Raw genomic sequence first — 57,671 nt, forward strand, 5'->3', positions numbered from 1 at the left:
GGACCCGGCCAGGACGTTGGGGCTGGGCGAGACGGTCCCCCGCTACGTCTGGGGCACCTTGTGCGGCCGGGGGCGGCGCGGGGCGGGGCGCCCCGCGCGCGCCCCCCGGCCCCGGTCTCACGGCTCCCCGTCCGGTGGCGCCCGTTCCACGGTGTCCCGTCCCGGGACGCCCGTCCCCTCGTGCCCGGCGGGGCGGCACCCGCCCCGCGCACCCTGGCGCTACAGCGCCTCGGCGAAGGTGACCGTCCGCTCCGTCAGCAGCGGCCACACGGTCGCCACGATCAGCTTCTCGAAGTGCTCGGCCGCCTTGTGCGCCTCGAACCCGGCCCGGTCGGCGTACCGCTCGTAGAGCAGGAAGCCGCCGGGCTGCCCCTCGACCGCGTGCACCTCGTACCCCTCGTTCGCCGGCTCGGCGCGGGTGTGCCCGCGCACCTGGAGCAGCGCGGCGCGGACGGTGCTCTCGTCGGCGGGGGCGCAGCGGTAGTGGGCGACGACGGCGTAGGACATGTCCGGTTCTCCTCGGCAAGTCGGCAAAGGCCGCTGTCAGGCCTGCGGCCCGCCGATTCCAGCATGGATCAGGCCCGCGCCCACCCGCGCGCGGCGCAACCAATGCCTGCTGCCGCGGAGCTGGTGGCACCGCCCTGACGTGGTGTGTTGTCACAGTCCGCACCCTGGCCGACAAAGGAAGTGACCCGACATGCGTACCCTGGAGACCCTCGTGGGCGGGGAGTGGGTGGCGAGCGGCGACTGGATCGACGTCCTCGACCCCGCCGACGTCCGTACCCCCGTCGCCCGTGTCCCGGCCCTCACGGCCAAGGACGTGACCGGTGCCTACGACCACGCCGAGCGCGGGTTCGCGCTCTGGAAGCGCACCAGCCCCTTCGAGCGGGCCCGGATCTTCACCGACGCGGCCCGGCTGATCCGCGAACGGGTCGAGGAGATCGCCGCCGACGTGACGGCGGAGAACGGCAAGACCCTGACGGAGGCGACCGGCGAGACCCTCAAGGCCGCCGACTTCCTGGACTACTACGCGGGTCTGGCCCGCCAGGGCTACGGCACCCTCCTGCACGACGTACGGCCCCGGCACCGCACCCACACCCAGCGTGAGCCGATCGGCGTGATCCTGGTGATCAGCCCGTGGAACGACCCGCTGATCACGCCCGCCCGCAAGCTCGCCCCGCTGCTCGCCACCGGCAACGCGGCCGTGTTCAAGCCCGCCACCGACACCCCGCTCTCCGGCCTGCACCTCGCCCGCGCCCTGCACGACGCCGGACTGCCCGCGGGCGTGCTGAACGTGGTGACCGGCCGGACGGCCGAGATCGAGGAGGCGCTCCTCGACGACCCGCGGATCGTCGGCATCACCTTCACCGGCTCCAACGCCGTCGGCAACCGCATCCGACGCCGTCTCGCCGACCGCAACGTGCGCTTCCAGGGCGAGTTGGGCGGCAAGAACGCCTCGGTGGTGCTCGCGGACGCCGATCTCCCGGCCGCCGCGAAGGCCGTCGTCGCGGCCTCGTTCGGACAGGCCGGCCAGCGCTGCACGGCCACCAGCCGGGTGATCGTCGAGCGGGCGGTCCACGAGGAGTTCACCCGGCTGCTGACCGCCGAGGTCGAGCGGCTGACGGTCGGCCCGGGCAGCGACCCGGCGACCACGCTGTGCCCGCTGGCCGGCGTCAAGCAGCGCGACGGCGTCCTCGCCGACCTGGCCCGGGCGGTCGAGCAGGGCGCCACGGTCCTCACCGGAGGCGGGGCCGACACCGAGGGCGAGCACGTCTTCGGCTGCTATGTGCGGCCGACCGTGCTCGGGGACGTCACCCCCGAGATGGCGATCTGGCGCGAGGAGGTCTTCGGGCCGGTCCTCGTCCTGCGCGCGGTCGACGGCTTCGACGCGGCCGTCGAGGCGGTCAACGACTCCGGCTTCGGTCTCGCCGCCGCCGTCTTCACCCGTGACCTGGCCCATGCCCTGCGCTTCGCCGACGAGGCCGAGTGCGGACAGGTCGCGGTCAACTCCACCACCACGGGCTGGGACGTCCATCTGCCCTTCGGCGGATTCCACGACTCCGGTACCGCCTACAAGGAGCAGGGCGAGGAAGTCCTGCGTTTCTCGACGCGCGTCAAGACTGTCGCTGTGCACTTCGGCGGCTGACGATCGGGAGCACTGACAACGAGAGAGAGGAGGTGTGCGATGGCTGACGAGACGATCGGCGTCGTCGGCGCCGGCATCGTGGGTCTGGCCACGGCCCGCGAGATCGCCCTGAGCCGGCCCGGCACCCGGGTGGTGGTCCTCGAGAAGGAGCGGGAGGTCTCGCTCCACCAGACCGGCCACAACTCGGGCGTCGTGCACGCCGGTATCTACTACGCGCCCGGCAGCCTCAAGGCCGAGCTGACGGTACGGGGTGTGGACCTGCTGCGCGCCTACTGCCAGGACCGCGGGCTGCCGTACCGCGAGATCGGCAAACTCGTCGTGGCGGTCCGCGAGGACGAGCTCGGCCGGATGAACGCCCTCTACGACCGGGCCAGGAACAACCATGTGCCCGACCTGCGGAAGGTCTCCCGCGAGGAGATCCGGGAGATCGAGCCGAACGCCGGCGGGGTCGCCGCCCTGTACTCCCCGCGCACCGCGATCACCGACTACCCGGCGATCGCCCGTGCCTTCGCCGACGACGTGATCGGCTCCGGGGGAGAGGTGCGCACGGGCTTCCCCGTCACCGGCATCACGCAGGTGCCCGGCGGCATCGAGGTGGCGTCCGGAGCGGAGCGCGTGCGGGTGGACCGGCTGATTCTGTGCGCGGGACTGCACTCCGACGCCGTGGCGGGTCTCGCGCAGGACCGGCGCGAACCGCGGATCGTGCCGTTCCGCGGCGAGTACATGCTGCTCAGGCCGGAGAAGAGCGACCTGGTGCGGGGCCTGATCTACCCGGTGCCCGACCCCCGCTACCCGTTCCTGGGCGTCCACTTCACGCCCCGCGTCGACGGTTCGGTGGAGGTCGGACCCAACGCGGTCCTGGCCCTGGCCAGAGAGGGGTACACCCGCACCCGGATCTCCCCGAGGGACCTGTTCGGGCTCGCCGCCTACCCCGGCGTCTGGAAGATGGCGGCCCAGCACTGGCGCACGGGCGTCAAGGAGTACCGCGGGTCGTTCTCGGCGAAGGCGTTCATGAAGGACGCCGCGCTGTACGTCCCGGGGGTCGGGGTCCAGGACGTCGTGCGCGGCGGGGCGGGCGTGCGGGCCCAGGCCCTGGACCGGGACGGCACCCTGGTGGACGACTTCCGCATCCACCGGGTGGGCCGGGTCACCGCCGTCCGCAACGCGCCCTCGCCGGCCGCCACGGCCTCCATGGCGATCGCCGAGCACATCGTCGAAGCCGTTTTCGACGGCGCTTCCGGCGCCGGCTGAGAAACCCGGCGGGAAACGGGCCGCCGAAGCGGGCTGCCCTGACCGGTCGCCGGAACGGGTTCCCGGAGCAGGTGGGGAAACCGTTCTCGGCGACCGCTCGCGCAACCTGAAAGTGCCCTGCGAACAGGGCGCTTTCCCGCAACAACAGCTTGCGCTCCCAGGGGCTCCGCAAGGCCTTTCCGGCCCCCTAGCGTTCCCTCCGCAACGCCTCACCACGTGCCCCACCGAGAGAAAGAAGTACGGGACATGTTCGTCGTCGACACGCAGATCCACATCTGGCTGGAAGAGACCCCGGACCGCCCCTGGGTCCCCGGCGCCCGGGAGCGGATCCGCCTCAACGGCCACCGTGAGGACCCCTTCTCGTACGAGGAGGCCCTCGAGCTGATGGACGAGGCCGGCGTGAACCGGGCGCTGATCCTGCCGCCGTCCTGGGAGGGCGACCGCATCGACTACGCCCTGGAGGCCTGTGAGGCGCACCCGGACCGCTTCGGCATCATGGCCCGCATCCCGCAGAACAAGCCCGAAGAGGGCAAGGCCCTGCTGAAGGACTTCGCGCAGAACCCGTACATCAAGGGCACGCGACTGACCTTCCACCGGCCGCAGGACCGCAACTGGATGATCGACGGCACCAACGACTGGTACTGGCCGGTCGCCGCCGAGCTCGGCATCCCCACCATGGTGCACGCCCCGATCTGGAAGCGTGAGCTGGGCGAGATCGCCGCCAAGCACCCCGAGCTGAAGATCATCATCGACCACATGGGCATCATGGCCCGCTGTGTCGACGACGCGATCGGCTACTGGGTCGCGGAGACCGCGGACCTCGCCGCCCACCCGAACATCTACGTCAAGGTGTCCGCGCTGCCCGGCTACTCGACGCAGCCGTTCCCGAACAACAACATCCAGAAGTACGTGCGCGAGATGGTCGACAGGATGGGCCCGCAGCGCTGCTTCTACGGCACCGACATCACCCGGCTGCTGGGCCACGGCATCACCTACACCGACACCATCGAACAGTTCACCAAGCACTGGGACTTCACGCCCGAGGAGCTGGAGTGGATCATGGGCCGCGGTATCTCCGAGGTCCTGAACTGGCCGATCGAGGGCTGAGGGACCACGAGAGATGACCGACCCCACCACCGCACCGGGCGCCGACGGCGGAGACGCTCTCGTCACCGCGTTCAACGCCGTCGGCGCCGACTACCTGTTCTGCTCCTCCGGGTCCGAGTGGGCCCCGGTATGGGAGTCCCTCGCCCGGCGCCACCGCGACGGACTGCCCTGCCCGCGGTATCTGGACCTGACCCACGAGACCGTCGCCGTGGGCATGGCCACCGGCTACGGTCTGGTCAGCCGACGGCCGCAGGGTGTGCTGCTGCACGCCGCCCCGGGCCTGCTCCAGGGCTCGATGGCCGTCCACGGGGCGCTGCTCGCCGGCGTGCCGATGGTGGTCGGCTCCTCGGAGTCGACGACCTACGGCGACGGCCCCGGACAGGATCCGGGCGGCCAGTGGTACCGGAACCTGTCCATCGTGGGCGGCCCGCACGGCGTCGCGACGCCGTTCACCAAGTGGTCCACCGAGGCCGCCAGCGTCCACACCCTGCCCACCATGGTCACCCGGGCCGCCGAACTGGCCTGGCGGGCCCCGGCGGGCCCGGCCTACCTCAACGTCCCGCTGGAGATCCTGCTGGAGGACTGGGACGGCCGCGAGGCCAAGCCCGTCGTGCCGCCGGGCTCCACGCACAGCTCGCCCGACGAGGTCGACCGGGTCGCGCGGCTGATCCGCGAGGCGAGGAACCCGGTCGTCGTCACCGAGACGGCCGGCCGTGAGGCGGGCGGCTTCGAGGCCCTCGTCGCCTTCGCCGAGGCCTGGAACATCCCGGTCGTCGAGCCGGACTCGGCGGTGTGCGGCAACTTCCCGCGCACCCACCCGCTGCACGCGGGCAGCGACATCGGCCCGTGGATGGACGAGGCCGACCTCATCCTCCTCGTCAACTGCCGTGCCCCGTTCTACCCGCCGTCGCGCCGCCCCTCGACGGCACGGATCGTCGTCATCGACGAGGTGCCGCAGCGCCCGCACGTCGTCTACCAGGTGCTCTTCGCGGACCAGTACCTGGAGGGCAACGTCGCCCACACCCTGCGCCAGCTCGCCAAGCGGGCGAAGGACCTCGACGAGGCCGCCGTCGCCGTACGGCGCACCGCGCAGGACGAGCGGTACGCCGCCGAGCGGGCCGCCGCCGACGACGCCGAGACCAGGGCCGAGGCGCGGCAGCAGCGGGAGGGGGTCGACCCGGTGCTGGTCGCCGCCACGCTGCGCGAGCTGCTGGACGGTACGGAAGCGATCGTCGTCGACGAGACCATCACCCACAGCCGCGTCGTCAAGCGGCATCTGCGCACGGCAGGTCCCGACTCGTACTTCTACGTGCAGGGCGGCCTCGGGCAGGGCATCGCGGTCGCGCTCGGCGTGAAACTCGCCGCGCGGGAACGGCCGGTGGTCCTCACCATCGGTGACGGCGCGTTCACCTACAACCCGGTCGTCCCGTCGTACGACGCCAGCAGGGCCTACGAACTCCCGCTGCTCATCGTGGTGTTCAACAACCGTGTCTACAAGTCGATGAACCTCAACCACCGCAGGTTCTATCCCGACGGCGCGGCCGCCGAGACCGGCGAATGGCTCGGCACCGACCTGCACCGGCTGCCCCGACTGGCCGCCTTCGCCGAGCCGTTCGGCATGCACACCGAGACCGTCGACACCGCCCAGGCGCTCGGGCCCGCGCTCGAACGCGCCCTCAAGGCCGTGGAAGAGGGCACCACCGCCGTCGTCGACGTCCTCGTCACCCGCTGAACCAGGAGGCACCACCACCATGTCCACCCCACCCACGAAGATCCTGGTGCCCGCGGACGACCTGCGCGCCTTCTCCGCCGCCCTGCTGGAGAAGGGCGGCCTGAGCGCCGAACACGCCCGCACCACCGCCGACGTGTTCGTCTGGGCCGCGCTGCGCGGCGTCGACTCGCACGGCATCGCCCGCGTCCCCGCCTACCTGGATCTGCTGGAGAAGGGCGTCGCCAACGCCGACGCGCGGATCACGCTCGAGTCCGGCACGCCGGCCGCGGCGGTCCTGGACGCCGACCGGGCACCCGGCCCCGTGGCCCTCAGCGCGGCGGCCGACGAGGCAGTGACCAGGGCCAGGACGACCGGCATCGCCGCGGTGGGCGTCCGCCGCACGGTGCACACCGGCGCGATCGGCTACTACGTGTCGAGGATCGCCGAACAGGGCCTGGTCGGCATCGGCTTCGTCGCCGGGATGCCGAACATGGGCTACACCGGCGTCAGGGGAGCGGCGGTCGCCACCAGCCCGCTCGCCATCGCCGTCCCGACCGACCCCTCGTCGGCGCACGCGCCGCTGCTCCTGGACATGGCCACGGCGACCATCGCCCTCGGCCGGATCCGGCAGGCGAAGGCCGCCGGCACCCCGCTGCCCGAGGGCGCGGCCGCCACCGAGGACGGCACCCCCACCACCGATCCGGAGCGGGCGGTCATGCCGCTGCCGCTCGGCGGGGCGAAGGGCTCCGGCATGTCCCTCGCCTTCGAGCTGCTGACCAGCGTGCTGGTGGGGGCGCCGATCTTCGCGGAGTTCCACTCGGACGGCCCGGCCGGCCGCAAGCACCGTCAGAACGCCCTGCTCATCGCCGTCGACCCGGCCGCGTTCGGGGGCACGGACGCGTTCACAGCGTCCGTGGACGCCACGCTGGACACGCTCAAGGGCCTGCCGGCCGCGGACGGCGCACCAGGCGTGTTCTACCCCGGCGAGCGCAGTGCGGCCGTGGCCGCCGACCGCGTGGAGAAGGGCGTTCCGGTGGCGCCCCAGGTGTGGCGCGACCTGACGGAACGCGCCGGGAAGCTGGGCGTCGCCCTGCCGGAAGCCGCCGGATAGGGACCGGCGGCCGCCCCGGGTGACGCCCGGGCAGGGGCGGGTGGCCGGGTCGCGCCGGTGCGGCGGCAGACCCCTTCGGCCACCCGCGCGGCGTCCGATGCGGCGGACGCCACCCTCCCGCCCCGGCCCTTGCCCCGACACGAGCGGCAGTCACGGACCCACGGCCCCCTGCCCCGCACACCGGCTCGCGCACACTGCCCCGCGCACGCACCGGACCGCACGCACCGACGTGCCCACCGGGCAGCGCACGGCCTGCGTTCACGGGCCCCGCGCACCGGCCCGGGCGTAGCGCCCCGCGCCTGCCGGCCCACGCCCATCGGCCATCGCCCACCGGCCCGCGTCCCGCGGGCCGTTACTCGCGGCGGGCCACGACGCGGTAGGCGTTGGACACCCCGAGCCGATGCGAGAGCGGACGCACCGCGAACCGGTCGAGCAGGGTGCCCACGATCAGCGCCGGGATCCCGGCGACCAGCAGCGCCCCGCGCAGCGTGCGGCGCAACGCGCCCGGCGGCCCGGGCAGCCACGGCGCGTCGTCGCGCGGCGCCGCGTGGTCCAGCGCCAGCCACACGGCGGCCAGCAGGTCGACCGGGTCGTGCGGCTCGGCGTGCTGCTCCGCCACCACCGTGAAGCCCAGCCGGGTGAGCCGTTCCCGCAGATTGGCCACCGGCACGAAGTGCAGGTGCTGCGGCTGGAGCCACGGCAGCCACCAGCGGCCGAGCAGCCGCGCGTAGCGGCTCTCGGGGTCCGGCACCTCGATCAGCAGATGCCCGCCGGGGCGTACCGTCTCGTGCGCGGCGCGCAGTTCGCGGTCCGGGTCGGTGCTGTGCTCCAGGTAGTGGAACATGCTCACCACGTCGTAACGGGCGGCGAGTTCGGGCGCCAGCTCGGGGAACGCGCCCCGGTAGCCGTGCTCCACCCGGCCCTCCCGTGCGGCGAGTTCGACGCCGTCGGTGAAGTCCAGCCCGTCGAAGACCGTCCCGGGCAGCACCTCCCGGGCGGCCGCGCAGAAGTGACCGTGCCCGGTGCCGACGTCCAGCCAGGTCTTCGGCGCGGGGTCGTGCGGGAGCATCGACCCGGCCCGCCCCCGGTACATCTTCGTGCGCCCCCCGAAGGTGTCGCCGAGCTTCTTCTCGCCCAGCCCGTCGTAGAAGTCCCGGTAGTAGAACTCCAGGCCCTCGGCGCTCAGCCGCGGGTTCTGGAAGGTGTGCCCGCAGCCCCCGCAGCGGTCCAGGACGAACCGGCCGGGCTTGTGCTGGAGCAGGTCGGTGGTGCGCAGCCGGGTGGTCAGCGCCGCCGAGCCGCACCACGGGCAGGTGGTGCGGCGGGGCTCGAAGAAGCGGTCCAGGCCGGCGGCGATGTCCGCGCGGTAGGCGGGACGCGCCCCGGCGATCCGCTCGGCGGGTGTGCTCTGTTCGCTCATCCGGACTCCTTGGCGAGGTCTTCCAGAGGGGACGCGGCGGCGGACGGCCCGCCGGCGGCGCGGAACGCCGTGCGGATCCGGTGGGCGGCGGCGCGGTGTCCGGGGCCGTCCAGGACGGAGTCGACCGCGGCGCCGAGCTGCCGTGCGGTGACCCGGCCGAACCGCACCCGCACGCCGGCCCCCACGCCGGTGACCTGCCCGGCCACGACCGGCTGGTCGTCGCGGATCGGGGCGACGACGAGGGGGATCCCGTGCCACAGGGCCTCGCACACGGTGTTGTGCCCGGCATGGCAGACCACAGCGCCCGCACCCCCCTCCATCCTTTCCAGCAGGGCGACCTGCGGCACCGACGGCAGGACCAGCACGTTCTTGTCGTCGCCCCGCGGCGTCAGCGTGCCGCCCGGGTCGACGATCACGCCCTGCACCCGGTCGGCCCGCTCCCGCAGCACGTCCCGGCAGATCCCGAGGAACCGTCCTCCGACGTCGGTGTTCGCGGTGCCGAGCGTGACCAGCACGGTGGCGCGGCCGCCGTCGAGCCACTCCCAGGGGAACCCGGCGGCGGACGGCCGGGCCGTGACCGACGGGCCCACCCAGCGCACGCCCTCGCGGCCCCGGCCCGCCAGCTCCGGCGTGCTGAAGGCCAGCACCAGGTGCGGCGAGAAGCGGGGATCGGCGTCGCCCGCCGGATCGCCGATCGCGGACCGCAGTCCGGCGAGGCGCAGGTCGAGCCACTCCCTGACCTTGGGCAGCCCGGCGAGGGGGTCCGTGAACTCGGCCGAGGTGGTCGCCGAGGTCGCCCACGGCAGGCCCAGCCGCTCCGCGACCAGCGCGCCGGCGAAGGCCTGCTGGTCGGCGACGACGACGTCCGGCCGGAACGCCTCGACGGCCCGCCGCACCCCCGGCGCCATCGCCTCGGCGAGCGGCAGCAGGTACCACTCCCACAGGAACTTCAGCGCCTCCGGACCGCGCAGGTCGGCGGGCCGCTCACCGGGCGGCCCCCCGTCGCAGGCGAACACCTCCCCGGCCCCGGGGCCCGCCAGCCGGCCGACCAGCCGCGGATCGGCGCAGGCCCACGCCACCCGGTGGCCGCGCGCCGTGAGTTCGGCGGCGACGCCGACGGCCGGGTTGACATGCCCCACCAGCGGGGGCACGACGAACAGGAACCGGCTCACCCCGCCGCCTCCGCCGCCACCCGCCCGGCCCCGTCGACGAGGGACAGGATGTGGCCGCCGACCGTCCCCGAGGCCTCCACGAGGACGGAGTGCTCATGCCCCGGGATCACCACGGTCCGGCAGTCGGGCAGCAACGACCGCAGCCAGGGGGCCAGTTCGGCCAGATCGGAGTCGGCGCCGTACAGGCCGAGCACCGGACAGCGCACCGCGGCCACCTGGTCCTCCGTCAGCACCCGGCTGGCCGGGATGTCCCGTCCGAGCGAGGTCTCCCGCGCGAGCCGGGCCGCCCCCCTGGCCAGCCGTGCGGTGTTGTGACCGCGGTGGGCGGTGATCCAGGCGATCGCGTCGGGCTCGTTGTGCGCGAGCTGGGTCACGACCCGGTCCAGGATCCCGCCGAGCTTCACCGCCCAGGCCGCGGTGGCCGGTTCGGACTCGACGAGGCTGACACTGGCCGCCCGCTCGGGGTGCCGGGCCGCGTAGCCGAACGCGACCGTGCCGCCGTAGGAATTGCCGACCAGGTGCACCGGGCCGGTCACCGCGAGCCGGTCGAGCAGCGCCTCCAGATCGTCGATGTTGTCGTCCAGCGTGTAGCCCCGGGCGGGACGCCCGCTGCGGCCGTGGCCCCGCAGGTCGTACATGACGACGTCGAGGCCCGCGGCCGCGAACGCCGGGGCGACCGTGAAGTAGTAGCTGGCCAGGCTGTCGGTGAGCAGACCGTGCACCAGCACCACGGTGGCGGTGGCCGGGCGGCCCTGGCGGGGGCCGATCCGCTGTACGTGCAGCCGGACGGAGCCGGTGTCGACCATCGCCATGGCTCAGCTCGCCTCCGCGGCCCTCAGGCTCGTCACGACGTACTCGACGAGCCGTCCGACGGTCAGTTCGATGATCTCGTCGAACTCCATGCCGGCCAGGAACTCGGCGAAGTTGACCCGGTCGCCGTACCGCTCCTGCAGCAGACCTGCGAGGGTGACCAGGTCGATGCTCTCCAGCTCCAGATCGCGGTTGAAGGTGGTCTGCAGGTCGATCTCGATGCCGTCGAGGCCGTACTCGTCCTGCAGCAGCCGCGAGAGCATGCCGGTGAGATCGGCCAGGACGGACCTCTCGTCGGCGGTGACGGGGGTGCGGGGGGTGGGGGGTGTCATCGGGCGTCGTACTCCTCTGCGGTCGGGTGTCCCGTCGTCCAGGCCACCACGTACGAACGGTCGGGCAGCCGGGGCGGGTTGGCGGCCGGTGCGCAGTGCACGGTGTAGGCGCGTTCCAGGCGGCCGGCGACGCTCAGCCGGTCGCCGTCCGGTGTCGCGTCGAACACCGTGAAGTCCCGCGGCCTGCCGTCGAATCCGGTGCCCTCCGCCTTGGCCACCGCCTCCTTCGCCGCCCAGAAACGGGTGAACCACAGGGCCTCGGAGTCGCCGGAGGCGGCCGACAGAGCGCGCAGCAGCCGGAGTTCGGGCTCGCCGAGGGCGGCGGCGAGGGTCTCCGGGGTACGGTCGGCGACCTCCTCGATGTCGATGCCGGGGCCGGGGCCCGGCGTGTGCGGCCGGACGATCGCGACGCCCGCCTCGGCGCAGTGGGCCAGCGAGACGTCCAGCGCGGGCAGGACACGCCCGTGCGCGCCGGTGACGTACGGCCGGCCGGCCCCGTCGTTGCGCACCCGCAGCTCGGCCGGGAAGACGGGGCCCTCGCCCTGGTCCCACAGCCACCGCCGCACCGCGTCCTTCACCGCGATGCGGCCCAGCAGCCACTGCCGGCGCCCGCGCGGCGGATGCTCCGCGTACTGCGAACGCTCCGGTCCGCCCAGGGAGTTGCGCATGATCAGTTCACGGGACGCCAGATCAGGCCACCGCTCGTGCAGCAGCTGCCAGCCACCCGGGCGGGTCTCGGACAGCGTGTGGCGCTCGGGAAAGCGCTCGACGGGCCGGGTCTTCGGGTCGTTGTCGAACCGGCGGTCCTGCCAGCCGTACAGCTCGGCCCACACCGTGCCGCCGGTGGTCAGCTGCACGTCCGCCTCCAGGAAGGCGTCGGTGAGCGAGGTGACGCGCACCAGGCACCCCACCTCGGTCCCCGGCGCCGGATGCGGTCCGTGGAAGCGCATCTCCCGCATCCCGACCGGGAACACGACGGTCCGCTCGCTATGGGTCGCCATGATCCAGTAGCCGAGGATCTGGCCGACGTTGTCCAGCAGCGCGCCGGGTGCGGGCGGGGTGGTGATCACCCCGCGGACGTGGCGGTCGCCGAGCGCGGTGAGCTCGGTGACGCCCTGGAAGGCCGGGCCGTGGAACATCCAGCGTTCGGCGTAGAGCCGGTCGGCGGTGTGCTCCGGGGCGCGCTCGGCGCCGGGGTCGACGGGCCACGGGTCGGGGGGCGGTGGATGGGCGGCGGCCAGTTCGACGCCGGCCCGGGCCCGCGGGCCGAAGGAGACGGCCAGCCGGTCGGGCCCCTCGGGCGTCACGGTGACCGGCACGTCGACGGCGGGGGTGGCGGTGAGCCACTCCTCGAACCGCGCGCCGTGCACGGCGACCGGCACCTTGCCGGGAGCCCACTCCCGCGCCGCCGCCACCGCCGCGTCGACGATGTGCTGCACGATCGTCGTCGCCGGGACGACCGGCCACCGGTCGGCGACCTCCGGCCAGCCCGGCCGCTGCGGGAAGAAGCAGTGGTCCAGCAGGTAGGGCATGGCGTCGGGGGAGACGTGGACGCTGCTGTGCCACGGGCCGGCCGGCCGGGCGGCCGCCGGGACGGCGGCCCGCGCGGTCATGAGGGCGGCGGCCGTGTCCGCCGTCTCGCGCAGCAGGGCGGACAGTTCGGCGGCCATGGGCGAATCCCCGGCCACGGCGTCCAGCGGCGACGGACCGCCGGAGGCCGCCGCCCGGACCGGGGCGCGCAGCTCGGCCCGCAGGGCGGTGAGCCGCTGCGGCGCGAGGGACACCAGGGCGCCGCCCAGGTCCAGCCGCACCGGCGGCCGAGCCGCCCGCGCGGCCGCCGCGGACCGCGGGGAGGACCCGGGCAAGGACGCCTCGGAGGTTTCCGGGCCGGGCGGCCCGGAGGGTTCCAGCGAGGGCGCCGCGGAGGGTTCCAGGGAGGGCGCCGCGGAGGGTTCCAGGGACGGCGCCACCGCCGCACCCGCCGTCCACAGCGCGGTGGCCACCCGGCGGAGCTGGGCGAGACCCGTGCGGTGGGGCGAGTTGGCGGCCACGACCAGGTGGTCCCGGTCGCCCAGGGTGTCCCCGACGAGGGAACCGAGCCGACCCGGGCCGACCTGGACGTACACCCGGTGTCCGGCCGCGTACAGCGCCTCGGTCAGCTGCCGGAAGCGGACGGGCTCCAGCAGATGGCGGACGAACAGGGACCGTACCCCCGCCTCGTCCGCGGGGAAGGGCGCGGCGGTCGTCCCCGACCAGAGGGGGGTGTGCGGCGGACACAGCCGGAACCGGTCGGCGGCCTCCTTGATCGGGCCGAGGTGCGGCTCCAGCATCGGCGTGTGGAAACCCGACCGGAACGGCAGCACCTGGCTGAGGACCCCCTGGGCGCGGAAGGCCCGGACGAACTCCTCCACCGCCGCCTGCGGTCCGCACACCATCGACTGGCCGGGCGCGTTGTCGTGGGAGAGCACCAGGCCCGCGGTGGCCGGGCCCCCGTCCCGCAGGGCCGCCAGGACCCGCTCGGCGGACGCGCCGACCGCCCCGAAGGCCAGCCCCGCGACCGTCACCGAGTCGGGGTCGAAGGCCGCCATGAACGCGTCGACCTCGTCCCCGGCGTACAGCCCGGCCGCCGCCATCGCCGTCCACTCGCCCACGCTGTGCCCGGCGACCGCGTCCGGCACGATCCCGCAGCGGCGCAGCGCGGCGTCGAGCAGCCGCCCGACGGCGACCACCCCGAAACCGTGGCGTCCCACGTCTGCGGCCCCGTCCCCGCCGACGGAGGGGGCGGGCAGGCCGAAGCGGGCGGCCACGTCGTCGACCCGCGGAGCGAAGTCGCCCTCCAGCCCCGGGAACAGGAACACGGTGCCGCCGCGGCCGCTGCCCACCAGGGGACCCGGCCGGAACCAGACGTCGCCGCGACCGTGCCAGGCACGCCCCTTGCCGACCGTGCGGCGGGCCAGGGCGAGCCGCTTGGCGGTCGGCCCGACGATGCCGAGCCGGGCCGGTCCCGCGTCCGGGTGGGCCTGCGAGGGGGCGAGCCCGGCGGCCCGCACGGTGTCGTCGCCGGCGTCCAGAAGGGCGGCGAGACGCTCGGGGGAGCCGGCGGCGAGCAGCAGGATGTGCTCGGGTTCGGCGACCGCCAGGACCGCGCGGGGCGCGACGCCGGCGCGCGGTCCGCGGGCCCCCGGCGCCTCCTCCAGCACCACGTGCGCGTTGATCCCGCCGAACCCGAACGCGTTGACGGCGGCCCGGCGCACGGGCTGCCGCTCGGTCCGCTCCCAGTCGGCGGCCTTCTCCAGGGTGCGGAACCGGGTGCGGGCCAGGGCGGGGTGCGGGTCGTCGCAGTGCAGCGTCGGGAGCAGCGTGCCGTGGTGGACGGCGAGCGCGGCCTTGACGAGTCCGGCCACCCCGGCGGCGGGCATGGTGTGCCCGATCATCGACTTGACCGACCCCAGCACCGCCTCGCCGTCGCCGGGGCCGAACACCTCGGCGAGAGTGGTCAGTTCGGCCGTGTCACCGGCCGGGGTCGCGGTGCCGTGCGCTTCCAGCAGCCCGATCGAGCCGGGCTCGGCCGGGTCGAGTCCGGCGGCCCGCCACGCCTGCCGGACGGCCAGCGCCTGACCGCCCGGATCGGGGTTCACGAGCCCCGCGGCCCGGCCGTCGCTGGCCACCCCGGTGCCCCGGATCACCGCGTAGATCCGGTCGTCGTCGCGCTCGGCGTCGGCCAGCCGCTTGAGGACGACGACGCCCGTCCCCTCGCCGATCAGGATGCCGTCGGCGTCGCGGTGGAAGGGGCGGCTGCGCTGACTGGGGGAGAGGGCGCGGAGCTGGGAGAACACGCTCCACAGCGTGATGTCGTGGCAGTGGTGGACGCCCCCGGCGAGCATCAGGTCGCAGCGCCCGGAGCCGAGTTCGCGCACCGCCTGGTCCACAGCGACCAGCGAGGACGCGCAGGCCGCGTCCACGGTGTACGCCGGACCGCGCAGGTCCAGCCGGTTGGCGATGCGGGAGGCGGCCAGATTGGGCACCAGGCCGATCGCCGACTCGGGACGGTCCGGACCGAGCCGCTCGGTGAACGCCGCGCGGACGCGACCGAGTTGGTCGGGTGTCAGGTCGGGCAGCAACTCGCCGAGGGTGCGCACGAGTTGGCCGGCCGTACGGACCCGCTGGTCGAGCCGGACCAGCCCGGGGGTGAGATAGCCGCCCCGGCCGAGGACGACGCCGACGCGCCCTCGGTCGGGGAGCCGGTCCGGGCCGCCCGCGTCGTCGAGGGCGGCCGAGGCCACCTGCAGGGCGATCAGCTGGTCCGGCTCGGTCCCGGCCACCGAGTGGGGCATGATCCCGAACCGGGTGACCTCCACCTCCGCCAGCCCGTCCACGAACCCGCCCCGCCGCGCGTACACCCGGTCGGCGGCGGCCGGTCCGGACGCGGTGCCGGGGTGGTAGAACTCGGCGTCCCAGCGCCCCTCGGGCACCTCGCCGATCGCGTCCACGCCGTCCCGCAGATTCCGCCAGTACGCGTCCAGGTCGGCGGCGCCCGGCAGCAGGACCGCCATGCCCACGACGGCGACGAGCGGCTGACGACCCGTCACGGCCGCCGTCACCAGCCCGAGGCGGTGTGGACGACGGCGGTGGCGGACTGCTCGCCCCAGGCCAGCTCCCGCAGCAGCGCCGCGGTCCCCTCCTCGGGATCGATCAGCCGGATGCCGCGCCGGGCGTACTCCCGGGCCAGCTCCGCCCCCACCATGCCGGCGTGCCCGGCCGCGGGCGCCCAGGGTCCCCAGTGCACGGTCAGCGCCCGGCGCCCGGTACGGGCGGCGAAGGCCGCGCCGAGCGTCTCCAGCGCGTCGTTGGCGGCGGCGTAGTCCACCTGTCCCCGGTTGCCCAGGACGGCCGAGATCGAGCCGAACAGCACGGTGAACGCGGGTCCGGCGGGCAGGTCCTCCAGCGCGGCGAGCAGGGCGTCCGCGCCGGTCGCCTTGGTGCCGTAGACGCGCTGGAACGACTCGGCGCTCTTCTGCGCGACGAGCCGGTCCTCGATCACCCCGGCCGCGTGCACCACGCCGTCCAGCCGGCCGTGCTCGGCGTGGATCTCCTTCACCGCCTGGAGCACCGCCCCGGGCTCCCGGAAGTCGACGCAGCGGTAGCGGGGCGTGCCGCCGAGCGCCGTGAGTTCGGCCAGGGTGGCGGTGATCTCCCGCTGAGCCAGCAGGAGTTCGGCGGCCCGGTTGATCTCCGACGGCTTCCCGCCGCCCCGCGCCGCGAGCACGGCGCGCAGTTCGGCCGGGGTGCGGGCGGCCGCGGTGTCCGCGGCCTCGGGGCCGTCCGGCGCGGGGGTCCGGCCGAGCAGCTCCAGACGGCAGCGGGCGGCCCGGGCGAGCGCGGCGGCGAACTGCGCGGTGATGCCCCGCGCCCCGCCCGCGAGCAGGATCACCGAGTCCCGGTCCAGTCCCAGCGCCGCCGCCTCGGCGGCCCCGTCCCCGGCCGGTCCGGCACCCGTGCTGCCGAGCGCGCCGAGCGGCGCCTCCACCAGGTCGAACCCGTGCCGGCCGGCCGCCGTCCGCCACACGACCGGGGCGCGGTCCGGCGCGACGGCCTCGGCGATCACGGCGTCCGCGACGGCGGACGGCGAGGCGTCGGAGAGGTCGACGAGCCGGGCGACCAGCTCCGGAAACTCGCGCGCCACCGTCCGGAACAGGCCGCGCAGCCCGGCGGTCCGGGGGTCGGGCGTCGCTCCGTCCACGGTCCGCACGGCCAGCAGCCAGCGCGGGCCGCGGGCCAGGGCGGCCTTCAGGACGGGGAAGGCGTCCGGCAGGACCGGGCCGTCACCGGCGCCGTCGAGGGCGCCGAGGTACAGCACGCCGTCCACCGGACCGTCGGCCTCGGTCAGGACGTGGTCCCGGGCCCGTACGCGGACGTCGGCTCCGTGGGACGCCAGCCGGGCCGCCGCCTCGGGGGCGTCCCCGAGCAGGGTCCAGCGGGTGCCGGACAGCAGGGCGGAGGGGACGGCGGAGGCGTCGGTGTCGGAGGAGTCGGTGTCGGTGTCGGGGTCGAGCAGGACCGGGCGCAGCACATGCCTCCTGGGCGGCTCCCCGGTCACCTCCGTGTCCTCCACCGGCGTCGCGGGCTGCGTCGTCGGCGCCTTCAGCGCGAGCGCCGCGTCGGGCCCGGCGGTGGGCGCGGCGGCCGGCCCGCCCAGCCGGGCCGTGAGCCAGTCGGTCACCGCGGCGGCGGTCCGCGCCTTCGCCAGCTCCTCCAGTTCGTCGTCGTCCATCGAGGCGAGGTCCGCGCCGGTCCCGGCGCCCAGGCGCCGGGCCAACTCGCCGGCTATCTCGGCCCGTTTGATGGAGTCGATGCTCAGATCGGCCTCGAGGTCGAGGTCGGGCTCGATCATGTCGACGGGGTAGCCGGTGCGTTCGCTGATGATCTCCAGGACGACCTGCTGGATCCCGGCGGCCTCGGCAGGACCGGCAGGACCGGTGGCCCCGGAAGGTGCGGGATCCCGGGCCGGTTCCGCCGCCGCGGCCACCGCCGTTCGCGGTGCCGGGAGTTCGGGGACCGCCGGGATCACCTGCGGCGGCGCCGCCACGGGCGGGGCGGGCTGTGCGCCCGCCGTGGCGCCGAAGTAGGTGAGCAGCACGTCCCGTTGGGCGGCGATCATCTCCCGGCTGGTGCGCAGGAATTCGGAGACGAGGGCGTCCCGGTCGGACGGGACGCCGTGCGGGGGGTTCGTCGGCACAGTCGCCACGGTCCTCTCCAGGGGTTCCACGACGCGTCGGGCGGGTGCGAGCGCACCGGGAAGGAGGGCGCCGGCGGCGGTGCGGACCAGCTGGCCGTCGACCGTCCAGCCGGGCCGCTTCGGCACGGGGGTCCGCAGCGCGTCCACCGCGTCCCGGCCGCGCAGCAGCCACCCGGCGCGTACCGGCAGCCCCGCGACGGCGAGCCGGGCCAGGGCGTCGAGCCAGCCGCGCAGACCGCCGCCGGGCCGGGGCTCGCAGGCCACCGCGCGGTGCGGACGGTCGCCGAGGATCTGTCCGACCAGCCGGGTCAGCACCGCCCCGGGACCGGCCTCGACGAAGATCCGCGCGCCCGCCGCGTACATCGCCTCGATCTGCTCGGCGAAGGCGACCGGTGCGCCGATCTGGGCGGCGAGTTCGGCCCGCACCCCGTCCGCGTCGGCGGGGTACGGCGCGGCCGTGCGGTTGGACCACACCGGGAACTCGGGCGCGTGTACCGGCCGGGCCGCGAGTGCCCCGGCGAAGCGGTCGGCGGCGCCGGCGACCAGCGGACTGTGGAAGGCGCAGGCCACCGGGATCCGCTTGGCCCCGAGACCCGCCTCGCGCAGCAGACGCACGGTCTCGGCGACGGCGTCCGAGGGGCCCGAGATCACCGTCTGCTCGGGGGAGTTGCGGTTGGCGACGACCACGGAGTCCGGCGCCCGCGCCGCTGCGAGGGCCCGCGCCACCTTCTCGGCGCCGGCCGCGACGGCGGCCATGGCGCCGGGATCGCCCCCGCCGGAACCGGGCGATCCGGCGGGCGCCGCCGCCCCGGCGGCCTCGAGGATCGCCGTCGCCCGTTCCGCGCTCAGGTCGAGCAGCGTCTCGGGGCTCAGCGCGCCGGCCGCGGACAGGGCGACCAGCTCGCCGTAGCTGTGTCCCGCGGCCATGTCCGGCCGCACCCCGGCCGCCGTGAGCACGGCGTGCGCGGCCAGCCCGGCGACGCCGAGGGCGGGCTGGGCCACCCGGGTGTCGGTCAGCGCGGCCCGCTGACGCTCGCGTGCCGCGTCGTCGAAGGCGGCCGCCGGGTACAGGGTGTCGGCGTGGGCGCGTCCGAGTTCCAGGTAGGGCCGCAGTTCGGGGAAGGTGACGAACAGGTCGGCGAGCATGCCGGTGCGCTGGCTGCCCTGGCCGGGGAAGAGGAAGGCGACCCGGGCCTCCCCGGGTTCGTCCGGCTCGGCCCGGTGGATCCCGCGCGCCGGGTCGTGCCCGGCCGGATCGGCCGACACCCGCCGTAACTTGGCGACCAGGTCGTCCACGTCCGTCGCCACGACCGCGACCCGCGCCGGTTCCGTGCTCGCCTCCGACCGCCGCGCCGCGCCGAGCGCCAGGTCCCGCAGCCGCCACGGCCGGCCCTCCGCCTCCGCGGCCCGGAGAAGTTCGTCCACCGCGCGGCCGGCCGCGGCGGCGTCCCGGCCGCGGAAGACGAACAGCTCGGCCGGCCAGGCGTCCGCGCCCCGGACCGGCGGCACGCCGTCGGCGTAGGCGCTCAGCACCACATGGAAGTTGGTGCCGCCGAAGCCGAACGCGCTGACCCCGGCGACGCGTTCCCGGGCGGGCGCCGCCCAGGGCCGGGCCCGGGTGTGGAAGGCGAACGGGCTGCTCTGCGCGTCCCAGGCCGCGTTGGGCGTCTCGACGTGCAGCGTGGGCGGTCTGACACCGGTGTGCAGGGCCAGCACCGTCTTGATCAGACCGGCGAGACCGGCGGCGCACTTGGTGTGCCCGATCTGCGACTTGACCGAGCCGATCGTGCACCTGCCCGGCGCCGCCCCGGCCTCGCCGAACACCTCGCCGAGGACACGCAGTTCGGTGCGGTCGCCGACCACGGTCCCGGTGCCGTGCGCCTCGACGAGTCCGACCTCGGCCGGGGAGACGCCCGCGTTGCGGTAGGCGCGTTCCAGGGCCGAGCGCTGCCCCTCGGGCCGGGGCGCGGTGAGCCCGAGGGAGCGGCCGTCGCTGGAGGAGCCGAGGCCCTTGATCACGCCGTAGATCCGGTCGCCGTCGCGTTCGGCGTCCGCGAGCCGCTTGAGGACCAGGCAGGCCACGCCCTCGCCGAGGGCGATGCCGTCCGCCGAGTCGTCGAAGGCGCGGGAGCGGCCGGTCGGCGACAGGGCGTGCACGGAGGAGAAGAGGACGTAGTCGTTGATGCCGTTGTGCAGGTCCGCGCCGCCGCAGAGCACCACGTCGGAGGTGCCGCCGACGAGTTCTTTGCAGGCGACGTCCACGGCGGCCAGCGAGGAGGCGCAGGCGGCGTCGACGGTGTAGTTGGCGCCGCCGAGGTCGAGCCGGTTGGCGATCCGCCCCGAGATCACGTTGGCGAGCATGCCGGGGAAGGAGTCCTCGGTGAGCTGCGGGAGCTGGTCGTCGAGGCCCGCCGGGACCTCGCCGTAGTAGGAGGGCAGGACCGCCCTGAGGGTGGCCGCGTTCGACAGGTCGCTGCCCGCCTCCGCCCCGAACACCACCGAGGTGCGGGAGCGGTCGAACTCCCGCCCCCCTTCGCCGTACCCGGCGTCCTCCAGGGCGCGCCGGGCCGCTTCCAGGGACAGCAGCTGCACCGGCTCGACGCTGCCGAGCGAGGTGGGCGGGATGCCGTACCGCAGCGGGTCGAAGGGGATGCGGGGCAGGAAGCCGCCCCATTTGGACGGGGTCGCCCCGCCGTGGTGGACGGCCGGGTCCCAGCGGTCGGCCGGGACCTCTCCCACCGCGTCCACGCCGCCGACCACGTTCGCCCAGAAGGTGGGCAGGTCCGGCGCCTGCGGGAACATGCACGCCATGCCGACGACGGCGATGTCCAGCGGGGCCGGGACGGCCGGCTCCCGTGTCTCCTCCCGGTCCGACTCGCTTGCCCGTAGGGCGAGATGGTCCACCGCGCCGGTCGTCACCGACGCGTGCAGCGCGGCGACCGTGGTCGTCGCCGACCGCAGCACGGCCACCTCCCCGGCCATGAACATCCCCTCGGCGAGCTGGCGTTGCTCGTCGACGGGGGAGAGGGCGCCGCCGGTCTCCCGGGTCACCCCCTTGCTCGCGACGCGCAGCCGGCCGACGTTGAGCCGCTCCAGGGCCTCCCAGACCTGCCGGTCACCCGCGCCCTCGGCCCGCAGCCGGGCCTCCTCGTCGCGGTATCCGGCGGCGAACGGGCTCGGCACGCACCGGGTGGCGTGGCCCGGCGCCGACTCCAGGAGTGTGGTGCGCTCGGCGGCCATGACCTGGCGCTGGAAGAGCGGCCGGATCGCGCCGCAGGACACGGCCTCCTCGGTGAACAGGTACGCGGTGCCCATCAGCACGCCGACGGCCGCTCCGCACGCGGTCAGCGGCGCGGCGAGCGCGGCGACCATCGCCGCCGAACGCGCGTCGTGGACGCCGCCCGCGAAGAACACCTCGACGTCCTCGGCCCCCTGCTCCCGCGACCAGTCCTCCAGGACCGCCAGTTGGGCCTCCCAGAGCGGGAAACTGCCGCGCGGTCCGACATGTCCGCCGCACTCCGAGCCCTCGAACACGAACCGGCGCGCCCCGGCCTCCAGGAACTGCCGCAGCAGCCCCGGCGACGGCACGTGCAGGAAGGTCCGGATGCCGTCCCGCTCCAGCGCCTGTGCCTGGGAAGGCCGCCCGCCCGCGATGATCGCGTGCGTGGGCCGCAGCTCCCGCACGGCCTCCAGCTGCGCGGCGCGCACGTCCTCCGGCGCGAAGCCGAGCACGCCCACGCCCCAGGGCCGGCCGGCCACGGCGTCCCGGGTCTCGGCGAGCATGGTCCGCGCCCGCGCGCCGTCCGCCAGCGCCAGGGCGAGGAACGGCAGTGCCCCGTCGGCCGCCACCGCCGCGGCGAACGCGGCGCCGTCGCTCACCCTGGTCATCGGCCCCTGGGCGAGGGGGAGCCGGGTGCCGAGCGCGCGGCTCATCGGCGATCCGGCCCGCAGCGCCCGGGCGGCCGTGTCGTCGCGTACGGCGTCCGAGACCGCGTCCCGCAGCCCCCGCAGGGTCCGGCGCACGTCACCCCAGCGCTCGGCGAACCGCGCGGCGAGGAAGCCGTCCTGGCCCACCGGGAGCAGCTGGCCTCGGGGATCCTGTGCGCCCAGCAGCGCCGCCACCGCCCGCGGTCCCGCGTCCCGCGCGAGCCGCGGGGCGTCCGGTCCGCGCCGCAGCAGGACCCGGTGCCCGGCGAGGACGACGGTCTCCGAGCCGTCCAGGGTGCGCAGCGCCGCGGCGGCGGGCTCGGGCAGCGCGGACTCGGCGAGCAGCGCGAGCTGGCTGTCCAGGACGACGCCCGCCGCACCGCCGGCCACCGCGGCCGCGGCCGTCCGCGGGCCGATCCCGCCGCACGCCCACACCGGCGCGGCCGCCTCGGTCGCGGCGAGGATCTGCTGGAGCAGGACGAAGGTGCTCAGGTCGCCGATCCGGCCCCCGCTCTCGGCGCCGCGGGCGATCAGGCCGTGCGCCCCGGCGCGCAACGCGTCCCGCGCCCCCGCCAGGTCGGTGACCTCGACCAGCACGCGGTAACGCGCCGAGAGGCCGGCGACCGCCCAGCGCGCCGCGTCGCTCCCCGCCTCGGCCGCCGCCGCGCCGAGGACCACCGTGTGCGGTCCATCGGGTTCCAGGTCGGCGGGGGTGAGCCGGCAGTGGGCGTCGACCCGCACCCCGAACCCGCCCGGCGAGGCGCGGCGCAGACGGGACAGGGCTTCGCGCGATCTTCGGTCACCGGATCCCAGGTCGAGTACGCCGAGCCCGCCGGCCCGGGCGACCGCCAGGGCGAGCCCGGCATCGGGTTCGCCGAAAGGAGTGATGCCGATGATCATGTCCTCGGAACGCACAGCAGACGTCATGATTCTCCGAATCAAGGGTGAGACTGCACGGTGGGGGGTTCGGGACAGCAATGGCGGCTCACCGGATTCCCGCGGGCGGAGGTTCACCGCGGAACGCCGTTTTGAAGCGCGTGCTCGAAACGCGTTGCAAGGTAGTGCGGTTATTACTCACTGGTCAACGTTCGAACCATCGGCCGGTATCCAGCCGCAACGATCCGGTCAGTCACGGGCCGAGGGCCAGGGCGTAGGAAATCGGATGAATTCCTTTCGGTCCCGGCCCCGTTCACCCTCCACTCACACTGTAGAAACATGAACGAACGCAGGAAATGGGTTCCTCTGGACCGCTTGTCCGAATCGGTACGCACATTCCCGGCGTCGGTCGCGGGGCGGCGAAAATTCTGTGTGTCGGTCCTGGAGTGACCGGGAAAAGCTTGTGCTGCGGACGATGCCCGGGGCGTGCCGTGAGACGGCCTCGAGGCGGGCGGGGCCGCCGCGAGGCCTGGAACGGCCACTGGTCGGGTCGGTCCTCGTGAGGTCGTCGACCGGTGTGACTCGTGGCCCTCACGAGGCCGGGCGGTTCACACGCTGTAGCCCCCGTCCACCCCCAGGGCCTGGCCCGTGATGAACCCGGCCCGGTCCGAGGCGAGGAAGGACACCGCCTCCGCGATGTCCGCCGCCTCCCCGAACCGGCGCAGCGGGATGTTCCGCCGGGCGACGGCGAGCGCGTCGTCGTCCAGCTCCCCCGACGCGATCAGCCGGCCCGCGATGCCGTCGGTGAGCATGCCGGGTGCGACGCAGTTGACGCGGACCCCGTAGCGCCCCTCCTCGGCGGCCAGGGCGCGGGCGACCGCCTCGACCGCTCCCTTGGTCCCCGAGGACAGCCCGTCACGCGCCGGGAAGCGCCGCGTGGCGACGGTCGTGACCGCGACGATGCTGCCCCGGCTGCGGCGCAGGACGGGCAGCGCCGGATGGGCGACATTGAAGAACGCCACGGCGTCCGCCTCGAGTTGGGCCCGGTACGCGCCCGGGGTCACCCGGCTCAGATGCCGCATCGGCACGTGCGGACCGGCCGCGTACACGAGCGTGTGGATGCCGCCGTGGGCCTCGGCGGTCGAGTCCACCGCGCGGGCCGTCGCCCTCTCGTCGGTGAGGTCCAGGGGGAGCGGCGCGAGGCTCCTCGTCTCGTCGGCGAGGGCCTGCGCCGTCTCCCGCCGGACGCGGTACGTGAACACCACCGCGCTGCCGCGCGCCGCCAGCGTCCGCACGACCGCCGCGCCGATGCCGCCCGTGCCCCCGGCGACGAACGCCACCCCCGGCCGACCGGAGAAGTCCTCCATGCCCCACCGTCCTCCCTGCCGCACGTCCTCCGTGTCCCGGCGACCGGCGCCGTGCGTCCGTGCCCGGCGCCGGCGACCGGCTGCTCCACCATGTAGCGCTGTTCGCCGAAGAGTTGAAGACCCGGGCCGACAGCCGGGGCCGATGCGCGAAGCCGCTCGTGGTCGCGGTCGTGGGCGGGGGCGGGGGCGGGGCCGAGGTCGTGGACGACGTCGGCACGGGCGTCGCCGATCCCGTTCCGGTCCCGGTCCGATCCACCGGCGCCGAGCGCGGCAGGGTGGCGGAGGGGCCGGCCGGGGCGGGTCCCGGCGGGGCCGCGCGGCGAGCCGTCGCGTCGGCCGGGAAGGCGGCGCGTCAGCCGGTCGGGTCAACCCGGCGGGGGCCGTGCGGGGCGTGCCGAGGGCCGTACGGGTCCGGCCTGGCGGTGTACGGAGTGTTGCCCCCGCGACCGATGTGACAATCAGCCCATAGTGCCCCTATGACGCGTACCCGTACGGCGCTGCTGTGCGCCGCCGCCCTCCTCGCCTCCACCGTCCAGACGGCGGCTGCCGCGACCACCGTCCCCGACCACCAGGACCGGGCCTGCGAGGCCACCCGGCACCCGCGGGGCCAGGCGCGCGAGGTCCTCGCCCTGGTCCGCGCCGCCCGCAAGGAGCTCGGTCTCAAGGCCGCCCTGGTCAAGGTCACGGTCGGCGGGCGCGAGCTCGTCACCGGCGCGGACGGCGAGTCCCTCACGGACGTGCCCGCCACGCCCGCCATGCACTTCCGGACCGGCTCGGTCGGCATCGCCTTCATGGGCACGGTGCTGCTCCAGCTCGTCCAGGAGCACAAGGCGCACCTCGACGACCCGGTCTCCCGCTGGCTGCCCGACCTGCCGCACGGCGACAAGATCACCCTGCGGATGCTGGGCGACTCGACGTCGGGCCTGCACGACTACGTCACCGACCCGGTGTTCCTGAAGAAGCTCTACGCCGACCCCTGGCAGCACTGGGCCCCCGAGGAGGTCGTCGGGATCTCCCTCAGCCACCCCCTGTGGTACCGGCCGGGCACCAACTGGAGCTACTCGCACGCCAACTTCGTCCTGCTCGGCCGCGCCCTGGAGAAGATCTCCGGGACGCCGCTCGACCGTCTCCTGCGGCAGCGCGTCATGAAACCCCTCAAGCTGCGCAACACCCGCAACAACGACACCGCGCTCATCCCGCCGCCGGTGCTGCACGCCTACGACGACGAACGCGGCACCTATGAGGAGTCCACCTACTTCAACCCCTCCTGGACCACCGCGCCGGGCGCCGTCCTGACCCAGGACATCTGTGACCTGGCCCGCTCAGGGCAGGGCATCGGCTCGGGCGAGCTGCTCTCGAAGCACTCGTTCCGCACCCAGCTGGACCCGGGCACCGTCGGCCTCGGGCACCCCGCCGCGAACTGTCCCGCCACGGTCTGCCTGCCCATGACCGAGGACTTCCACTTCGGCATCGGCGTCGTCGTCAAGAACGGCTGGGTGGTGCAGAACCCGTCCTTCTTCGGCTACGCGGCCGTCATGGCGTACGAGCCGCACCAGCGGCTGTCCATCGCGGTGTCCACGACGGTGGGCCCGGACGCGCCCGAGGGCAACACCGCCCAGACGATCACCGAACGGATCGCGGACCTGCTCGCCCCGCAGCACCCGCTGTCCGGCTGAGGCTCCCCGCTCAGCGCCCGGCGCGCACCCCGTCCAGGGCGATGGCCAGGACGCGGTCGCGCTGGGCGTCGTCCACGAAGGCCGTCGCGGTGATCCCGGCGACCATCCGCAGCAGATCGCCGAAATCCATGTCCCCGCGGGCCACCCCGGCCCGCTGGGCCCGCTCGAACAGCGGGCCGCCGGCCGCGTACATCGAGTCACGGCAGGCCTGGAAGATCTCCGACTCGCCCTCCAGGGCCTCGCGCACCGCCCGCTTGGTGACCATGTAGCCGGCGAACCGCTCGAGCCACGCGGTGAGCGCCTCCCACGGCTCCAGCCCGGCGAACTCCACGGCGTACCGGCACAGGGCGTTGACCTCGTCCGCGTACACACTCTCGAACAGGGCCCGGCGGGTCGGGAAATTCCGGTACAGCGTGCCGATGCCGACGCCCGCGCGCCGGGCGATGTCCTCGAGCGACGCCTCGGAGCCGTGCTCGGCGAACGCCTCGCGCGCGGCGGCCAGCAGCGCGTCGTAGTTGCGCGCCGCATCCTTACGGACGGGGCGCTGGGCCGCGACGATCTCGCTGATGGGGAACGGCTGAGCCGGCACTGCTGCCTCCTGGGCGGGACTCGGTTGAAACGGAGGGTTGCCTCCGTTACAGTGGAGGGGTGCCTCCACTTTAGCAGTCCGAGGCCTCTTCTCCTCTTTCCGGGTCCTTCCGAGAGGCTTGTCATGCCCCGCAAGTCCACCCGCCTCACCTTCGCGGTCCTCGCGACCGGTGCGGGCGTGTTCTCCATGCTCCAGTCGCTGATAGCACCGGCCCTGCCGACCGTGCAGCACGCGCTGCACACCTCGCAGTCCACCGTGACCTGGGTGATGACCGCGTACCTGCTGTCCGCGTCCGTCTTCACGCCGATCCTCGGCCGGGTCGGCGACCTGATCGGCAAGAAGCGCACCCTCGTCGGGGTCCTGCTCGCGGTCCTGGCCGGCTGTCTGCTGGCCGCGCTCGCGCCGAACATCGGCGTCCTGATCCTCGCCCGGGTCGTCCAGGGCGTCGGCGGCGCCCTGTTCCCGCTCTCCTTCGGCATCATCAGGGACGAGTTCGCGCCCTCCCGGGTGCCCGGCAGCATCAGCAACCTGTCCGCCGTGATCGCCGCCGGCGGTGGCGTCGGCATGGTCGCGGCCGGACCGATCGTCTCCGCGCTCGACTACCGCTGGCTGTTCTGGATCCCCGTCGGCATCGTCGCGGCCGCCACCCTGATCGCCCTGCGCTATGTGCCCGAGTCGCCCGACCGGGCGGAGGGCAGGGTCAGCTGGCTCGGCGCCGTACTGCTGTCCGGCTGGCTGGTCGCCCTGCTGCTGCCGCTCAGTCAGGCGGGCAACTGGGGCTGGGGCTCGGCCCGGGTGATCGGCCTGTTCGCCCTCGCCGTGGCGCTGTTCGCCGTGTGGCTGTGCACCGAGGCCCGCTCCCGCAGCCCGCTGATCGACCTGCGCATCATGCGGCTGCCGGCCGTGTGGACCACCAACCTCGCCGCCCTGCTGTTCGGTGCGGGCATGTACGCGATCTGGTCCTTCCTGCCCGGGTTCGTCCAGACGCCGAGCACGGCCGGGTACGGCTTCGGCGCGAGCGTGACGGCCTCCGGACTGCTCATGCTGCCGATGCTGCTCGCGATGTTCGTCTCCGGAGTGCTCAGCGGCCGTCTCGAGCCCCGGCTGGGCGCCAAGGCCCTGCTCACGGCCGGCGCCGCGCTCGGCGCGCTCGCCCTGGGCTTCCTCGCCCTCTGGCACGCCGAGCAGTGGCAGGTCGCCTTCGTGGCGGGCGTGTTCGGCCTGGGCATCGGCCTGGCCTTCGCCTCGATGGCCAACCTGATCGTCGGCAGCGTGCCCCCCGGGCAGACCGGCGCCGCCACCGGGATGAACGCCAACATCCGCACCATCGGCGGGTCCATCGGCGCCGCCGTCACCAGCGTCCTGGTCACCGGCCGCCTCCAGCCGTCGGGCCTGCCCCTCGAATCCGGCTACACCCACGGATTCACCCTGCTCGCGGTGCTCTGCCTGGGCGCCGCCCTCGCCGCACTGCTGGTCCCGGTCCGCCGTGCGAGCCGTCTGCCGCAACCGGCCGCCCACCAGGCGCCGACCGCCGCACCCACCCCGGTGCGGTAGGCTCAACCCGCGCGTTCCCGCAGCTCACCGCCGCGGCAACGCCTCGGGACGTGGCGCAGCTTGGTAGCGCACTTGACTGGGGGTCAAGGGGTCGCAGGTTCAAATCCTGTCGTCCCGACTGTGGGAGATCGCGGGTCGAAGGCTGTACCGGAGTCGCTCCGGTGCAGCCTTCGCCTCGGTGCAGCCCTCAGGTTTCAGGACTCGAGGATCCTGCGCTTCTGGTCCTCGAACTCGGCCTCGGTGAGGACACCCTGGGCCTTGAGCTCGCCGAGCTGCTTCAGCTGGTCGATCTTGCTGGTCATGTCGGCCGGCTGGGCGGGAGCGGGAGCGGCGGGCGGCGCCGGCTGCGCGGCGGCCTGCTGGTAGTCCTGCTGGGCCCAGCGCCCCTGCTGGCGGCGCGACACGCGGTTCGACACGGCGGTCGCGGTACCGGCCACTACGGCTGTGCGGGCGACCCCGCGGAGGAGACCTGGCACGGCGGTTTCCTTTCTCGCCGGAGACCTGCGGAGAATACGGCTGCTCCGGCCGGCACGCGACGGTCGGCGCACCGGACACCTCCATTGGACCACCGCCGGAATTCCCTCGCACGTCGGTCCCGCCGCTGAACTGCGCTGATACCGGTGTTCTGCCGGTTTGTCCGTCTCATGGCAAGCTGATACACGGGCGACCGAACGGCCACCTGTCCGTGGCGAGATGTCTGTGGGAGGAGCCCGAAATGACCGCTACCGGAATGCACCACCGGCACGGATCGGCAAGCGGCGGTGGAGCGTGGGTGTCCGGCTGGACCGGTTTCGCCGGGGTCATGATGATCTTCGGCGGAGTGATGGCGATATTCCAGGGAATTGCCGCCATCGCCGAGGACGACGTCTTCATCGTCACCCGCGATTACGCCTACAACTTCAACCTGACGAGCTGGGGCTGGATCCATCTCGTCCTCGGTGTCCTGGTCGCGCTCGCGGGCGCGGCCCTGTTCGGCGGCGCCGTGTGGGCGCGCGTCGTCGGCGTCGCCCTCGCGGGCCTGTCGATGATCGCCAACTTCATGTGGCTGCCGTACCAGCCCGTGTGGGCCATCGTGCTGATCGCCGTGGACGCCTTCGTCATCTGGGCGCTGTGCATCGGAACGGGCCGGGACACCCGCACCGACTAGCGCGTTCACACGGACGGGCCAGTGCGCCCGCCCTTCCCGCCCGTCCGTCCCACCCGACCGATCCGTCCGGCCGGGCCGCGCCATCCACGCGGCCCGGCCGGACGGCTGTGGGGCCGTTCAGCGGGGGCAGCCGCCCCGGGCGGCTGACGGGAGACGCGCCACCGTGCCGTACCGATCCACGCGTGTTTTCGTTGTCGGGCGGATTCCTCTGAAGGTCCGCCGGACGTCCGCGTCGGCACGCACAGGGAGACACGAGTGGAAACCAGCGGAAATGACGGACGCGAACCCCTTGCCCCGCTGCTCCTCAAGGGACAGAAAGCGCTGGTGACGGGCGCGAATTCCGGCATCGGGAAAGCCACGGCCATCGGCCTGGGGCGCGTGGGCGCCGATGTGGTCGTGAACTATGTGGCGGGCCGCGAAGCCGCGGAGGACGTCGTGCGCGAGATCGAGGCCCTCGGCGTCCGCGCCTATGCGCACGAGGCCGATGTGTCGCAGGAGGACCAGGTCGTCGACATGGTCTCCCGCATGGTCGAGGAGTTCGGGACCATCGACGTGATGGTCGCCAACGCGGGCCTCCAGCGGGACGCTCCCGTCACCGACATGACCCTGGAGCAGTGGCACAAGGTGCTGGACGTCAATCTGACCGGACAGTTCCTGTGCGCACGCGAGGCGACCAGGGAATTCATGCGGCGCGGTGTCGTCCCGGAGGTCTCCCGTTCCGCCGGGAAGATCATCTGCATGAGCTCGGTCCACCAGATCATCCCCTGGGCGGGCCATGTGAACTACGCGTCCTCCAAGGGCGGGGTGCAGATGCTCATGGAAACCCTCGCACAGGAGCTCGCGCCGCACCGGATCCGGGTGAACGCCGTCGCTCCGGGAGCGATCCGCACGCCCATCAACCGCAGCGCCTGGGACACCCCCGAGGCCGAGGCCGACCTTCTCCGGCTCATCCCCTACCACCGCGTCGGCGACCCGGACGACATCGCGAACGTGGTGGCGGCCCTGGCCTCCGACCTCTTCGACTACGTGGTGGGGACCACGCTCTACGTCGACGGCGGGATGACGCTGTTCCCCGGATTCGCCACCGGTGGCTGACATCCGTCCCGCCCCCGCCGTCCGGGACGAGCCATCGAGGACCATGTGAACAGCGCGATCGACCACTTTCTGGCGGACGGCCCCGCACAGCTGCTGCCGGCGCGCGAGCTGATGGCCTTCACCCTGGGCTCCCACATCCTGCTCGTGCCCTTCGGCGTGGCCCTGCCCGCCATCACCCTCCTGATGCACTACCGCGGGCTGCGCAAGGGCGACGCGGTCGCTCTGCTGCTCGCGCGGCGCTGGTCGGCGGTCATGGCCGTCCAGTTCGCCATCGGCATCGTCACCGGCACCGTCCTGTCCTTCGAACTCGGCCTGCTGTGGCCGGGGATGATGGGCCGGTGGGGTGACGTCTTCGGCCTCGGCTTCGGGGTCGAGGCCTGGGCGTTCTTCCTCGAGGCGATCCTCATCGCCGTCTACCTGTACGGCTGGCGCAGGCTCAAGCCGTGGACGCACTTCTGGCTCGGCCTGCCCCTGCCGCTGGCCGCCCTGATGGGGGCGTTCGGCATCGTGGCCGCGAACTCCTGGATGAACACCCCGCGCGGCTTCTCGCTCGACGCGTCCGGCGACCCCGTGGACGTCGACGTGCGAAGGGCGGTCTTCACGCCCATGTTCGGCCCGGAGTACTGGCACTTCGTGGTCGGCGTGGTGCTGACGGCCGGCTATGTCGTCGCCGGGGTGTACGCGGTCGGCTGGCTGCGGGGCCGCCGTGACCGCTACCACCGGCTCGGCTTCACCGTGCCGTTCTCCGTCGCCGCGATCCTGACGCCCGTGCAGTTCGTGCTCGGGGACTCGATCGCCCGCTCCGTCTTCCACAAGCAGCCGGTGAAGTTCGCGGCCACCGAGATCGTCTGGAAGACCGGCACCCACGTGCCGGAGTACATGTTCGGGCGGCTGCACGCGGACGGGACGATCTCCGGCGGGATCAGGATCCCCCAACTGGACTCGATCCTCGCCGGGTTCAGCCCGGACACCGAGGTGACGGGTCTGTCCTCGGTCCCGGCGGGCGACCGCCCGACGGCGACGCAGGCCACGATCGCGCACTGGGCGTTCGACATCATGGTGACCATCGGAAGCCTGCTCGCGCTGCTCGCGCTCTGGTACGGCTGGTGCTGGTTCCGGCGCCGTGACCTGCCCAGGTCGCCGTGGTTCTTCCGGTGCGCGGCCCTGGCCGGCGGCGCCTGTCTGCTGACCGTGGAGTGCGGCTGGATCACCACCGAGGTGGGCCGGCAGCCCTGGATCGTCTACCAGCACATGCGGGTCGCGGAGGCGGTGACGGACACCCGTGCCTCCACCCTGTGGACGATGTTCGGCCTCGTCGTGGTGCTCTACGTCCTCGTGTTCGGCGCCTTCCTGACCGTCCTGCTGAGGATGAGCGGACGGTGGAGGCTGGCCGACGAGGGCGCCGTCACGGCGGCGCCGACCGGGGACGTGGAGGACGACACCCCCTACGGGCCCCGGCCGTTGTCCCCGGCCGGCGGCGGGGACGGGGGCGGCGCATGACCGAGGACGCCGTCGCCTGGGTGCTGCTGGCCGTGGTCGCCGCCTACGCCTGTGCCGGCGGCACGGACTACGGCGCCGGATTCTGGGACCTGCTCGCGGGCGGCACCGCACGCGGCAAGCGCCCCCGGTGGCTCATCGACCACGCCATGGAACCGGTGTGGGAGACCAACAACGTCTGGCTCATCTTCATCCTGGTCATCATGTGGACCGGCTTCCCCGTCCTGTTCCAGACGGTCTTCACGGCCATGTGGCTGCCGTTGGCCCTGGCGGCCGTGGGACTCGTCCTGCGCGGCGCCGGTTTCGCCCTGCGCAAACCCACCCGGAGGCTCGCCGGACGCAGGGTCTACGGCACCGTCTTCGCCGTCTCCTCGCTGCTGACGCCCTTCTTCCTCGGGGCGGCGGTCGGCGGGCTCGCCACGGGCCGGGTGGCTCCCGGCACCGAGGCGTCGGCCGACGCGTGGTCCAACGGGACGTCCGTGATCGCCGGCCTGCTGACCGTCGCCGCGACCGCCTTCCTCGGTGCGGTGTTCCTGACCGCCGACGCCCGTCGCTTCGACGCCGCCGACCTGGTCGGATACTTCCGGCTGCGGGCCTGGTGCAGCCTGGGCGCCCTCGCCGTCCTGGCGGTCGTCGGCCTCGCCGTCACCCGCGACGACGCGCGCTACGTCCACGACGGGCTGACCAGCGGCATCGGGCTCACCCTCGTCCTGGTCGCGGTCGTCGGCGCGCTGGCCACCGCCGTGCTGCTGTACCGCACCGCCACGGGATGGGCGAGGATCACCGCCGTCGGCAGCGTGGCCCTCGTCGTCGTCGCGTGGGGGCTGGCCCAGCGGCCCTACCTCATCCCCACCTCGCTGACGGTGTCCGAGGCGGCCGGCGCCACGACGACGCTGCGCTGGCTGCTGCTGGTCACGGCCGTCGCCGTGGTGCTCGTCGGACCGCCCCTCGTCCTGCTGTACCGGCTGGACACCGCCGGGGCCCTCCAGCCCCTCACCGAGGCGGACCTGCGGCGGACGGCGGCCGGGCGGGAGCCGGAGAACCCGTGACCGACGGCGGGGCGTCGGTGCGCGGGACCCGCCCGGGACCGCCGGTCGTGCTGGTCCTCGGGGTGTCCGGGTCCGGGAAGAGCACCGTCGGCAAGGCGGTCGCCGAGCGGCTCGGAGTGACGTTCGTCGAGGGCGACGCCTTCCACAGCACCGCCGCCATCGCCAAGATGACCACCGGCCACGCCCTGGACGACGCCGACCGCGAGCCCTGGCTGCGTGCCCTCGCCGACCGCGTCCGGCGGTCCGCCGAGGCCGGGGAGGGGCTCGTCCTCGCCTGCTCGGCCCTCAGGCGCGCCTACCGCGACGAACTCCGCGCGGCGGCGGGCGCCCGGCTCTGGTGCCTGTATCTCGCCCTGGACCGGGACACCGCACGGGACCGGGTGGCCCGGCGCCGCGGTCACTTCATGCCCGCGCGGCTGGTCGACTCGCAGTTCGCGACCCTGGAGCCCCTCGAACCGGACGAGCCGGGCCTGACCCTGGACGCCACGGCCGCGCTGCCGGCCGCGCTCGCCCGGGTGGGGGACGCCGTCGCCGCCTTCGGCCGGTCCCCGGGCGGCTGACGGGTCACGCGCTCAGCAGGACGGCGACGTCTCCCGGCCGCGGTGTCAGGTCGCCCGCGCGGGTGACGGGGAGGAGCCGGCCGTCGCTGCGCACCAGGAACAGCATCCGGTGCCCGGCCGGCAGGGCGCCGTCGACGCGATGCGTGACGACCCGGGCGCCCCGGGCGTGACGGCGTGCCAGTTCGGGTCCCGTCAGGTCCGGATCGAAAAGCACCTCACCGCCGGCGTACGGCGTGATGACGCCCTGGCTGTCCGGGGGCGGGCGCAGCCGGTGGACCGTGCCCTCGACGCTGCCCGCGAGGTGAGTGGCCGCCAGCGCGTTGAAGTCGTCCTCGCCGGTGAGCAGCAGGACCCCGGTGAGGCCTTCGAGCTCGGCGCCCTCGCCCGTGGCCGCGGCGAACAGCTCGCCGGGGGCGAGTTCGATCCCGGCGGCCCGGATGCTGTCCCGCTCGGTCTCGCGCCCCGCCCACATCACCACCTCCAGGCCGGCCGACCGCAGGGCCCGCCCCAGGTCGACCACCCACGGGTCGCCGCCCACCAGCAACGGCCGGGAACGCGCCGGACGCACCACGCCCAGCCGCTCGGCCACCGGCGCCGCGCTCAGCCCGTAGAGCGTGACGGTGGCGACGATCACCACGAACGTGGCCGGCAGGATCTTCGCGGCGCCGCCGACGCCCTCGTCCACGAGCGTCGCCGAGAACGTCGAGGCGGTGGCCGCGGCCACGATGCCGCGCGGCGCCATCCACCCGAGGAAGCCCCGCTCCCCGGCCGTCAGATCGGTCCGCCACGCCGACACGGCGGCCACCAGGGGGCGCACCACGAGCACCAGGACCGCCACGAGCCCCAGCGTCGGCAGCACCACATGCCGCAGGGACGCGGGGCTGACGCCGGCCGAGATGGAGATGAACAGCAGCCCGATGACGAGATCCACCAGGGTCTCGAAGAAGGGCCTGCGGGCGCCGACGCCCGTACCGGGCAGGTTCGCCACCGCCAGCCCCATCAGGACGGCGGCGATGAGCCCCGTGTCGCTGCGGAGGGCGTCGCAGGCGGCCGCCACGCCGACCACCGCGGCGAACTGCACCGTGGTGGCGAGCACCTCCCCGAGCCGGAGCCGGCGCAGCGCCACGACCAGCACGCTCGCTCCGACGACGCCCCCCGCCACCCCCACCGCCGTGCTGACGAGGAAGGGCACGACCCGGCTGCCGAAGCCGCTGGGCCCGCCGGCCGTGACGGCGTGGAAGACCAGCGCGCCCAGGATGCCGCCCACGGGATCGATCAGCGACCCCTCCCACACCAGGATCCGCCGCAGTCGCTCGGTGGGACGCACGAAGGCGAGCAGCGGCCCGACGACCGTCGGCCCGGACACGACGAGGATCGCCCCGAGCATCACGGCCGCGCCCCAGGACATCCCGAGGAACGGCATGGCCACCAGCGCCGCCGAGACACCGGTGACCAGCGCCCCGCACCAGATCAGCCGCACCACGACCCGGCGGGTGTGCGCCCGGAAACCCCGCAGGTCCAGGCCCAGCCCGGAGTCGTAGAGGATCACCGCGACGGCCAGCGAGACCAGCGGGGAGAAGGCGCCGCCCAGGAGCCGCTCGGGGTCGACGTCGTCGGTGAGCGCGCCCGCGGTGAAACCGACGGGCAGCAGGACGATCAGCGCGGGGATGCGCAGACGGTACGCCAGCACCTGGGAGGCGACGGCCAGCACGACGATCAGGCCGACCCCCAGGAAGACCTGGTCTTCGGTCACCGCGGCGCGGTGCTACGCGCTCGGCGGCCGCACGTCGTCCGTCTCGTCCAGCGCGGCCAGGACCGCCGGCACCGGGATCCGCCCGGAGGCGACCAGTTGCGCCCCGCCGCGTCGCAGGGCCGTGGCGAAGGGCGCGGCCCACAGGTTCTCGTAGACCAGGATCGCCGCGGAGTTGCCGGGGCTCAGCGCGCCGCCGGCCTCCTCGACGTCGTCCTGGCCCAGCAGACCGGAGGACGCGCCCTCGAAGACGGCCAGGTCCAGAGCTCCGTCGCCGGTGAGGTCGGCGATCTCCAGGCCGACCACGGATCCGTCCTCCTCCTTCCGGACGAAGAGCAGATCGAGGATGCGGATGAGGCCGCGATCCACCAGATCGACCAGCAGCGGAAAGCCCTCGCCGGTCATGCGGCTTCCGGGGAACTCGACCACGACGTAGTCGATGGGTCCCATTTCGACGATGTCATCGCTCACGGCTTCACCCCTGGGTGGTCACGGCGTTCAGCGGCCCCCTGTCCCGGACTTCATTGCAGCACCGGACGGAGGGGGCCGCACCTCGGTGCGCCGCGCACCCGCCCCGCCGCTACACGGTCCGCCGGGCCGGGCGCCGGTGCCGGCGTTCGCTCACCCGGCGCCAGATGGCCCGCTGGCACTTGAGGGTGAGGGTCCCGACCACGATCAGGACGACGATGTTGAGCAGCAGCTGCAGCAGGGACCCCCGGGCCTCGTCCCAGCTGGCGAACGCCACGGAGACCCCGATGTCCGCCCCCGCCGGGATGGTGGTCACCGAGATGAAGACGCCGAGCAGCGCGCTCGTCCGGGCCTCCGTCAGCGAGACGATGCCGACGACCCCGGCCAGGACCGCCACCACCGCCGAGAAGAAGTTGGGGGTGTTGATCAGGTTCGAGACGGGCCGCACCCCCCGCTCGAAGGCCTCCGGCTGGAAATCGAAGCCCCGGACGAGGAGGGCGAAGAGGAAGGTCGCGACGACGGCCAGCACGAAGCCCACCAGCAGCGCCAGGAGCCCCTGTTCGACCCTCGGCCGGGAGCGGTTGTCGATGCCGAGGGCCACGCTGGTGATGGCCCCGTACTCCGGGCCGACCACCATGGCCGCGACGATGAGGATCTGGGAGTTGGTGATGATGCCCACCGCGCCGATGAGCCCGGCGATGACCAGGAACAGGTAGAAGCTCGGCGGGTAGCGGCCCTCGGCCCGGATCCTGGCCTCCACCTGCTCCCACACCGGCGCCCGCGGCCGTGCCCCGAGCTCCTTGGCCCAGGTCCGGGTCGCGCGGTCCGAGAACACCGTGTCCACCGGATCGAGGACGATGGAGCCGCGCTGTTCCAGGCCGAGCTCGCGCAGCCCGCGCAGCACCTCGTTCGCGGCTCCCGTCAGGACGTCGCACTGAATGGCGTCACCGTCGGGGTTGCGTACCCGGCCCGGCTGGTGGTGCAGGTTCAGCACGCACGGCTCGGCGCCCAGCAGGGCCATGGCGCGCTCCGTGAGGTCCGGCGGGCAGACCGCCCGAACACGGATCATGTCCATCCGGACCTCCGCCGATCGGTTCGCCCCCCCATTAACGCGGCGCTTCCCCGGCCCGGCAACTCGGCGTGCGGGAATCCGGCGCCTGCCGGAGGGTGGGGGCATGCGGACGACCGGCGAGCTGAGCGAGGCCGACTTCCGGCGCCTGCACCGCCGCCTGCGCGACACGTCCCCCGGCGGCTCCTCGCCCCGGGGCGCCCTGGACACGATCACCGGCGAACAGGTGCGGGCCGCCGTGCGCGAGGTGCGGTCGGGCCGTACGGTGTCGCTCGCCGCCCCCGTGAACACGCGTGCCGGACCTGACGACGCCGACCCGGCCGAGCACCGGCTCACCGCCCCGCCCGGCGGCGAACCCCCGCCGAGCGGACTGGCGTTCGCCCGGGACCGCTTCGCCATGAACGTCCACGGAGACGTGGACAGCCACCTCGACGCGCTGTGCCACGTCATCTACGACGGCACCCTGCACGGCGGCGTGCCCGCGGGCGGCGTGCTGTCGCCGGCCGGAGCGAGCGCCCTGTCCGTCGGCCTCGCCCGCGACGGCATCGTCGGCCGCGGCGTCCTCCTCGACATCCCCCGGCTGCACGGCGTCCCCTGGCTCGAACCCGGAGCACGGGTGGGGGCCGAGGACCTCGCCGCCGCCGAGGCGCGGCAGGGCGTCCGGGTCGGCCGCGGCGACATCCTGCTCGTCCGGGTCGGGCACCGCCGGCGCCGCGAGGAGCTCGGCCCCTGGGACGTGGCCGCCGCCCGTGCGGGTCTTCATCCGACGGCCATGGAGTTCCTGGCCGAGCGGGAGGTGGCGGTACTCGGCGGCGACGGCAACAACGACAGCGCGCCCAGCGCGGTCCCGGGGGTCGCCTTCCCGGTCCATGTGCTGGGCGTCCACGCCATGGGGCTGCACCTGCTGGACTCTCTGCGGTTCGAGGACCTCGCGCCGCTCTGCGCGCGGGAAGGCCGCTGGTCGTTCCTCTGCGTCGTCGCCCCGCTCCGGCTGCCCGAGGCCACCGGCTCTCCCGTCAACCCGCTCGCGATCCTGTGACGCCGGGCGGTACGCCGCCGTGGCCGGGAGCCACTGGAGCCGGGAGCCGCCTCGGGCGCCGGACGCGTCAAGCCGCGGCTCCCCGGTTCACCCGACCGGCCCAACTCGCCGCGGACATCTCCCGGGGATACGTTGGTGGTCGGGTCCGACGGCCCTTCTCCCCGGCAGGACCGGCGCATGCTCCGAGGACGGTGGCCGGCATGACCGACGCGCGGTACTACGACGTCATCATCATCGGCACAGGTGCGGGCGGCGGCACCCTCGCCCATCGGCTGGCGCCCACCGGAAAACGGATCCTCCTGCTCGAACGCGGGGGCTACCTGCCCCGGGAACGGGACAACTGGGACTCCACCGCGGTCTTCGTCAAGGGGAAGTACCGCGCACCGGAGTTCTGGTACGACAAGGACGGCAAGGAGTTCCCGCCCGAGGTCAACTACTACGTCGGGGGCAACACCAAGTTCTACGGCGCCGCGCTCTTCCGGCTGCGCCCCGAGGACTTCGGAGAACTCCGCCACCACGACGGCGTGTCCCCGGCCTGGCCGGTCGGCTACGAGGAGTTCGAGCCGTACTACACGCAGGCCGAACACCTCTACCGCGTCCACGGCCGGCACGGCGAGGATCCCACCGAGGGTCCCGCCGGCGCCCCGTACGCCCACCCGCCGGTCGCGCACGAGCCGCGCATCCAGCAACTCAGCGACGACCTGGAGAAACAGGGACTGCACCCCTTCCATCTCCCGATCGGCGTGGACCTCACCCAGGACGACCGGGGCCGGGCCGCCCACACCAGCGCCTGCATCCGCTGCGACCGCGTCGACGGGTTCCCCTGTCTGGTCGGCGCCAAGTCCGACGCGCAGGTCGTCTGCGTCGACCCCGCGCTGGAACACCCCAACGTCGAGATGGTCACCCACGCGGACGTGCGGCGGCTGGAGACGGACGCGACCGGCCGGAGCGTCACCTCGGTCGTCGCCACGGTGGGGGAGCCGGGAGAGGGGGACCCCGTCACCGCGGAGTTCCGCGCCGACCTCGTGGTGGTCGCCTGCGGCGCCGTCAACTCCGCCGTCCTGCTGCTGCGTTCGGCCAGCGCCCGGCATCCGCGGGGACTGGCCAACAGCTCGGACGTGGTGGGCCGGCACTACATGCGGCACAACAACCTGGCCCTGATGGCCGTGTCCAGGGAACCGAACGACACCCGGTTCCAGAAGACCCTGGCGCTGCACGACTGGTACCTGGGATCCGACGACTGGGACTACCCCCTCGGCGGCATCCAGATGCTCGGCAAGTCCGACGCCGAGCAGATCCACGGCGAAGCGCCCCGCTGGGCCGGGGCGGTGGCCCCCGACATGCCCTTCGAGGTACTCGCCCACCACGCCGTCGACTTCTGGCTGTGCGGAGAGGACCTGCCCGACCCCGGCAACCGCGTCACCCTGGACCGGGACGGCGGCATCCACCTCGCCCTCGACGAGAAGAACAACATCGCCGGACTGCACCGGCTGCGGCACCGGCTGCAGGGCATGCTCGGTCACCTGGGCATGAACGAACACCCACTCCTGCCGCACAGCATCTATCTGCACAAGGGCATGCCCATCGGCGCCACCGCGCACCAGGCCGGCACGGTCCGCTTCGGCGACGACCCCGGCAGCTCCGCCCTCGACGTCCACTGCAAGGCGCACGACCTGGACAACCTCTACGTCGTCGACACGAGCTTCTTCCCGAGCATCGGGGCGGTCAACCCCTCGCTGACCGCCATCGCCAACGCCCTGCGCGTCGGCGACCACCTCGCGGAACGGCTGCGCTGACCCGCGGCCCCCGCCCGACGGCAGCCGCCGAGGCCGCCTGAGGAGAACGCCATGGACCGCTACCCGCCCATCGCCGACCACGGGCTCGTGGGGGACCTCCAGACCGCCGCACTGGTCTCGTCCCAGGGCGTGATCGACTGGTTCGCCGCACCGCGCTTCGACTCGCCCAGCGTCTTCGCCGCACTGCTCGACCACGACGGCGGCGGGTACTTCCTCCTCGCGCCCGACCATCCCGAGGGCACCTGGAAGCAGCTCTACTATCCGGACACCGCCGTCGTGGTGACCCGGTTCATGTCACCCGACGGGGTCGGCGAGATCATCGACCACATGCCGGTCCTGCCGGGCCCGACGGCCGGCGACCGGCACCGGCTGGTGCGCGTCGTGCGGACCGTGCGCGGCACGGTGCGCTTCCGCCTCGAATGCCGTCCGCGGTTCGACTACGCGCGGGCGTCCCACGAACTCGACCTGACGTCCGACGGGGCCACGTTCCGCGCCCCGGGGGCGACGGCCCACCTCCAGGGGACCGTCCCGTTCGAGCGGGACGGCAACGACGTCCGGGGGGCCGTCACCCTCCGGGCCGGGGAGACGGCGGCCGTCGTGTTCAGCACGTGCGCGCCGGGCGGGGAGGCGCCCCCGCCCCCGACCACCGAGAGCATCACCGACGAGCTCTGGAAGAACGTCGACTTCTGGCAGCAGTGGGTGCGGACCTCGCGCTACCGCGGCCGGTGGACGGAGATGGTGCACCGCTCGGCCATCACGCTCAAGCTCCTCACCTACGCCCCCTCGGGCGCTCCCGTCGCCGCCGCGACCATGGGGCTGCCCGAGCAGGTCGGCGGCGAACGCAACTGGGACTACCGCTACACCTGGGTGCGGGACGGCTCCCTGTCGGTGCGGGCCCTGCTGGACCTCGGCTTCGTGGAGGAGGCCACCCGCTTCACCCACTGGCTCGGCGACCGGCTGGCGGCCCGCGAAGGACCGGACGGGGAACCCCTGCAGATCATGTACCGCGTCGACGGCGACCCCCGGCTCACCGAGGAGATCCTGGAGCACTTCGAGGGCTACCGCGGCTCCGCTCCCGTCCGGGCGGGCAACGCCGCCTGTGACCAGTTGCAGCTCGACATCTACGGCGAGGCCCTCTACGCCCTGGCCGAGAGCCGCCAGATCGGCGAACATGCGGGCTACCACGGCTGGAAGGGCCTGTCCCGGATGCTGGACTGGCTCGCGGATTCCTGGGACCGGCCCGACGAGGGGATCTGGGAGACCCGGGGAGGCCGCAAGGACTTCACCTACAGCCGGGTGATGTGCTGGGCCGCCTTCGACCGCGGGCTGAAACTGGCCGCCGAGTTCAGCAGGCCCGCGGACACCGCGCTCTGGACCCGGGCCCGCGACACGATCCTCGAACAGGTCATGGAACGGGGCTGGGACGACAGGCAGCAGGCTCTCGTCCAGCACTACGGCGGTGACGTCCTGGACGCCTCCCTGCTGCTGGCCCCCCGGGTCGGCTTCATGTCACCGCGCAGCCCGGGCTGGCTCAACACCCTCGACGCCATGGACCGCGTCCTCGTCTCCGACAGCCTCGTCTACCGCTACGACCCCGAGGCGTCCCCCGACGGACTGCGCGGCTCCGAGGGCACGTTCAGCCTCTGCACGTTCCTCTACGTCGACGCCCTGGCCCGCGCGGGGCGGCTGCCCCAGGCCCGCTACACCTTCGAGAAGATGCAGACGTACGCCAACCATGTCGGCCTGTTCGCCGAGGAGATCGGGCCGAGCGGGGAGCAACTCGGCAATTTCCCGCAGGCCTTCACCCATCTCTCCCTCATCATGGCCGCGACGACGCTGGACGAGGCCCTCGACGCGATCCCGCGCTGAACGGGGGGATCCCCGGCCCCTGCGGCAGAAGTTCGGTGGTCACGAACCCCACCACCGCGGCGAGCACGATCACCGGCACCGACCCCGAGTGGCCCACGACGAGGACGACCAGCACCACGCAGCTGACGGGCAGCCGGAGCGCGGCGGACGAAGCGGCCGCCATGCCCGCCGCCATGCCCGGCACCACACCGAGACCCGGCAGGGGCGAGAGCAGCACGCCCGCCGCGCCGCCCAGGAACAGCGAGGGGAAGACCGGACCGCCGCGAAGGCTGCCGAGGCAGAGCGCGTAAGCCAGCCCCTTGAACACCAGGACCGCGACCAGCGCGCCCACCGGCCACGCGTGCGGGTCGGCGGCGAGCTGCGCCAGGGTCGCCTGGCCCGACAGCGCGACCTCCGACGGCGAACGGCCGGTGGCGACGGCGTAGAGCGACGCGCAGCCTGCGGCGGCGAGGGCGCAGAGCACCGTGTTGCGCCACGGCCGCGCGGCGACGAAACCGGCCGTGATCCGTCCTCCCACGATGATCCAGTGGACGACGGCCCCGACGGCGACGGCCATCAGGAGCGACCACACCACGTCCCCGGTGTCGAGCAGCGGGGGAGCGGGCAGCCCGATGCTGAGGCTGCCGGTCTTGAGCCCGGTCCAGTGGCCGAAGCCGGTGAACACGATGGCGCCGACCCCGCTGGCCAGCAGGGCGGGCAGCATCACGGCGAACAGCTGGGGGCCGCCCACCCCGGCCACCTCCATGAGCAGGACGGCCGCGACGAGCGGGCTGCCGAAGATCGCGGAGATGGCCGCGGCGGAGCCGGCGGCGCCGAGCAGCGCGTTGCCCGCCTCCGTCGCCGGGGCGCGTGCGAGGTCCCTGAAGAGCAGGGCCAGGCCGCCGCCGAGGGCGATCATCGGCGCCTCGGGCCCGAGCGCGGCTCCCAGCGGCAGACTGGCCAGCGCGGCGAGGACCACGCCGGGGAGCGCGGCCTTCGTCGCCCCTCCCGGGTGGAGTCCCGCCGCCGGGATGTGCCCGCCCCGGCCGGGGAAGCGCATCACGACCAGCGCCACGACCAGGCCCGACACCAGGGCCGGCGGGAGCGGCCACCACCAGGGCGGATCCGTCCACCCGAGATGGTGCGGCCAGTCCACCCAGAGCAGATTCTCCAGCTCGTGGAGCAGGACGAGGAACCAGAAGGCGACGAGCGACACCGGGATCCCGATCACGCCGCAGAACACCAGCGCCCGCCGGTATTCGGGCCGGCGCAGCATGTCCCTCAACTGGTCGGCCTCTTGGGGCTGGTTTCCCGGAGCGGTCCCCGCATCTTCGCGCTTCGGCTCGCTGATGGGTCTTCTCCCGATTCGGCTCGGCTGCGGTGCGGCTTGAGGCAGCGCGAGACTACTCACCGGATCGCCGGATGACCGCGCGAGCCACGCGGTGTCGCCGGGAAACCCCCCGGGTCGGTGCACCGCCCCCGGCCGGTCGGCGGCGTTCCCGGTCGGCGCGGGGTCAGGGTGTCCGGGGGGCGGCCCGCCGGTGGACGGAAGCACCGGCGGGACCGTGCGGACACCCTTCGCCGGACGTCAGGCGAACACGTGCACGACCTCGATCTCGCCCACGATGTGGGCGTTGAAGGCGTCCAGCTCCTCGGCCGGCACCCACAGTTCGAGGATCGTCCGGCCGCCCGCCTGCTGGACGGGATACCTGCGCAGGAACGCGGAGTCGACCTCGAACCGGGTCACGTAACCGGCGCCGTCGTGCTGGACGTTCCAGTCCCGGGCGATCTTGACGGCGTAGTCCTCGTCGAGGACCGGGTAGAAGATCGGCTGCTCGGGAAGCCGGGGCGGCCAGGCGCGCCAGGCGAGCTCCCGCACCAGCTCCAGCTCCTTGGGGCCGGTGGGACGCCAGAGGGTCGTGGTGGCTCGGGGGTGCTGCCTGGTCATGGGATTCGCTCTCCGGGTGCCGCGACCGCGGGTGCGGTCGGCTGCGGGCCCCGACGTTACCGACCGGTCCGCGGCGGCGGCCACAGACTTTCCGCTACCGCCGCCCGTGGCGCGCGACGACCTCCGTGAGATAGCAGCGCAGCATCGCCTTCGCCTCGTCCAGGAGGCCGGTGTCGCCCCCCGGGTCGCGGCGGAAGGCCTCCTGGGCGAGGGCGTCGGCGGCCAGGATCGCGGCATGGCAGGCCCGCGCGAGCGTCTCGTCGTCCGGGGCGACGCCCAGTGCGCCCAGCACCCGGCGGACCCCGTCGGCCATCCGCCGCTTGTGCTCACGGTCCGCGGCCCGCGTCCGCTCGGTCAGCCCGCTGCCGAACCACAGCGCGCGGAAGCCGTGTTCGGTGCGGTAGACGCGGGCGAACGTGTCGACGAGCACGCCCACGGGATCCTCCCACCGCTCCCGCGCCGCCGTCCGGACGAGATCGTCCATGACGCCTTCGAGGCGGGCGAAGTACCCGGCGGCGAGGGCGTCGATGATCGCGTCACGGTCGGGGAGGTACTGGTACAGCGAGCCGACCGACACCTCGGCCTCGGCCGCGACCCGCGTCGTGGTGAGCGCCTCGACGCCCTCGCCGACCAGGATGCGCTCGGCGGCCTCCAGCATCAGCGCCAGACGCGCCTTGCTGCGTGCCTGGCGGGGCGTGCGGCGCAGGGGAACGCCACCGCCGGGACCCGCGGTCGCCCGGACCAAGGACTGCCTCCAAACATGAACGTGACTTTGTTTCAGGTTTACGCTACCTTCGCGCCCATGACCGCCTCAAGCTCGGCGCTGAGTCAGGAGCGGGCCGCCGTCGCGGACGTCTGCCGGCGCCTGGGGGCCGAAGGCCTCCTCGTCGGCACGGCAGGCAACGTGAGCGTACGGGTCGAGGACCGTGTCGCCGTCACCGCGACCGGAGCGGTCCTCGCCGAACTCACCCCGGACCAGGTGACCGTCGTCGGCCTCGACGGCACGATCGTGGCCGGAAGCCTGCGGCCGACCTCGGAACTGGAGCTGCACCTCGGGGTCTACCGCCGCTACGGAGTGGGCGCGGTCGTCCACACCCATGCCCCGATGGCCACCGCGGTGTCCTGCGTCCTCGACGAACTTCCCTGCATCCACTACCAGTTGCTCGCGCTGGGCGGCACGGTGCGGGTCGCGCCCTACGCCACCTTCGGCACCCCCGAACTCGCCGAGTCCGTCCTCACCGCGCTCGACGGGCGCAGCGCGGCCCTGCTGGCGAACCACGGCGCGGTCACTCACGGGCCGACTCTCGACAAGGCCGTCGAGAACGCGCTGCTGCTCGAATGGGCCTGCGGTGTCTACCAGCGCGCGGCCGCCATGGGCCGGCCCCGCGTCCTCGACGAGCGACAGCAACTCGCCGTGATCGAGGCCGCGATCGCCCGCGACTACGGCACCACCCACCGCGTCCCACCCGCGCAGGAACAGAGCCGATGAGGCCGATGAAGGGGGAAAGCCGATGAAGGTCTTCACCATGGGCGTGCATGTGCTGGACGTGCTCGTGCGGCCGGTGCGGGAGATACCGCAGGGCCAGGGCGCGACACTGGTCGACGACATCCGGATGACCGCCGCCGGGACCGCGGGCGGCACCGCGCTCACCCTGGCCAAGCTGGGCGCGCGGGTGCGCAGCGCAGGAGCCGTCGGCGCCGACCCGACCGGGGATCTGCTGGCGCGACTGCTGGACCGGGCGGGTGTCGACACGGAGTTCCTCGTCCGCCGCACGGACACCGCCACCTCCGCGAGCGTGCTGCCGATCCGCCCCAACGGGGACCGCCCCTCGCTGCACCTGCTCGGCGCCAACCTCACCTACGGCCTCGACGACGTCCCCTGGGACGCCCTCGCGGAGGCCGACCATCTGCACCTGGGCGGACCGGAGTTGATCGGCGTCGACGTCGCCGCACGCATCCTGTCGTTCGCCCGGGAGCACGGGGTCGTCACGTCCGTGGACCTGCTCGCGCCCGGCGTCCTCGGCAGCTTCGAGCAGATCGAGGCGGCCCTGCCCCACATCGACCATCTGCTGCCCAACGAGGACCAGGTCCTCGGCTTCACCGGCGAGAGCGACCTGCTGACGGGCGCGCGCAGACTCCTCGCCGCCGGTGCGGGCGTCGTCGCCGTCACGCGCGGCGGCGACGGCGCGCTCGTGGTGACCGCGGACGGCGCGGAACCGGTCCCCGCCTTCGTGGTCGACGTCGTCGACACCACGGGATGCGGCGACGCCTTCTCGGCGGGCTATCTGCGGGGCGTGAGCCTGGGCCGCACGCCGGGCGACGCCGCCGTCCTCGGCAGCGCCGCCGCCGCACTGGTCGCCCAGGGGCTCGGCAGCGACCACGGCGATTTCGACCTCGCCGCCGCCGACGCCTTCGCCGCGACGGCCAGGTCCCGCACCTGAGCGGAGGTCTCCCCGGCCGACCGGCCCGAGAGGCCGGCGGACCTCGCTTCCATGTTCACCCCGCGGGTGATACGCCACGGGCACACGGGCGCGACCGCGGGTACGGGCGCCGCCGATGGCGAAGGGGTTGGGCGATGAGTGAGGCTTCGGACACCGCGCTGCTGCTCGTACGGGTCGTGCTCGGCGTGGTGATGGTGGCGCACGGCTGGAACCACTGGCGCGGCGGGGGCGGCATCTCCGGCACCGCCGGCTGGTTCGGCGGGCTCGGACTCACCCGCCCGAGACTCCAGGCATGGCTCAGCGTCCTCACCGAACTCGGCGCGGGCGTGCTGTTGGTGGCGGGTTTCCTCACCTCGCTGGCCTGCGCGGCCGTGCTGTCCGTGATGCTGGTCGCGGGCCTGCTCGCACACCGCCGCAACGGCTTCTTCGTGTTCAAGGAGGGCTACGAGTACGTCCTCGTCCTGGGCGTCCTCGTGGTGGCGCTGGGGGCCTGGGGGCCGGGGGAGTACGCGGTGGACGAGGCCGCGGACCTCGCGGTGACCGGCTGGACGGGCGCCGGGGTGGTGCTCGGGGTGGGCGTCGTCGCGACGGCCGGGCTGCTGGCGGTGTTCTGGCGCCCCCGGCGGGAGAGCTGAGGAGCCGCGCCCTGCGCGTCGGCCCGGGCGGCCCGGGCGGGGCGGATGCCGCCCCACCCGCCGCGCCGCCCTGCCGTGACGGGGCCCCTTCCCGGGGTGCCGGTATTCACCTGGTGGACGCCCCCTTGACGGCGGCTCGAGGCGGATCGACACTCGATCCGGGAATCCTAGTGAACGGGTAGGGAAACGATGGGGCGACGGGAGCCGACCACCGGCCGAGCGGGCCGCACGGCGTGGTCGTCACCCCTTCTCACCTCCCGCCGTCACATCGACCTGAAGCGCGTCTGCAGCGCCATCAGGTTCCAGGACTGAGCCGGGCCCGTCCCCGCGCCGAACCGCACCGGCGGTGTCCCCCGGACGCGGCCGCACCCGGCGCGGGCGGACGAGGTCCGCACCTCCCTCTTCGACGTCGCATCCGCCGCGCGCACGCCCGTCGTGCGTCCCGCCCCCGGGGAGAGTCATGTCCGTCACGCCACTGGCCGCCCACCCGTCCCCCCGACCCGCCGCCCCCTTCCGGGGCCGGATCGGCCGCGACGCGCGCAGCGGCCACTACGCGGTGCCGCGCCGCTACCGCCTCCATCTGGCCCCGGCCGACCCCGACTGTCTGCGCATCGCCGTCACCCACAGCCTCCTCGGCCTGGGCAAGGCCTGCCCGGTCACCTTCCTGCCCGCCGTCCCGGACTGCCCCGACGGAGGCCACTCCGCGCTGCGTCCGCTGTACGACGCCAGCGCGCACCGGTACACCGGACCCGCCCTCGCGCCCGTGCTCAGCGACGACTGGTCGGGGCGCATCGTCAGCAGCCACGGCCCCGACATCGCCCGTGACCTCGCCCGGCGCTTCGGCGCCGGCCGGCCCCCCCTGTACCCGTGCGGCGCGGAGTCGCAGATCGAGGCCGTCGAGCGGATGTGCGCCCAGGGCATCGAGGAGGCCGCCCAGCGCGCCGGAGCGGCCGACACCGCGGGGGCGGAGCGCGCCGCCGCCCTCGACACCCTGCTCGGCACGCTCGGGGTGCTGGAACGCGGGCTCGGTGCCCACGAGTACCTGATCAGCGATCAGATCACGGCAGCTGACGTCGAGTTGTGGGTCACCCTGGTCCAACTCGACACCGTGCACCGCTATCACCTCGACGCGGCCGCCGTGCACCGCGTCGCCGACCACCCCGCGCTCTGGGCCTACGCCCGCCGGCTGGCCGCTCACCCGGCCTTCGGCGCCCATCTTGACCTCGACGCCGTCTCCCGCCGTCATCACGCCCGTTGCCAGGGCCTGGAGGCCGCCGGCGCCGCCGTCCAGATCCTGGACTGGGAGACCCACGCGGCGGACGGTTCGGCGGTCCGACCGCAGGTCGACCGGCCCTGACCTGGTCCATCCACCGGACAGCCGTTGACATTCGTTCGGGCAACTGTCTTACTTACGGCCCAGAACGGTCATGAGCGTCAGCGACAAGCCCTGGCTTGCTGACCGGCAACCCTCGCTCCGCGGTGGGGTGCCCCAGGTGACGACCGGACCGACGTTTCGGTAATGACGCATCGGTAAGCGCGAGGGCCCCTCGGGGGCCGGAACAGTGATGGTGACGGACATGTACGCAGCTCTTCGGACGGCGCCGCGTCGCCCCCGGGGCTGCGTACGGCCGTACCTCGACATCCTCGTCGCCAACCGCGCCGTCGACCTCCTGCGCGTGAACAGCGCACTGTGTACCGCACCGGGCCGTGCCCGCTGTCGGGGCTGAACGAACCCCTCGCACCGCAGCCCCGCCTCCGCGTTCCTGACGAACACCGCCCGAGCGGTGTCCCGTTGTCCGCCCCACCCCGGTCTCCTGCACGCGTCCGTGCGCCATGCCCCGTTCGCGCCCGCGGAGCGGTTCCCACCGCCCCGCCGAAGCGCGTCCGGCCACGCACGTCCGCCGTGACCCGGGGTGTCCGACTCCCGCCGGAGCCCCCTCATGAGTGAACCCCCAGGCGCCGTGACCCTCGCCGAGGCCGCGCCCGCCGCCGTCGTCCCGTCAGAGAAGCGCACCGCCCAGCGCGTCCAGCCGCTGCGCAGGCCCGGACGCTGGATCGCCACCGCCGTGGCCCTGGTCCTGGTGGCGCAGTTCACCCACGGACTGATCTCCAACCCCTTCTACCAGTGGGACCGTTTCGGCTACTGGTTCCTGCGGCCGGTCATCCTCGACGGACTGCTGATCACCCTCGAAGTGGCCGCCTACAGCGCGGTGCTGGGCCTGCTCGGCGGCATCCTGCTCGCCCTCGCCCGGCTCTCGAAGAGCCCGGTGCTGCGCGCGGTGAGCTGGACCTACGTCTGGGCGCTGCGCTCCATCCCGCTGATCGTGGTGCTGCTCTTCCTCTACAACTTCAGCGCCCTGTACCAGACCCTGAGCGTGGGGGTCCCCTTCGGCCCGGCGTTCTTCCGCTTCGACGAGTCGCGGCTGGCCACCGACATGGTGATCGCCGTCGTCGGCCTCAGCCTCAACGAGGCGGCCTACGCCGCCGAAGTGGTCCGCGGCGGCATCCTCTCCGTCGACCAGGGCCAGCACGAGGCTGCCGCCGCGCTCGGCCTGCCCAAGCGCTACCAGTTCTGGAAGATCGTCTTCCCGCAGGCCCTGCGGTCGATCACGCCGAACTACGTCAACCAGCTGATCGGCCTGGTCAAGTCCACCTCGCTGGTCTTCTACGTGTCCCTGCTCGACCTGTTCGGCACCGCGCAGACCATGGGGGCCACCTACCCCGGCGACATCGTGCCGCTGCTGCTGGTCGTCACCGTCTGGTACCTGATCCTGACCAGCCTCGTCTCCGTCGTCCAGTTCTACGTCGAGCGGTACTACGCCCGGGGCGCCACGCGTTCCCTGCCGCCGACGCCGCTCCAGAAACTGCGGACCGGTCTCACCGACCTGCGGGCCCGCATCCGCCGGGAGGCCGCCGTATGACCACCGAGACCCTGCAGAGCTCCGAGATCGCCGGGATCGTGCCCGCCGCCGTCGAGGTGCACGACGTGCACAAGTGGTACGGCGCCCACCGGGTCCTGGACGGGGTGAGCCTGACCGTCCGGCCCGGCGAGGTCACCGTGATCCTCGGCCCGTCCGGCTCCGGCAAGTCCACCCTGCTGCGGGTCATCAACCACCTGGAGAAGCCCGAGATCGGCTACGTCAGCGTCAACGGCGAGCCGATCGGCGTCCGCCGGCACGGCGACCGGCTGCGCGAGCTGAGCGAACGGGCCATCCTGAGCCAGCGCGGCCGGATCGGCTTCGTCTTCCAGAACTTCAACCTCTTCCCGCATCTGACCGTGCTCGACAACGTCGCCGCCGCGCCGGTCGCCACCGGGAGACTCGCCAAGGCCGCCGCCCTGGAACTGGCCCGTGAACTCCTCGACCGGGTGGGCCTCGCCGACAAGGCCGCCGCCTACCCCCGGCAGCTGTCCGGCGGCCAGCAGCAGCGGGTCGCCATCGCCCGCGCCCTCGCCCTGCGGCCCGGCGTGATCCTCTTCGACGAGCCCACCTCCGCGCTCGACCCCGAGCTCGTAGGCGAGGTCCTCGCCGTCATCAAGGACCTGGCGACCAGCGGCACCACGCTCGTCATCGTCACCCACGAGGTCGGCTTCGCCCGTGAGGTCGCCGACCGGGTCGTCTTCATCGACGGCGGGAAGATCGTCGAGCAGGGCCCGCCGGGCGAGGTCCTCGACAGACCGCGGCACGAGCGGACACGGGACTTCCTCAGCAAGGTGCTCTGACACCGACGGCGAGGTGCTCCGGCACCGACGCGCCCCACGACTTCCCCCCACGCCACCACCCAGCTCACCAGCGACAAAGGACGGCCATGTCTGCCCACTTCACCCGACGCAGCCTGATCCGCGGCATCACCGCGGCGACCGCGGTCGCCACCCTCGCCACCGGGCTCGCCGCCTGCGGTGGTGACAGCGAGGCCGCCACCACGACCGGCAGCGCCGCCGGCAGCGTGACCATCGGCCGGGTGTCCAACGGCGCCGCCGAGGAGACCGCCCTGAAGGTCTCCGAGGTCAAGTCCATCAGCGCCGAACTGCCCGACGCGATCAGGAAGAGCGGCAAGCTGAACATCGGCATCGGCGCCCTGCCCTCCGGCTTCGCCCCGCTCGCCTACGTCGGCGACGACCAGAAGACCCTCACCGGCGCCGAGCCCGACCTCGGCCGGCTGGTGGCCGCGGTCCTCGGACTGGAGCCGGAGACGAAGAACTTCACCTGGGAGAACCTCTTCGTCGGCATCGACAGCGGCAAGGTCGACGTCGGCTTCTCGAACATCACCGACACCGAGGAGCGCAAGAAGAAGTACGAGTTCGCCTCCTACCGCCAGGACAACCTCGGCTGGGAGGTCAAGAAGTCCAGCACGTGGAACTTCGACGGCGACTACGAGAACCTCGCCGGTCTGACCGTCACCGTCGGCTCCGGCACCAACCAGGAGAAGATCCTCCTGGAGTGGAAGAAGAAGCTGGAGTCCGAGGGCAAGAAGCTCACCGTCAAGTACTACCCGGACCGCAACGGCATCTACCTGGCGCTCGCCAGCGGCAAGATCGACGCGTACTTCGGACCCAACCCCGGCATCGCCTACAACGTCTCCCGGACCGCGGGCACGGCCAACGCCACCCGCAACGCGGGCACCTTCTCCGGGGCGGGTGAGAGCCTCCAGGGCCTGATCGCCGCCACCGCCAAGAAGGACAGCGGTCTCGCCGAGCCGCTCGCGGACGCCATCAACTACCTGATCGAGCACGGTCAGTACGCCAAGTGGCTGGCGGCCTACAACCTCTCCAACGAGGCCGTCGCCAAGTCCGAGATCAACCCGCCCGGGCTGCCGCTCGACAACTCCTGACCGCGCGGCGGCTCCTGAGCACACGTCACCACCACGCACCAGCACGCAGGTCGCCACCGACGACCGGACGACAGGAAGGGACTCCGCCTCCGTGGCCACTCCGATCGACCTCCGCGGAGGCGGAGCTCCGACCGTCACCCACCCGCATCCCCTCGACAACGCCGTGTGGGCCGCGCTCGACGGCCCGCACGGCCACCTCGCCGACCGGGTCGGCCGCGCCGCGCGCTACCCGGCCGACGTCTACGACTTCGCCGCCCTCGCCGACCCCGGGGACCCGGCCGCCTGGGCCGACCTGCTCACCCTCGTCGGCCCCGGAACCGCCGTACGCGTCAAGCCCGTTGAGCGCGTCCCCGACGGCTGGGAGGTCATCGGCGGGGGAGAGGGCGTCCAGCTGACCGCCACCGCGGCCTTCCGCGCCGAACCGGCGCCCGAGGCCGTGCGGCTCGGCCCCGACGACGTGCCGGAGATCCTCGACCTCGTCGCCCGCACCCGCCCCGGGCCCTTCCTCCGGCGGACCGTCGCTCTCGGCGCCTACCTCGGCATCCGTGACCAGGGGCGCCTGATCGCCATGGCGGGCGAGCGGCTGCGGCTGCCCGGCTGGACCGAGATCAGCGCCGTCTGCACCGACCCCGCCCACCGCGGGGGCGGCCTCGCCACCCGGCTGATCCGCGCGGTGGGCGCCGGCATCCGGGACCGCGGCGACACCCCGTTCCTGCACGCCGCCGCCGGCAACGCGCCCGCGATCCGCCTGTACGAGTCCCTCGGCTTCGTCCTGCGCCGTCGCTCCACCATCGCGTCGGTGCGCACCCCGGGAACATCCGCCGGGGCCAGGGCGTTGTGAGTCATGACGAGATGGGTGAGGCGCCCCCCGGCGCCCGGAACGAGGGAGGTGCGGACGTGACCCGCATACGCCGTGCCGTGCACCTCCACTCCCGGCCCCACATCGACCTCCAGCGCGTGGCCGGCGCGCTCTGTCGCTCCTGACCCTCTCCCCCCCGCCTCCGCCCGGGTGTCCCCCCGCCTCCGCCCGGAGGACACCCTTCCCCCGCCTCGGCCCGGGGGACACCCCTCCCGCCGCGCTCGCGACCCGCCGGACGCCCGCGCCGTCTCCGCGCGCAGGCCGGCGCTCTCGTACGGACCTCCAGGAAGGCACCCTCGTGTCCTCGACCTCCTCCCCGCTGCATCTCGCCGTCGCTCTGGACGGCACCGGCTGGCACCCCGCCTCCTGGCGCGAGCCCGCCGCCCGACCCCGTGAGCTGTTCACCGCCGGATACTGGGCCGACCTGGTCGCCGAGGCCGAGCGCGGACTGCTCGACTTCGTGACCCTCGAGGACGGCCTCGGGCTGCAGTCCTCCCACTTCCTCGACCCGGACGACCGCACCGACCAGGTGCGCGGCCGGCTCGACGCCGTCCTCGTCGCCTCCCGGGTGGCCCCGCTCACCCGTCACATAGGCCTGGTGCCGACCGTGGTGGCGACGCACACCGAGCCGTTCCACCTCTCCAAGGCGATCGCCACCCTCGACTACGTGAGCACCGGCCGCGCCGGTCTGCGGGTGCAGGTCAGCGCCCGCCCCGCCGAAGCCGCCCACTTCGGCCGGCGCACGATCCCCCGGATCGGGGCCTACGACGCCCCGGCCGCCCAGGAGTTGGTGACCGAGCTGTTCGACGAGGCCGCCGACTACGTCGAGGTCGTGCGCCGCCTCTGGGACAGCTGGGAGGACGACGCGGAGATCCGGGACGTGACGACGGGCCGTTTCGTCGACCGCGACAAGCTCCACCACATCGACTTCGAGGGCCGTCGCTTCAGCGTCAAGGGGCCGTCCATCACGCCGCGCCCGCCGCAGGGCCAGCCCCTGGTCACCGCCCTCGCGCACGACACGGTCCCCTACCGTCTGGTGGCCCGCGCCACCGATGTCGGGTACGTCACCCCGCACGACACCGCGCAGGCACGGGCGATCGTCGCCGAGATCCGTGCCGAGCAGGAGCGGGCCGGGCGGGCCGCCGAGCCGCTGCACGTCTTCGGCGACCTGGTGGTCTTCCTCGACGACGACCCGGCCGAGGCCGCCGCCCGGCGCGACCGCCTCGACACCCTCGCCGGTGAGGAATACCGCAGCGACGCCCGGGTGTTCGCCGGCTCACCCGCCCAACTCGCCGATCTGCTGCAGGACTTCCAGGCGGCGGGGCTGACCGGGTTCCGGCTGCGCCCGGCCGTCGCCGGCCACGACCTCCCGGCCGTCACCCGGGGCCTCGTCCCCGAACTCCAGCGCCGCGGGGCCTTCCGCCGCGCCTACGAGGCCGACACCTTGCGCGGGCTGCTCGGTCTGCCCCGCCCCGCCAACCGCTACGCCGCAGTCTGAGCCGGACGGAGAGCCCACGACCATGAGCAAGCCCCAGAAGCAGATCCATCTCGCCGCGCACTTCCCCGGCGTGAACAACACCACCGTGTGGAGCGACCCGCGGGCCGGCAGCCACATCGAGTTCAGCTCCTTCGCCCACTTCGCGCGGACCGCCGAACGTGCCAAGTTCGACTTCCTCTTCCTCGCCGAGGGACTCCGCCTGCGCGAACAGGGCGGCAAGATCTACGACCTGGACGTGGTCGGCCGCCCCGACACCTTCACGGTCCTCGCCGCGCTCGCCGCCGTCACCGAACGCCTCGGTCTGACCGGCACCATCAACTCCACCTTCAACGAGCCCTACGAGGTGGCCCGCCAGTTCGCCAGCCTCGACCACCTCTCCGACGGCCGTTCCGCGTGGAACGTCGTCACCTCCTGGGACGCCTTCACCGGCGAGAACTTCCGCCGCGGCGGCTACCTCCCGCAGGACGAGCGGTACGCCCGTGCCAAGGAGTTCCTCGCCACCACGGGCGAACTCTTCGACTCCTGGCGGGGCGACGAGATCGTCGCCGACCAGAGCACCGGCGCCTTCCTGCGGGACGCCCAGGCCGGCGCCTTCGTCCACGAGGGCCGGCAGTTCGACATCCAGGGCCGGTTCAACGTGCCGCGCAGCCCCCAGGGCCGCCCGGTGATCTTCCAGGCCGGGGACTCCGACGAGGGCCGCGAGTTCGCCGCCTCGTCCGCCGACGCGATCTTCAGCCGCTACGCGGCCCTCGACGCCGGCCAGGCCTTCTACACCGACGTCAAGTCACGGCTCGCCAGGTACGGCAGGCGCGCCGACGAGCTGCTGATCCTGCCCGCCGCGAGCTTCGTCCTCGGCGACACCGACGCCGAGGCCGAGGAGATCGCCAGGGACGTGCGCCGCCGGCAGGTCAGCGGCGCCACCGCCCTCAAGCACCTGGAGTTCGTCTGGAACAGGGACCTGTCCGGGTACGACCCGGAGGGCCCGCTGCCGGACATCGACCCGGACACCGGCGGGGACCACATCGCCCGCGGCCGCGCCCAGGTCCGGATGTACCGCGACCCGCTCGCCACGGCCCGCGAGTGGCGGGAGCTCGCCGCGGCCAACAACTGGTCGATCCGCGACCTGGTCATCGAGACCGGCAACCGGCAGAACTTCGTCGGTTCCCCGGCGACCGTCGCCAGGACGATCAACGAGTACGTGCAGGCCGACGCCGCCGACGGGTTCATCCTCGTCCCGCACATCACCCCGAGCGGCCTCGACGCGTTCGCCGACCAGGTCGTCCCGCTCCTCCAGGAACAGGGCGTCTTCCGCACCGAGTACGAGGGCACCACACTCCGGGACCACCTCGGCCTCGCCCACCCGGACGAGGCGGCCGGCGCCGCCCGGGCGGCCTCGTGAAGTTCCTCGCCATCACCCTGATCGTGCACCGCCCGGACCGGTCACCGGCGTCCTGAAGCCCACGCGGGACCGCTTCCGCGAGGTGCTCGACAACGCCCCCACTCGGCATGCCCGACGCAGTACTCGTACGCCAGCCACAGGGTGACCGCTCCGCACGGCGCGCTCAGCAGCGGGCACAGCGGCCGGCCCGTCCCGGGACCGCACAGCGCGACCAGAGCCCCGCCGCGCGCAAACGACTGGCACAGCGCGGGGACGGCGATGTTGAGGACCGCCCGGTCCAGCAGGGTCGTCGCCCCCGGCCGCCAGACAGACCGTCAGTACCCGCCGGTCCGCGCGATCGGCTCCCGGAAGGATGCCGTCATGCTCACACCGGCCGGACGCTCCTGTCCCCGCCCCGGCCTGCCTGTTCGCACGAGGGAGACACACCGGGCGGGCCCGCCCGCGCACGGCGGACCCGGTGTGGCCGGGGACGCGTCCCCCTCCCCCGAAGGCGACGCGTCCCCGGCGCTTCCCCCGGCGCCGGACTGTGGTTCCTGCGGGTGGCCTCGCGGCTCACCAGCACATGACCGCCGTCTCGCCCGAACCCCAGCCGGAGTACAGGCGTACGCGGACGAAGTAGCGGCGGTCCCTGACGAGCCGGACCCTGATCGTGGCGTTGTGCGGAGTGCCTCCGTCGTCGTGCCCCGCGAGGAAGCGGGGCTCCCCGTCCCGCTCCTCGAACACCACGACGAGGGAGTCGCTCTCCCCGAAGGTGGCGAAGGTGTACTCGCGGGTCTCGCGCGGCGCCACGGTGAAGTCGACCTGCTCGCCCGGCCCCAGCGACAGCGGCACCGAACGGAACGGTGCCAGCGCCGGGGGCCGCGCGCCGACCGGCGGCGGATACCAGCCGAGGACGAACTCCTTGTCCAGCGCCGACAGCCCGCCGGACGGGTGCACACCCCCGCGGAACTGCTCCGGCTCCAGGATCAGTCCCGCCGAGAAGGGGTACTGCATGACGGACTGCGGGTCCCACACCGACCCGTTCACCTCGAACGGGTCCAGCTTGCGCAGCACGTTGAACCAGGTCCTGTCCCGGCTCCAGTGGTGGGGCGGGCCCGCCAGCTCGGCGTACACGGCCTCGTCGTCCCAGTGCAGGCCGGCGAACGGGCTCTGGTGCTCGTGCTGCATGCCCAGCGCGTGCCCGATCTCGTGCAGGGCCGTCGCGCGCTCCCCGGGCGCGGTCAGATCCCAGCCGAAGTTCATGGTGCGCTCGTTGAGCCCGGCCGACAACGCGTCCCGGCCCACCGCCGACCAGGACCCGTCACCCGGCTGGAAACCGATGCGCAGCTCCGCCTCCGAACGGTCGGCGACCTCCACGAAGGACACCCCGATGCCCAGCTCCCGCCACTCGCGGAAGCAGTCCCGCACGACGTCCCGCTGGTCCTCGCCGCCGACCCAGGACACCCAGCGGGTGCCCCCGGAACCCGGCAGGGCGATGACCGACCCGGCGCTCTCGCCGTCCAGGAAGCAGTAGTGCAGCACCGTGCCGTTGACCCACATCCGCCGCCCGCTCATCAGCGCGCCGAGCCGTTCGGCGGCCAGCCCCGGCGCGAAAGCGGGGGCCGACTGCTGGGCGAGCGAGCAGTAGCGGGCGGTCATGGGCTCCAGGTTGCCGTGCGGGGCGGCCGCCCGGCCTGAGTCGGGGGCTACTCAAGTCACCCTGTATCAGGCGTGAGTACGCGGAGTCCCATTGAGGTGACGACGTTCGAAGCCTCAGACAGGACCCTGCGACTGCCGTGGCCCTTCACGGGCCGGGACGAGGAACTGGAGCTCGTCCGCCGCTCCTTGGCGGTGGGGCGGCCCGGCCTGGTCATCACCGGACCGGCGGGCTGCGGCCGCACCCGGCTGGCCATGGAGGCGGTCCGCGGCACCGACTGCGTGCGGGTGGCCGGCACCCCCGGAACCCGCGACCTGCCGTTCGCCGCCTTCGCCCATCTGCTCCCCGAGGGCGTCACCCTGCACGGCGCCGTACAACTCCTCACCGGGGTACGGCACTTGCTGGTCGACGACGCGCATCTGCTGGACGGCTCCTCCGCGGCCCTGCTCCACCAGCTGGCCGTCCAGGGCCGCACCCGTCTGCTGGTCGTCGTCCCGGACGGCGCCCGCCCGCCCGGCGCGGTCGCCCGGCTGTGGACCGGTGGACTGCTGCCCCGGCTCGCCCTGGAGCCGCTGCCCCGCGAGGAGATCGCGTCCCTTCTGATCGCGGGCGTCGGCGGCCCTCTGGACCCCCTCGCCGTCAACCGGCTGCACCGTCTGTGCGGCGGCGATCTGCGCCTCCTGCGCGACCTGCTGGACGCGCTGCGCGAGCAGGGACTCGTGGCCGGGGACGCGGACACCGACGAGCGGACCTGGCGCGGCCGGGTCCCGGTGACCCCGGCCCTGCGGGAACGCGCCGCTGCCGTGCTCGCCCGCACCTGCCCGGACGAACGCGAGATCCTCGACCGGCTCGCCTTCGCCGAACCGCTGTCGCTGCCGTCGGACACGCTGGACCTGCGGATCCTCGAACGCCTGGAGGCGGACGGCCTGCTCGACGTCGCCGACGACACGACCGTCCGCCTGGCGCACCCGCTGCACGGCCCGGTCCTGCGTGCCGAGGCGGGCCGGCTGCGCGCCCGGCGGCTCACCGGGCGACGACGGTCGACCGCGTCCGCCCTCGACGCGGAGGCCGCCGGACTGATCCGCCGCATCGAGCGGGCCGACGTCCGCACGACGCCCACGCCCGTGGGGGAGTGGCTGGTCGCCGAGGGGGAACCGGTACCGCCGTGGTACGCCGCCGTCCGCGCGCGGTTCTCACGGCTGCGGGGAGAACTGCGCGAGGCGGCGGCCTGGGCGAGGGAAGGCCTGGCATCGGCCCCGCAGGACCGCGCCTGCCGCACCGAACTCGCCCTGTCGGCGGCCCAGTCGGGCGAGACGGGACCG

Annotated in this window: 44 protein-coding genes, 1 tRNA gene and 1 riboswitch (1 of these 46 running past the window's edge); of the genes, 28 read left to right on the forward strand and 17 right to left on the reverse strand. The window is 73.8% G+C overall.

The genetic code is table 11. The annotated features are described in order from the left end of the window. Nucleotides 1–219 precede the first annotated feature (219 nt). A complete protein-coding gene (locus J2X68_RS22950) occupies nucleotides 220–507 on the reverse strand; it encodes an antibiotic biosynthesis monooxygenase (RefSeq protein WP_310434425.1) in 288 nt (95 codons plus the stop codon). A gap of 190 nt (nucleotides 508–697) precedes the next feature. Between J2X68_RS22950 and J2X68_RS22955 the strand changes: the two genes are divergently transcribed. The 5 genes from J2X68_RS22955 (at nucleotide 698) to J2X68_RS22975 (ending at nucleotide 7,326) form a co-directional block, all read left to right on the forward strand. Continuing rightward, nucleotides 698–2,146, forward strand: coding sequence for an aldehyde dehydrogenase family protein (locus tag J2X68_RS22955; protein WP_310434426.1), 1,449 nt, complete (start codon nucleotides 698–700; stop codon nucleotides 2,144–2,146). A gap of 39 nt (nucleotides 2,147–2,185) precedes the next feature. Then, nucleotides 2,186–3,397: an L-2-hydroxyglutarate oxidase gene (gene lhgO / locus J2X68_RS22960; RefSeq protein WP_310434427.1), complete on the forward strand. Its 1,212-nt coding sequence runs from the start codon at nucleotides 2,186–2,188 to the stop codon at nucleotides 3,395–3,397. A 246-nt stretch (nucleotides 3,398–3,643) separates the two neighbouring features. Next, nucleotides 3,644–4,504 carry an amidohydrolase family protein gene (locus J2X68_RS22965; RefSeq protein ID WP_310434428.1) on the forward strand — a complete coding sequence of 287 codons (861 nt, stop codon included), beginning with the start codon at nucleotides 3,644–3,646 and terminating at the stop codon, nucleotides 4,502–4,504. Nucleotides 4,505–4,517: 13 nt separating this feature from the next. After that, complete coding sequence (locus J2X68_RS22970; RefSeq protein ID WP_310434429.1) at nucleotides 4,518–6,236, forward strand: thiamine pyrophosphate-dependent enzyme; 1,719 nt, start codon at nucleotides 4,518–4,520, stop codon at nucleotides 6,234–6,236. Between the two features lie 19 nt (nucleotides 6,237–6,255). Then, nucleotides 6,256–7,326, forward strand: coding sequence for an Ldh family oxidoreductase (locus J2X68_RS22975; protein ID WP_310434430.1), 1,071 nt, complete (start codon nucleotides 6,256–6,258; stop codon nucleotides 7,324–7,326). Nucleotides 7,327–7,678: 352 nt separating this feature from the next. On the opposite strand, the gene J2X68_RS22980 is transcribed toward J2X68_RS22975, so the two are convergent. From J2X68_RS22980 to J2X68_RS23010, 7 genes are all read right to left on the reverse strand, one after another. Further along, nucleotides 7,679–8,746, reverse strand: coding sequence for a class I SAM-dependent methyltransferase (locus tag J2X68_RS22980; protein ID WP_310434431.1), 1,068 nt, complete (start codon nucleotides 8,744–8,746; stop codon nucleotides 7,679–7,681). Further along, on the reverse strand, nucleotides 8,743–9,918 hold the full coding sequence (locus J2X68_RS22985) for a glycosyltransferase (RefSeq protein WP_310434432.1): 1,176 nt from the start codon (nucleotides 9,916–9,918) through the stop codon (nucleotides 8,743–8,745). Before J2X68_RS22985 ends, J2X68_RS22980 begins: the two co-directional genes overlap by 4 nt. Then, on the reverse strand, nucleotides 9,915–10,730 hold the full coding sequence (locus tag J2X68_RS22990; RefSeq protein WP_310434433.1) for an alpha/beta hydrolase: 816 nt from the start codon (nucleotides 10,728–10,730) through the stop codon (nucleotides 9,915–9,917). Before J2X68_RS22990 ends, J2X68_RS22985 begins: the two co-directional genes overlap by 4 nt. A gap of 3 nt (nucleotides 10,731–10,733) precedes the next feature. Next, the gene (locus tag J2X68_RS22995) at nucleotides 10,734–11,060 is read right to left on the reverse strand and encodes an acyl carrier protein (RefSeq protein ID WP_310434434.1); all 327 of its coding nucleotides are present in this window, start codon (nucleotides 11,058–11,060) and stop codon (nucleotides 10,734–10,736) included. Then, complete coding sequence (locus J2X68_RS23000) at nucleotides 11,057–15,613, reverse strand: beta-ketoacyl synthase N-terminal-like domain-containing protein (protein WP_399040669.1); 4,557 nt, start codon at nucleotides 15,611–15,613, stop codon at nucleotides 11,057–11,059. Before J2X68_RS23000 ends, J2X68_RS22995 begins: the two co-directional genes overlap by 4 nt. A 44-nt stretch (nucleotides 15,614–15,657) precedes the next feature. Beyond that, nucleotides 15,658–22,650 (reverse strand): SDR family oxidoreductase, encoded by a 6,993-nt coding sequence (locus J2X68_RS23005; RefSeq protein ID WP_310434436.1) that lies wholly within the window; start codon nucleotides 22,648–22,650, stop codon nucleotides 15,658–15,660. 557 nt (nucleotides 22,651–23,207) lie between these two features. After that, nucleotides 23,208–23,966: an SDR family oxidoreductase gene (locus J2X68_RS23010; protein WP_310434437.1), complete on the reverse strand. Its 759-nt coding sequence runs from the start codon at nucleotides 23,964–23,966 to the stop codon at nucleotides 23,208–23,210. Between the two features lie 476 nt (nucleotides 23,967–24,442). Between J2X68_RS23010 and J2X68_RS23015 the strand changes: the two genes are divergently transcribed. After that, complete coding sequence (locus J2X68_RS23015; RefSeq protein ID WP_310434438.1) at nucleotides 24,443–25,642, forward strand: serine hydrolase domain-containing protein; 1,200 nt, start codon at nucleotides 24,443–24,445, stop codon at nucleotides 25,640–25,642. Nucleotides 25,643–25,652: 10 nt separating this feature from the next. Here the strand turns inward: J2X68_RS23015 and J2X68_RS23020 are convergent, their stop codons facing one another. After that, complete coding sequence (locus tag J2X68_RS23020; RefSeq protein ID WP_310434439.1) at nucleotides 25,653–26,231, reverse strand: helix-turn-helix domain-containing protein; 579 nt, start codon at nucleotides 26,229–26,231, stop codon at nucleotides 25,653–25,655. Nucleotides 26,232–26,354: 123 nt separating this feature from the next. Between J2X68_RS23020 and J2X68_RS23025 the strand changes: the two genes are divergently transcribed. Together J2X68_RS23025 and J2X68_RS23030 are read left to right on the forward strand one after the other, a co-directional pair. Then, the gene (locus J2X68_RS23025; protein ID WP_310434440.1) at nucleotides 26,355–27,785 is read left to right on the forward strand and encodes an MFS transporter; all 1,431 of its coding nucleotides are present in this window, start codon (nucleotides 26,355–26,357) and stop codon (nucleotides 27,783–27,785) included. Nucleotides 27,786–27,829: 44 nt separating this feature from the next. Beyond that, a tRNA-Pro gene (locus J2X68_RS23030) sits at nucleotides 27,830–27,903 on the forward strand. A 76-nt stretch (nucleotides 27,904–27,979) separates the two neighbouring features. Here the strand turns inward: J2X68_RS23030 and J2X68_RS23035 are convergent. Then, nucleotides 27,980–28,261 (reverse strand): SHOCT domain-containing protein, encoded by a 282-nt coding sequence (locus J2X68_RS23035; RefSeq protein WP_310434441.1) that lies wholly within the window; start codon nucleotides 28,259–28,261, stop codon nucleotides 27,980–27,982. A 239-nt stretch (nucleotides 28,262–28,500) separates the two neighbouring features. Between J2X68_RS23035 and J2X68_RS23040 the strand changes: the two genes are divergently transcribed. From J2X68_RS23040 to J2X68_RS23060, 5 genes are all read left to right on the forward strand, one after another. Next, nucleotides 28,501–28,932, forward strand: coding sequence for a hypothetical protein (locus J2X68_RS23040; RefSeq protein WP_310434442.1), 432 nt, complete (start codon nucleotides 28,501–28,503; stop codon nucleotides 28,930–28,932). Nucleotides 28,933–29,187: 255 nt separating this feature from the next. Beyond that, nucleotides 29,188–30,027, forward strand: coding sequence for an SDR family oxidoreductase (locus J2X68_RS23045; protein ID WP_310434443.1), 840 nt, complete (start codon nucleotides 29,188–29,190; stop codon nucleotides 30,025–30,027). Nucleotides 30,028–30,138: 111 nt separating this feature from the next. Beyond that, a complete protein-coding gene (locus J2X68_RS23050; protein ID WP_310434622.1) occupies nucleotides 30,139–31,527 on the forward strand; it encodes a cytochrome ubiquinol oxidase subunit I in 1,389 nt (462 codons plus the stop codon). After that, nucleotides 31,524–32,573, forward strand: coding sequence for a cytochrome d ubiquinol oxidase subunit II (locus J2X68_RS23055; protein WP_310434444.1), 1,050 nt, complete (start codon nucleotides 31,524–31,526; stop codon nucleotides 32,571–32,573). Before J2X68_RS23050 ends, J2X68_RS23055 begins: the two co-directional genes overlap by 4 nt. Then, the gene (locus J2X68_RS23060) at nucleotides 32,570–33,133 is read left to right on the forward strand and encodes a gluconokinase (RefSeq protein ID WP_310434445.1); all 564 of its coding nucleotides are present in this window, start codon (nucleotides 32,570–32,572) and stop codon (nucleotides 33,131–33,133) included. The genes J2X68_RS23055 and J2X68_RS23060 overlap by 4 nt, the downstream gene beginning before the upstream one ends. 4 nt (nucleotides 33,134–33,137) lie before the next feature. On the opposite strand, the gene J2X68_RS23065 is transcribed toward J2X68_RS23060, so the two are convergent. The 3 genes from J2X68_RS23065 to J2X68_RS23075 all read right to left on the reverse strand — a co-directional run bounded on the left by J2X68_RS23065 (nucleotide 33,138) and on the right by J2X68_RS23075 (nucleotide 36,426). After that, nucleotides 33,138–34,886, reverse strand: a complete 1,749-nt coding sequence (locus tag J2X68_RS23065; RefSeq protein WP_310434446.1) for a cation:proton antiporter — start codon at nucleotides 34,884–34,886, stop codon at nucleotides 33,138–33,140. A gap of 12 nt (nucleotides 34,887–34,898) precedes the next feature. Further along, a complete protein-coding gene (locus J2X68_RS23070; protein WP_399040671.1) occupies nucleotides 34,899–35,333 on the reverse strand; it encodes a DUF6325 family protein in 435 nt (144 codons plus the stop codon). Between the two features lie 130 nt (nucleotides 35,334–35,463). Continuing rightward, nucleotides 35,464–36,426 (reverse strand): DUF389 domain-containing protein, encoded by a 963-nt coding sequence (locus tag J2X68_RS23075; RefSeq protein WP_310434448.1) that lies wholly within the window; start codon nucleotides 36,424–36,426, stop codon nucleotides 35,464–35,466. A 100-nt stretch (nucleotides 36,427–36,526) separates the two neighbouring features. On the opposite strand from J2X68_RS23075, the gene J2X68_RS23080 reads away from it, so the two are divergent. The 3 genes from J2X68_RS23080 to J2X68_RS23090 all read left to right on the forward strand — a co-directional run bounded on the left by J2X68_RS23080 (nucleotide 36,527) and on the right by J2X68_RS23090 (nucleotide 41,124). Next, entirely contained in the window at nucleotides 36,527–37,459 is a 933-nt protein-coding gene (locus tag J2X68_RS23080) for a cyclase family protein (RefSeq protein WP_310434449.1), read from the forward strand. Nucleotides 37,460–37,659: 200 nt separating this feature from the next. Beyond that, nucleotides 37,660–39,255, forward strand: a complete 1,596-nt coding sequence (locus J2X68_RS23085) for a GMC family oxidoreductase (RefSeq protein WP_310434450.1) — start codon at nucleotides 37,660–37,662, stop codon at nucleotides 39,253–39,255. Between the two features lie 51 nt (nucleotides 39,256–39,306). Beyond that, nucleotides 39,307–41,124, forward strand: coding sequence for a glycoside hydrolase family 15 protein (locus tag J2X68_RS23090; RefSeq protein WP_310434451.1), 1,818 nt, complete (start codon nucleotides 39,307–39,309; stop codon nucleotides 41,122–41,124). Here J2X68_RS23090 and J2X68_RS23095 read toward each other — a convergent pair. The 3 genes from J2X68_RS23095 to J2X68_RS23105 all read right to left on the reverse strand — a co-directional run bounded on the left by J2X68_RS23095 (nucleotide 41,075) and on the right by J2X68_RS23105 (nucleotide 43,796). Further along, nucleotides 41,075–42,379 (reverse strand): chloride channel protein, encoded by a 1,305-nt coding sequence (locus tag J2X68_RS23095; protein ID WP_310434623.1) that lies wholly within the window; start codon nucleotides 42,377–42,379, stop codon nucleotides 41,075–41,077. The two genes, J2X68_RS23090 and J2X68_RS23095, sit on opposite strands and share 50 nt — an antisense overlap. 312 nt (nucleotides 42,380–42,691) lie before the next feature. After that, complete coding sequence (locus J2X68_RS23100) at nucleotides 42,692–43,051, reverse strand: hypothetical protein (RefSeq protein ID WP_310434452.1); 360 nt, start codon at nucleotides 43,049–43,051, stop codon at nucleotides 42,692–42,694. A gap of 94 nt (nucleotides 43,052–43,145) precedes the next feature. Continuing rightward, nucleotides 43,146–43,796, reverse strand: coding sequence for a TetR/AcrR family transcriptional regulator (locus J2X68_RS23105; RefSeq protein WP_310434453.1), 651 nt, complete (start codon nucleotides 43,794–43,796; stop codon nucleotides 43,146–43,148). 57 nt (nucleotides 43,797–43,853) lie between these two features. Here J2X68_RS23105 and J2X68_RS23110 point away from each other — a divergent pair, with 57 nt between their 5' ends. From J2X68_RS23110 to J2X68_RS23160, 11 genes are all read left to right on the forward strand, one after another. Continuing rightward, nucleotides 43,854–44,540 (forward strand): class II aldolase/adducin family protein, encoded by a 687-nt coding sequence (locus J2X68_RS23110; protein ID WP_310434454.1) that lies wholly within the window; start codon nucleotides 43,854–43,856, stop codon nucleotides 44,538–44,540. Nucleotides 44,541–44,562: 22 nt separating this feature from the next. Next, nucleotides 44,563–45,492 carry a carbohydrate kinase family protein gene (locus J2X68_RS23115; protein WP_310434455.1) on the forward strand — a complete coding sequence of 310 codons (930 nt, stop codon included), beginning with the start codon at nucleotides 44,563–44,565 and terminating at the stop codon, nucleotides 45,490–45,492. 134 nt (nucleotides 45,493–45,626) lie between these two features. After that, a complete protein-coding gene (locus tag J2X68_RS23120; protein ID WP_310434456.1) occupies nucleotides 45,627–46,127 on the forward strand; it encodes a DoxX family protein in 501 nt (166 codons plus the stop codon). A 460-nt stretch (nucleotides 46,128–46,587) separates the two neighbouring features. After that, nucleotides 46,588–47,484 (forward strand): glutathione S-transferase C-terminal domain-containing protein, encoded by an 897-nt coding sequence (locus tag J2X68_RS23125; RefSeq protein ID WP_310434457.1) that lies wholly within the window; start codon nucleotides 46,588–46,590, stop codon nucleotides 47,482–47,484. A 66-nt stretch (nucleotides 47,485–47,550) separates the two neighbouring features. Continuing rightward, a riboswitch (SAM riboswitch) is annotated at nucleotides 47,551–47,670 on the forward strand. Between the two features lie 397 nt (nucleotides 47,671–48,067). Next, nucleotides 48,068–49,048, forward strand: a complete 981-nt coding sequence (locus tag J2X68_RS23130; RefSeq protein WP_310434458.1) for an amino acid ABC transporter permease — start codon at nucleotides 48,068–48,070, stop codon at nucleotides 49,046–49,048. Continuing rightward, nucleotides 49,045–49,848 (forward strand): amino acid ABC transporter ATP-binding protein, encoded by an 804-nt coding sequence (locus J2X68_RS23135; RefSeq protein ID WP_310434459.1) that lies wholly within the window; start codon nucleotides 49,045–49,047, stop codon nucleotides 49,846–49,848. Before J2X68_RS23130 ends, J2X68_RS23135 begins: the two co-directional genes overlap by 4 nt. A gap of 86 nt (nucleotides 49,849–49,934) precedes the next feature. Then, on the forward strand, nucleotides 49,935–50,957 hold the full coding sequence (locus J2X68_RS23140) for a transporter substrate-binding domain-containing protein (RefSeq protein WP_310434460.1): 1,023 nt from the start codon (nucleotides 49,935–49,937) through the stop codon (nucleotides 50,955–50,957). A 91-nt stretch (nucleotides 50,958–51,048) separates the two neighbouring features. Further along, entirely contained in the window at nucleotides 51,049–51,798 is a 750-nt protein-coding gene (locus J2X68_RS23145) for a GNAT family N-acetyltransferase (RefSeq protein ID WP_310434461.1), read from the forward strand. 11 nt (nucleotides 51,799–51,809) lie between these two features. Continuing rightward, nucleotides 51,810–51,941 carry a putative leader peptide gene (locus tag J2X68_RS23150; protein ID WP_310434462.1) on the forward strand — a complete coding sequence of 44 codons (132 nt, stop codon included), beginning with the start codon at nucleotides 51,810–51,812 and terminating at the stop codon, nucleotides 51,939–51,941. A gap of 173 nt (nucleotides 51,942–52,114) precedes the next feature. Beyond that, entirely contained in the window at nucleotides 52,115–53,314 is a 1,200-nt protein-coding gene (locus tag J2X68_RS23155; protein WP_310434463.1) for an LLM class flavin-dependent oxidoreductase, read from the forward strand. A 22-nt stretch (nucleotides 53,315–53,336) separates the two neighbouring features. Next, the gene (locus J2X68_RS23160; protein WP_310434464.1) at nucleotides 53,337–54,713 is read left to right on the forward strand and encodes an NtaA/DmoA family FMN-dependent monooxygenase; all 1,377 of its coding nucleotides are present in this window, start codon (nucleotides 53,337–53,339) and stop codon (nucleotides 54,711–54,713) included. Between the two features lie 552 nt (nucleotides 54,714–55,265). On the opposite strand, the gene J2X68_RS23165 is transcribed toward J2X68_RS23160, so the two are convergent. Further along, entirely contained in the window at nucleotides 55,266–56,351 is a 1,086-nt protein-coding gene (locus J2X68_RS23165) for a M12 family metallopeptidase (protein WP_310434465.1), read from the reverse strand. A 96-nt stretch (nucleotides 56,352–56,447) separates the two neighbouring features. Here J2X68_RS23165 and J2X68_RS23170 point away from each other — a divergent pair, with 96 nt between their 5' ends. Next, nucleotides 56,448–57,671, forward strand: partial view of a LuxR C-terminal-related transcriptional regulator gene (locus tag J2X68_RS23170; RefSeq protein ID WP_310434466.1) — the 5' portion only. The gene runs 726 nt beyond the window's last position; the window shows 1,224 of its 1,950 coding nt (coding positions 1–1,224); the start codon lies at nucleotides 56,448–56,450; the stop codon falls past the right edge of the window.

The organism is Streptomyces sp. 3330, assembly GCF_031456635.1.
Taxonomy (GTDB): domain Bacteria; phylum Actinomycetota; class Actinomycetes; order Streptomycetales; family Streptomycetaceae; genus Streptomyces.

Bases quoted from the DNA above. Each gene is read 5' to 3' on its own strand.
- J2X68_RS22950 (WP_310434425.1), bottom strand. From the start codon at position 507: ATGTCCTACGCCGTCGTCGCCCACTACCGCTGCGCCCCCGCCGACGAG.
- J2X68_RS22955 (WP_310434426.1), top strand. From the start codon at position 698: ATGCGTACCCTGGAGACCCTCGTGGGCGGGGAGTGGGTGGCGAGCGGC.
- lhgO (WP_310434427.1), top strand. From the start codon at position 2,186: ATGGCTGACGAGACGATCGGCGTCGTCGGCGCCGGCATCGTGGGTCTG.
- J2X68_RS22965 (WP_310434428.1), top strand. From the start codon at position 3,644: ATGTTCGTCGTCGACACGCAGATCCACATCTGGCTGGAAGAGACCCCG.
- J2X68_RS22970 (WP_310434429.1), top strand. From the start codon at position 4,518: ATGACCGACCCCACCACCGCACCGGGCGCCGACGGCGGAGACGCTCTC.
- J2X68_RS22975 (WP_310434430.1), top strand. From the start codon at position 6,256: ATGTCCACCCCACCCACGAAGATCCTGGTGCCCGCGGACGACCTGCGC.
- J2X68_RS22980 (WP_310434431.1), bottom strand. From the start codon at position 8,746: ATGAGCGAACAGAGCACACCCGCCGAGCGGATCGCCGGGGCGCGTCCC.
- J2X68_RS22990 (WP_310434433.1), bottom strand. From the start codon at position 10,730: ATGGCGATGGTCGACACCGGCTCCGTCCGGCTGCACGTACAGCGGATC.
- J2X68_RS22995 (WP_310434434.1), bottom strand. From the start codon at position 11,060: ATGACACCCCCCACCCCCCGCACCCCCGTCACCGCCGACGAGAGGTCC.
- J2X68_RS23000 (WP_399040669.1), bottom strand. From the start codon at position 15,613: ATGGCGGTCCTGCTGCCGGGCGCCGCCGACCTGGACGCGTACTGGCGG.
- J2X68_RS23005 (WP_310434436.1), bottom strand. From the start codon at position 22,650: ATGACGTCTGCTGTGCGTTCCGAGGACATGATCATCGGCATCACTCCT.
- J2X68_RS23010 (WP_310434437.1), bottom strand. From the start codon at position 23,966: ATGGAGGACTTCTCCGGTCGGCCGGGGGTGGCGTTCGTCGCCGGGGGC.
- J2X68_RS23015 (WP_310434438.1), top strand. From the start codon at position 24,443: ATGACGCGTACCCGTACGGCGCTGCTGTGCGCCGCCGCCCTCCTCGCC.
- J2X68_RS23025 (WP_310434440.1), top strand. From the start codon at position 26,355: ATGCCCCGCAAGTCCACCCGCCTCACCTTCGCGGTCCTCGCGACCGGT.
- J2X68_RS23040 (WP_310434442.1), top strand. From the start codon at position 28,501: ATGACCGCTACCGGAATGCACCACCGGCACGGATCGGCAAGCGGCGGT.
- J2X68_RS23050 (WP_310434622.1), top strand. From the start codon at position 30,139: ATGGCCTTCACCCTGGGCTCCCACATCCTGCTCGTGCCCTTCGGCGTG.
- J2X68_RS23055 (WP_310434444.1), top strand. From the start codon at position 31,524: ATGACCGAGGACGCCGTCGCCTGGGTGCTGCTGGCCGTGGTCGCCGCC.
- J2X68_RS23070 (WP_399040671.1), bottom strand. From the start codon at position 35,333: ATGGGACCCATCGACTACGTCGTGGTCGAGTTCCCCGGAAGCCGCATG.
- J2X68_RS23075 (WP_310434448.1), bottom strand. From the start codon at position 36,426: ATGGACATGATCCGTGTTCGGGCGGTCTGCCCGCCGGACCTCACGGAG.
- J2X68_RS23080 (WP_310434449.1), top strand. From the start codon at position 36,527: ATGCGGACGACCGGCGAGCTGAGCGAGGCCGACTTCCGGCGCCTGCAC.
- J2X68_RS23085 (WP_310434450.1), top strand. From the start codon at position 37,660: ATGACCGACGCGCGGTACTACGACGTCATCATCATCGGCACAGGTGCG.
- J2X68_RS23090 (WP_310434451.1), top strand. From the start codon at position 39,307: ATGGACCGCTACCCGCCCATCGCCGACCACGGGCTCGTGGGGGACCTC.
- J2X68_RS23095 (WP_310434623.1), bottom strand. From the start codon at position 42,379: ATGCTGCGCCGGCCCGAATACCGGCGGGCGCTGGTGTTCTGCGGCGTG.
- J2X68_RS23100 (WP_310434452.1), bottom strand. From the start codon at position 43,051: ATGACCAGGCAGCACCCCCGAGCCACCACGACCCTCTGGCGTCCCACC.
- J2X68_RS23110 (WP_310434454.1), top strand. From the start codon at position 43,854: ATGACCGCCTCAAGCTCGGCGCTGAGTCAGGAGCGGGCCGCCGTCGCG.
- J2X68_RS23115 (WP_310434455.1), top strand. From the start codon at position 44,563: ATGAAGGTCTTCACCATGGGCGTGCATGTGCTGGACGTGCTCGTGCGG.
- J2X68_RS23120 (WP_310434456.1), top strand. From the start codon at position 45,627: ATGAGTGAGGCTTCGGACACCGCGCTGCTGCTCGTACGGGTCGTGCTC.
- J2X68_RS23125 (WP_310434457.1), top strand. From the start codon at position 46,588: ATGTCCGTCACGCCACTGGCCGCCCACCCGTCCCCCCGACCCGCCGCC.
- J2X68_RS23130 (WP_310434458.1), top strand. From the start codon at position 48,068: ATGAGTGAACCCCCAGGCGCCGTGACCCTCGCCGAGGCCGCGCCCGCC.
- J2X68_RS23135 (WP_310434459.1), top strand. From the start codon at position 49,045: ATGACCACCGAGACCCTGCAGAGCTCCGAGATCGCCGGGATCGTGCCC.
- J2X68_RS23140 (WP_310434460.1), top strand. From the start codon at position 49,935: ATGTCTGCCCACTTCACCCGACGCAGCCTGATCCGCGGCATCACCGCG.
- J2X68_RS23150 (WP_310434462.1), top strand. From the start codon at position 51,810: ATGGGTGAGGCGCCCCCCGGCGCCCGGAACGAGGGAGGTGCGGACGTG.
- J2X68_RS23160 (WP_310434464.1), top strand. From the start codon at position 53,337: ATGAGCAAGCCCCAGAAGCAGATCCATCTCGCCGCGCACTTCCCCGGC.
- J2X68_RS23165 (WP_310434465.1), bottom strand. From the start codon at position 56,351: ATGACCGCCCGCTACTGCTCGCTCGCCCAGCAGTCGGCCCCCGCTTTC.